General features: G+C 42.6%; 50 protein-coding genes and 3 rRNA genes (2 of these 53 cut by a window edge). 26 read left to right on the forward strand and 27 right to left on the reverse strand.

Features of this window, described 5'->3' with window-relative positions; translation table 11 throughout:
* Positions 1-1,219 carry the 3' portion of a penicillin acylase family protein gene (locus tag D0907_RS00690; RefSeq protein WP_118843883.1) on the forward strand. 1,064 nt of this gene lie to the left of the window's left edge, so the window shows 1,219 of its 2,283 coding nt (coding positions 1,065-2,283); the start codon falls outside the window, past its left edge; it ends in the stop codon at positions 1,217-1,219.
* Here the strand turns inward: D0907_RS00690 and D0907_RS00695 are convergent.
* Complete coding sequence (locus tag D0907_RS00695) at positions 1,212-2,312, reverse strand: GGDEF domain-containing protein (RefSeq protein ID WP_206770693.1); 1,101 nt, start codon at positions 2,310-2,312, stop codon at positions 1,212-1,214. The two genes, D0907_RS00690 and D0907_RS00695, sit on opposite strands and share 8 nt — an antisense overlap.
* Before the next feature lie 260 nt (positions 2,313-2,572).
* Here D0907_RS00695 and D0907_RS00700 point away from each other — a divergent pair, with 260 nt between their 5' ends.
* A complete protein-coding gene (locus tag D0907_RS00700; RefSeq protein ID WP_036974402.1) occupies positions 2,573-4,105 on the forward strand; it encodes a carbon-nitrogen hydrolase family protein in 1,533 nt (510 codons plus the stop codon).
* Complete coding sequence (locus D0907_RS00705) at positions 4,105-4,422, forward strand: DMT family transporter (RefSeq protein ID WP_036974404.1); 318 nt, start codon at positions 4,105-4,107, stop codon at positions 4,420-4,422. Before D0907_RS00700 ends, D0907_RS00705 begins: the two co-directional genes overlap by 1 nt.
* Positions 4,423-4,444: 22 nt before the next feature.
* Here D0907_RS00705 and D0907_RS00710 read toward each other — a convergent pair whose 3' ends face one another.
* Entirely contained in the window at positions 4,445-5,320 is an 876-nt protein-coding gene (locus tag D0907_RS00710) for a DMT family transporter (RefSeq protein ID WP_081759815.1), read from the reverse strand.
* A gap of 174 nt (positions 5,321-5,494) precedes the next feature.
* Here D0907_RS00710 and D0907_RS00715 point away from each other — a divergent pair, with 174 nt between their 5' ends.
* Positions 5,495-5,878 carry an MAPEG family protein gene (locus tag D0907_RS00715; RefSeq protein ID WP_065978879.1) on the forward strand — a complete coding sequence of 128 codons (384 nt, stop codon included), beginning with the start codon at positions 5,495-5,497 and terminating at the stop codon, positions 5,876-5,878.
* Between the two features lie 60 nt (positions 5,879-5,938).
* Here D0907_RS00715 and D0907_RS00720 read toward each other — a convergent pair whose 3' ends face one another.
* From D0907_RS00720 to D0907_RS00730, 3 genes are all read right to left on the reverse strand, one after another.
* Positions 5,939-7,144: a M56 family metallopeptidase gene (locus tag D0907_RS00720; protein ID WP_118843884.1), complete on the reverse strand. Its 1,206-nt coding sequence runs from the start codon at positions 7,142-7,144 to the stop codon at positions 5,939-5,941.
* Positions 7,145-7,153: 9 nt separating this feature from the next.
* Positions 7,154-7,528, reverse strand: a complete 375-nt coding sequence (locus D0907_RS00725) for a BlaI/MecI/CopY family transcriptional regulator (protein ID WP_036974407.1) — start codon at positions 7,526-7,528, stop codon at positions 7,154-7,156.
* Between the two features lie 69 nt (positions 7,529-7,597).
* The gene (locus D0907_RS00730) at positions 7,598-8,284 is read right to left on the reverse strand and encodes a pseudouridine synthase (protein ID WP_065978902.1); all 687 of its coding nucleotides are present in this window, start codon (positions 8,282-8,284) and stop codon (positions 7,598-7,600) included.
* A gap of 80 nt (positions 8,285-8,364) precedes the next feature.
* On the opposite strand from D0907_RS00730, the gene D0907_RS00735 reads away from it, so the two are divergent.
* Positions 8,365-8,670 (forward strand): DUF6482 family protein, encoded by a 306-nt coding sequence (locus D0907_RS00735; protein WP_118843885.1) that lies wholly within the window; start codon positions 8,365-8,367, stop codon positions 8,668-8,670.
* A 45-nt stretch (positions 8,671-8,715) separates the two neighbouring features.
* Complete coding sequence (locus tag D0907_RS00740) at positions 8,716-9,123, forward strand: GNAT family N-acetyltransferase (RefSeq protein ID WP_036974409.1); 408 nt, start codon at positions 8,716-8,718, stop codon at positions 9,121-9,123.
* A 163-nt stretch (positions 9,124-9,286) separates the two neighbouring features.
* On the opposite strand, the gene D0907_RS00745 is transcribed toward D0907_RS00740, so the two are convergent.
* From D0907_RS00745 to lptM, 8 genes are all read right to left on the reverse strand, one after another.
* Complete coding sequence (locus tag D0907_RS00745) at positions 9,287-9,646, reverse strand: HopJ type III effector protein (protein WP_118843886.1); 360 nt, start codon at positions 9,644-9,646, stop codon at positions 9,287-9,289.
* A gap of 9 nt (positions 9,647-9,655) precedes the next feature.
* Entirely contained in the window at positions 9,656-10,768 is a 1,113-nt protein-coding gene (locus D0907_RS00750; protein ID WP_118843887.1) for a retropepsin-like aspartic protease family protein, read from the reverse strand.
* Between the two features lie 68 nt (positions 10,769-10,836).
* Positions 10,837-11,547, reverse strand: a complete 711-nt coding sequence (locus D0907_RS00755) for an HAD-IA family hydrolase (protein WP_036974411.1) — start codon at positions 11,545-11,547, stop codon at positions 10,837-10,839.
* A 10-nt stretch (positions 11,548-11,557) separates the two neighbouring features.
* Positions 11,558-12,511: a tyrosine recombinase XerC gene (locus D0907_RS00760; protein WP_036974413.1), complete on the reverse strand. Its 954-nt coding sequence runs from the start codon at positions 12,509-12,511 to the stop codon at positions 11,558-11,560.
* Positions 12,508-13,119 carry a DUF484 family protein gene (locus D0907_RS00765; RefSeq protein WP_036974415.1) on the reverse strand — a complete coding sequence of 204 codons (612 nt, stop codon included), beginning with the start codon at positions 13,117-13,119 and terminating at the stop codon, positions 12,508-12,510. Before D0907_RS00765 ends, D0907_RS00760 begins: the two co-directional genes overlap by 4 nt.
* Positions 13,116-13,946, reverse strand: coding sequence for a diaminopimelate epimerase (gene dapF / locus D0907_RS00770; RefSeq protein ID WP_036974416.1), 831 nt, complete (start codon positions 13,944-13,946; stop codon positions 13,116-13,118). Before dapF ends, D0907_RS00765 begins: the two co-directional genes overlap by 4 nt.
* Before the next feature lie 64 nt (positions 13,947-14,010).
* Positions 14,011-15,264: a diaminopimelate decarboxylase gene (lysA, locus tag D0907_RS00775; RefSeq protein ID WP_065978886.1), complete on the reverse strand. Its 1,254-nt coding sequence runs from the start codon at positions 15,262-15,264 to the stop codon at positions 14,011-14,013.
* Positions 15,265-15,447, reverse strand: a complete 183-nt coding sequence (gene lptM / locus D0907_RS00780; RefSeq protein WP_036974419.1) for an LPS translocon maturation chaperone LptM — start codon at positions 15,445-15,447, stop codon at positions 15,265-15,267.
* A gap of 148 nt (positions 15,448-15,595) precedes the next feature.
* On the opposite strand from lptM, the gene cyaY reads away from it, so the two are divergent.
* From cyaY to add, 8 genes are all read left to right on the forward strand, one after another.
* Positions 15,596-15,919, forward strand: a complete 324-nt coding sequence (cyaY, locus tag D0907_RS00785) for an iron donor protein CyaY (RefSeq protein WP_036974421.1) — start codon at positions 15,596-15,598, stop codon at positions 15,917-15,919.
* On the forward strand, positions 15,916-16,572 hold the full coding sequence (locus D0907_RS00790; RefSeq protein ID WP_118843888.1) for an alpha/beta hydrolase: 657 nt from the start codon (positions 15,916-15,918) through the stop codon (positions 16,570-16,572). The genes cyaY and D0907_RS00790 overlap by 4 nt, the downstream gene beginning before the upstream one ends.
* Before the next feature lie 23 nt (positions 16,573-16,595).
* On the forward strand, positions 16,596-17,480 hold the full coding sequence (locus tag D0907_RS00795) for a DUF2914 domain-containing protein (RefSeq protein ID WP_118843889.1): 885 nt from the start codon (positions 16,596-16,598) through the stop codon (positions 17,478-17,480).
* A 29-nt stretch (positions 17,481-17,509) separates the two neighbouring features.
* Positions 17,510-18,448, forward strand: a complete 939-nt coding sequence (gene hemC / locus D0907_RS00800; protein ID WP_036974425.1) for a hydroxymethylbilane synthase — start codon at positions 17,510-17,512, stop codon at positions 18,446-18,448.
* 1 nt (position 18,449) lies between these two features.
* Positions 18,450-20,270 carry a uroporphyrinogen-III synthase gene (locus tag D0907_RS00805; RefSeq protein WP_118843890.1) on the forward strand — a complete coding sequence of 607 codons (1,821 nt, stop codon included), beginning with the start codon at positions 18,450-18,452 and terminating at the stop codon, positions 20,268-20,270.
* Positions 20,267-21,376 carry a heme biosynthesis HemY N-terminal domain-containing protein gene (locus D0907_RS00810; RefSeq protein ID WP_065978890.1) on the forward strand — a complete coding sequence of 370 codons (1,110 nt, stop codon included), beginning with the start codon at positions 20,267-20,269 and terminating at the stop codon, positions 21,374-21,376. The genes D0907_RS00805 and D0907_RS00810 overlap by 4 nt, the downstream gene beginning before the upstream one ends.
* Before the next feature lie 30 nt (positions 21,377-21,406).
* Positions 21,407-24,103: a CHASE domain-containing protein gene (locus tag D0907_RS00815; protein WP_036974432.1), complete on the forward strand. Its 2,697-nt coding sequence runs from the start codon at positions 21,407-21,409 to the stop codon at positions 24,101-24,103.
* Between the two features lie 102 nt (positions 24,104-24,205).
* Complete coding sequence (gene add / locus D0907_RS00820) at positions 24,206-25,207, forward strand: adenosine deaminase (protein WP_036974434.1); 1,002 nt, start codon at positions 24,206-24,208, stop codon at positions 25,205-25,207.
* 23 nt (positions 25,208-25,230) lie between these two features.
* On the opposite strand, the gene D0907_RS00825 is transcribed toward add, so the two are convergent.
* From D0907_RS00825 to D0907_RS00840, 4 genes are all read right to left on the reverse strand, one after another.
* Complete coding sequence (locus D0907_RS00825) at positions 25,231-25,647, reverse strand: CBS domain-containing protein (RefSeq protein ID WP_036974436.1); 417 nt, start codon at positions 25,645-25,647, stop codon at positions 25,231-25,233.
* Between the two features lie 145 nt (positions 25,648-25,792).
* Positions 25,793-26,506: an NAD(P)H-flavin reductase gene (gene fre / locus D0907_RS00830; protein WP_075594385.1), complete on the reverse strand. Its 714-nt coding sequence runs from the start codon at positions 26,504-26,506 to the stop codon at positions 25,793-25,795.
* Positions 26,507-26,593: 87 nt separating this feature from the next.
* Positions 26,594-28,060, reverse strand: coding sequence for a 4-hydroxy-3-polyprenylbenzoate decarboxylase (gene ubiD, locus D0907_RS00835; protein ID WP_036974440.1), 1,467 nt, complete (start codon positions 28,058-28,060; stop codon positions 26,594-26,596).
* Positions 28,061-28,145: 85 nt separating this feature from the next.
* Positions 28,146-28,430: an MliC family protein gene (locus tag D0907_RS00840; protein ID WP_206770688.1), complete on the reverse strand. Its 285-nt coding sequence runs from the start codon at positions 28,428-28,430 to the stop codon at positions 28,146-28,148.
* Positions 28,431-28,585: 155 nt separating this feature from the next.
* On the opposite strand from D0907_RS00840, the gene D0907_RS00845 reads away from it, so the two are divergent.
* Positions 28,586-29,491 carry a DUF808 domain-containing protein gene (locus tag D0907_RS00845; RefSeq protein WP_036974469.1) on the forward strand — a complete coding sequence of 302 codons (906 nt, stop codon included), beginning with the start codon at positions 28,586-28,588 and terminating at the stop codon, positions 29,489-29,491.
* Positions 29,492-29,771: 280 nt separating this feature from the next.
* On the opposite strand, the gene D0907_RS00850 is transcribed toward D0907_RS00845, so the two are convergent.
* Positions 29,772-30,728 (reverse strand): tetratricopeptide repeat protein, encoded by a 957-nt coding sequence (locus tag D0907_RS00850; protein ID WP_118843891.1) that lies wholly within the window; start codon positions 30,726-30,728, stop codon positions 29,772-29,774.
* 181 nt (positions 30,729-30,909) lie between these two features.
* Here D0907_RS00850 and dbpA point away from each other — a divergent pair, with 181 nt between their 5' ends.
* Complete coding sequence (gene dbpA, locus D0907_RS00855) at positions 30,910-32,298, forward strand: ATP-dependent RNA helicase DbpA (RefSeq protein WP_036974444.1); 1,389 nt, start codon at positions 30,910-30,912, stop codon at positions 32,296-32,298.
* Between the two features lie 2 nt (positions 32,299-32,300).
* Here dbpA and D0907_RS00860 read toward each other — a convergent pair whose 3' ends face one another.
* Positions 32,301-32,882, reverse strand: a complete 582-nt coding sequence (locus D0907_RS00860; RefSeq protein ID WP_118843892.1) for a DNA-J related domain-containing protein — start codon at positions 32,880-32,882, stop codon at positions 32,301-32,303.
* 160 nt (positions 32,883-33,042) lie between these two features.
* Here D0907_RS00860 and D0907_RS00865 point away from each other — a divergent pair, with 160 nt between their 5' ends.
* On the forward strand, positions 33,043-35,877 hold the full coding sequence (locus tag D0907_RS00865) for a tetratricopeptide repeat protein (protein WP_118843893.1): 2,835 nt from the start codon (positions 33,043-33,045) through the stop codon (positions 35,875-35,877).
* Here the strand turns inward: D0907_RS00865 and D0907_RS21195 are convergent.
* From D0907_RS21195 to trxA, 3 genes are all read right to left on the reverse strand, one after another.
* Entirely contained in the window at positions 35,850-37,100 is a 1,251-nt protein-coding gene (locus tag D0907_RS21195) for a methyl-accepting chemotaxis protein (RefSeq protein ID WP_065978896.1), read from the reverse strand. The genes D0907_RS00865 and D0907_RS21195 overlap by 28 nt on opposite strands.
* A 297-nt stretch (positions 37,101-37,397) precedes the next feature.
* Entirely contained in the window at positions 37,398-38,657 is a 1,260-nt protein-coding gene (gene rho, locus D0907_RS00875; protein WP_083633683.1) for a transcription termination factor Rho, read from the reverse strand.
* 178 nt (positions 38,658-38,835) lie between these two features.
* The gene (trxA, locus tag D0907_RS00880) at positions 38,836-39,162 is read right to left on the reverse strand and encodes a thioredoxin TrxA (RefSeq protein ID WP_036974472.1); all 327 of its coding nucleotides are present in this window, start codon (positions 39,160-39,162) and stop codon (positions 38,836-38,838) included.
* A gap of 90 nt (positions 39,163-39,252) precedes the next feature.
* Here trxA and rhlB point away from each other — a divergent pair, with 90 nt between their 5' ends.
* The 6 genes from rhlB (at position 39,253) to D0907_RS00910 (ending at position 49,116) form a co-directional block, all read left to right on the forward strand.
* Complete coding sequence (gene rhlB / locus D0907_RS00885; protein ID WP_036974450.1) at positions 39,253-40,530, forward strand: ATP-dependent RNA helicase RhlB; 1,278 nt, start codon at positions 39,253-39,255, stop codon at positions 40,528-40,530.
* Positions 40,531-40,575: 45 nt separating this feature from the next.
* Positions 40,576-42,069, forward strand: a complete 1,494-nt coding sequence (gppA, locus tag D0907_RS00890) for a guanosine-5'-triphosphate,3'-diphosphate diphosphatase (RefSeq protein WP_118843894.1) — start codon at positions 40,576-40,578, stop codon at positions 42,067-42,069.
* Positions 42,070-42,608: 539 nt separating this feature from the next.
* A 16S ribosomal RNA gene (locus tag D0907_RS00895) occupies positions 42,609-44,149 on the forward strand.
* A 281-nt stretch (positions 44,150-44,430) separates the two neighbouring features.
* A 23S ribosomal RNA gene (locus D0907_RS00900) occupies positions 44,431-47,316 on the forward strand.
* A 120-nt stretch (positions 47,317-47,436) separates the two neighbouring features.
* Positions 47,437-47,551, forward strand: a 5S ribosomal RNA gene (gene rrf / locus D0907_RS00905).
* The 16S, 23S and 5S rRNA genes sit together here, the layout of an rRNA operon.
* Positions 47,552-48,081: 530 nt before the next feature.
* Positions 48,082-49,116, forward strand: a complete 1,035-nt coding sequence (locus D0907_RS00910) for an IS110 family RNA-guided transposase (RefSeq protein ID WP_118843859.1) — start codon at positions 48,082-48,084, stop codon at positions 49,114-49,116.
* Positions 49,117-49,453: 337 nt separating this feature from the next.
* On the opposite strand, the gene D0907_RS00915 is transcribed toward D0907_RS00910, so the two are convergent.
* The 4 genes from D0907_RS00915 to uvrD form a co-directional block, all read right to left on the reverse strand.
* The gene (locus D0907_RS00915; RefSeq protein ID WP_036974285.1) at positions 49,454-50,302 is read right to left on the reverse strand and encodes a CZB domain-containing protein; all 849 of its coding nucleotides are present in this window, start codon (positions 50,300-50,302) and stop codon (positions 49,454-49,456) included.
* A gap of 67 nt (positions 50,303-50,369) precedes the next feature.
* Positions 50,370-51,380 carry an ABC transporter substrate-binding protein gene (locus D0907_RS00920; RefSeq protein ID WP_227006853.1) on the reverse strand — a complete coding sequence of 337 codons (1,011 nt, stop codon included), beginning with the start codon at positions 51,378-51,380 and terminating at the stop codon, positions 50,370-50,372.
* A 76-nt stretch (positions 51,381-51,456) separates the two neighbouring features.
* A complete protein-coding gene (locus D0907_RS00925; protein WP_118843895.1) occupies positions 51,457-53,529 on the reverse strand; it encodes a tRNA(Met) cytidine acetyltransferase TmcA domain-containing protein in 2,073 nt (690 codons plus the stop codon).
* Positions 53,507-55,672, reverse strand: coding sequence for a DNA helicase II (gene uvrD / locus D0907_RS00930; protein ID WP_036974281.1), 2,166 nt, complete (start codon positions 55,670-55,672; stop codon positions 53,507-53,509). Before uvrD ends, D0907_RS00925 begins: the two co-directional genes overlap by 23 nt.
* Before the next feature lie 259 nt (positions 55,673-55,931).
* On the opposite strand from uvrD, the gene D0907_RS00935 reads away from it, so the two are divergent.
* The gene (locus D0907_RS00935) at positions 55,932-56,156 is read left to right on the forward strand and encodes a hypothetical protein (RefSeq protein WP_036974279.1); all 225 of its coding nucleotides are present in this window, start codon (positions 55,932-55,934) and stop codon (positions 56,154-56,156) included.
* A gap of 131 nt (positions 56,157-56,287) precedes the next feature.
* Positions 56,288-56,656 (forward strand): YacL family protein, encoded by a 369-nt coding sequence (locus tag D0907_RS00940; protein WP_036974277.1) that lies wholly within the window; start codon positions 56,288-56,290, stop codon positions 56,654-56,656.
* 43 nt (positions 56,657-56,699) lie between these two features.
* Here the strand turns inward: D0907_RS00940 and D0907_RS00945 are convergent, their stop codons facing one another.
* Entirely contained in the window at positions 56,700-57,326 is a 627-nt protein-coding gene (locus D0907_RS00945; protein WP_036974307.1) for a peroxiredoxin-like family protein, read from the reverse strand.
* A 124-nt stretch (positions 57,327-57,450) separates the two neighbouring features.
* Between D0907_RS00945 and D0907_RS00950 the strand changes: the two genes are divergently transcribed.
* Positions 57,451-57,671, forward strand: partial view of a dUTP diphosphatase gene (locus tag D0907_RS00950; RefSeq protein ID WP_036974274.1) — the 5' portion only. 400 nt of this gene lie beyond the right edge of the window; the window shows 221 of its 621 coding nt (coding positions 1-221); its start codon is at positions 57,451-57,453; its stop codon lies beyond the right edge, outside the window.

Raw genomic sequence — 57,671 nt, forward strand, 5'->3', positions numbered from 1 at the left:
TGCATTAACGATGAGTGAATATGGCCCTGTGACAGAGATTAACGGTAAGCCATACGCCTTAAGCTGGGTTGCCCATCATGATTATGCTGTAAACATGGCGCTTTTAAAGCTTGAGCAAGCGCGCAATGTCGATGACGCTTTAGCGCTTGCAGAGTATGTTGGTATTCCGGTGCAAAACCTCATGGTGGTTGATGATAAGGGCAGTGCGGCATGGAAAAATATGGGGGCTATTCCAGCACGTAAAGTGCCTCATCAGCTTGCGGTATCGGAGCAAGATTACTCACCCAAATGGCATGATAATGAAACCGATCGCCCCTTTGTTAAAAACCCTGAGAGTGGTCGCCTTTGGACGGGTAATTCACGTGTTGTTTCTGCAGCAGACCATGCGCGTTTTGGTAATGGAGCGTATGCGATGGGGGCTCGTTCAGCGCAAATTCGCGATCGCTTATTTGAAAAACAACAGTTTAACGAACAAGACTTTTATGACTTACAACACGATAACGAAGCGCGCTTTTTAAAAGATTGGCATAATTTACTTGTTAATCAATTAACTGCTGCCGGTGATAAGTATGCTGTTTACTTAACAGCGCTTAACAACTGGCAAGCCTGTGCTTGTAGCGACTCAATAGGCTATACCTTAGTGAAGCGTTATCGAGACGAAGTTATTAATAGCCTATTTAGTCCTCTTGAAAACACACTTAAGTTAGACGGCGGTAGCTTGAAATATGTAAAGCGTGATTTAGAGCCTGCGCTTTGGCAACTGATTGAGGAAAAACCGGCACACTGGTTAAATCTAAAGTACAGCGATTGGCAGCAGCAAATGTTGGCCGCATTCGATCACACCGTCGCTAAATTAACGAAGCAGTATGGCAATAATTTACATAGTTGGGAGTGGGGAAAAGTGAATCAATTGGTGATTGAACACCCATTCGCTAAGCAGATCCCAGTGCTTAAAAAGCTGTTGAATATGCCAACGGCTCCGGGGTTTGGCGATACTTTTATGCCCGCAGTACAAGGTCGAAGTTTTGGCGCATCACAGCGCTTTATCGTACAGCCAGGTTATCTAGAAAATGCGATTATGGCGATTCCTGGAGGTCAGTCAGGTCATCCTTTATCGGAGTTTTACCGTGCAGGGTTTAATGATTATGTGTCTAGCGAGTTGACGCCACTGTTGCCGCAAAATATCGTACACAGTATTACGATTAACGCGATTAACTAACGGCGTCAATGTTATTAAATACGCTACTTTGTCCGGTCGCGATGGTGGTTTTATTTCGTCCTGAGTGCTTGCTTTTATACAATGCGGCATCTGCTTGTTGCAGCATGCACTCAAGCGACGCTAACGGTTGCCATTCAATAAGGCCAAAACTCATCGTGACGGTTAATTCAGGAAAGTCTTGATGCGGTTTAATGGCTGCAATTTGCTGGCGTAATGCTTCGACTTTGGCAAAGGCTTGTTGTTGATTGGTGTGCCCTAGTAGTAACAAAAATTCCTCTCCTCCCCAGCGCACCGCAATATCATTTTCAGTTAAAAAAGCACGAATAGCGGCAGAAATATTCAACAATATGGTGTCGCCTTTATCATGGCCGTAGCTGTCATTTATATTTTTAAAGTGATCAATATCAGCCATAACTAAGCAGAGGTTATCAGCGTTCTCAATGCTTTTTTTATGGGCTGCTAGGATGAGTTTTTTTGCAAAACGACGGTTATACAATTTTGTAAGTGGGTCACGAGAGGCCATTTCTGTCAGCTCTATTCGCTGTGATATCGTTATTTCTCTAATTAAGCCAATGCCATATACCATGGGTAATCCAGCGATAATGATGTTGATCACATTGATATGAGGAATGAGTTCAGGGTAGGAGAAGGTATAGGTTACTTCGGCAAAAAAGACGTATAACAAAGCAAAGGTGATGATCATTAAAAAGCTATAAATAGCAGCGCGTTTTAACGGCAATTGATAGTCGATCATTAAAATACAAGAAATTGTCCATAAATAAAATTGAAACCCTGCGCTGAGTCCCAGTGTTGCACATACCACCACTGCATGAATGAGCACTTCGAGGCAAAATACTCTCAGCGCTAATGAGGTTAATCCTTGGTTTATAAGAAAGATGCCACCGCCCCAAGCAAAAACACTTAATACGTTTACTATGGCAAGCGTATTGGCTCCAATGTGGGCAAAGGCAGGTATTAATAAGGCATGAACTGCTAACGCAAAATAAGCAATTCTAGAAATGATGAGAAACTTTACATGTTCAATTTCTTCTAATCCAGACTGCGTAGGTTGTTTAAGTAGATGTTTTATCAAACCAACCTCATAGATACAGACAGGGAGAATGTAAGTATAGATGATAATTTCAGCAGTGATCAGCTATTCTAGGTTATTCACATAGATAACAGTAAAAAAGTTCACAATTTGGGCGCAGGATTAAACACGTGTTCACCTGATATTTGCTAAGCTTAGGGTTTAGCATAACAAGCAAAAGATGCAGACTAGAATCAATTAGTTGAGAGAATAGTATGCACATTGCAGCTTGGTTTGTCCTCTCGTGCCTAAAAGGAGTATGTATGCCGGCAGAAAAAACGCATTTAGCGATCTGTAATTTAACGAAAGAGCAGTATCCACAAATAAAAACTTTAATGGATCAAGCCTATCCTGGGCTGGGGGGCGCGTGGCCAAGCCATACGATTTTCAGACTGATTGATCAATTTCCTGAAGGTCAAATCGGGATTGTGGATGATGGCGTTTTAGTAGGGATAGCACTGAGTGTGCAAGTTGATTATGCGCGTTTTTCTAACCCCCATACTTATGAAGATATTGTTGATGGTCATGACCGTGTCTTTAGTGATCCAGAAGGCGATGCGTTATACGGATTAGATGTGGTTATTTCATCGACCCACCGAGGTATGCGACTCGGTCGTCGTTTATATGACGCACGTAAAGAGCTTTGTCGTCAGTATAACTTACGCGCTATTTTAGCGGGCGGGCGTATTCCACGTTATTACAATCACAGCAGTGATATGTCGCCAATGGAATACATTGAGAAAGTTGATCACAAAGAATTATATGATCCGATTCTCAGTTTCCAGCTTTCGAATGATTTTCAGGTAAAGCGACTGCTTAAAAAATACCTACCTGAAGACCAAGAGTCAGTGGGCTACGCTACGTTGTTAGAGTGGAATAACATTATGTTTGAACCCACTGATACTGTGCTTGAATCAACTAAATCTATAGTGCGTGTAGGGGCTGTACAATGGCAAATGCGCTGTGTTGACTCGGTAGAAGAACTGCTAAAACAAGTTGAATATTTTGTGGATACAGTGTCTGACTATAAAAGCGACTTTATTTTATTTCCAGAGTTCTTTAATGCGCCAATAATGGGCTTAACTGAGCAAAGCAATCAAACAGAAGCGATCCGTTACTTAGCTGAGTACACCGAAACTTTTCGCGATGCGATGTCACGTATGGCTGTTGAATACAATGCCAATATTATTACCGGTTCAATGCCACTGGCAGAGGGCGATAAGATTTATAATGTCAGCTACTTGTGTCATCGAAGCGGTAAAATTGATGAGCAGCGTAAAATACATATTACGCCACATGAACAAAACGACTGGGTTATTCAAGGCGGCGATAAAATTGCGGTATTCGAAACCGACGCGGGGCGTGTGGGGATCCAAATTTGTTATGACGTTGAATTTCCAGAGTTGTCGCGTATTTTAGCAAAACAAGGCCTAGATATTTTGTTTGTGCCTTTTTGGACAGACACTAAAAACAGTTATTTACGTGTGCGCCATTGTGCACAAGCGCGTGCTATTGAAAATGAGTGCTACGTGGTTATTGCTGGCTCTGTTGGTAATTTACCTGAAGTTGAAAGCCTTGATGTACAGTATTCACAATCGGCAGTATTAACCCCGTCAGATTTTTCATTTCCACACGATGCGACATTAAACGAAGCAACCCCAAATACCGAAATGCTGTTATTCAGTGATTTAGACATGGATAAGTTGAAGATTCTTCACAGTGAAGGGACCGTGCGTAACTTAAAAGACCGTCGTGAAGACTTGTACGATGTGATACTGAAAAAGAGAGACGACTAATGGCATGGCTATACTTAATTGTGGCGGGGTTATTAGAAATAGGCTGGCCTGTTGGGCTTAAAATGTCGCAAGATCAAGAAAGCCGCTGGTTAGGTATTTCGATTGCCGTGGCGTTTATGGTCGCCAGCGGATTCATGTTATGGCTTGCACAAAAACAAATACCAATGGGGACATCTTATGCAGTATGGACAGGCATTGGTGCTGCAGGTACTTTTTTAGTGGGTATTTTGTTTTACGGCGATGCAGCCACATTTGGTCGCATCGCGGGTGTATTACTGATTATAAGTGGTGTGATCACGCTTAAAATCAGTCATTAAAAAAGCGGCTATTGCCGCTCTTTTAAGGAAGCATAACGAGTATAGCCGCGAGCGCAATTAACACGAGCCCTGCCGTGTCTTGGCGTTTTAGCGGCTGTTTAAGCCACAGTATTGATACCATTATGGTAAAGAACACCTCAATTTGCCCTAGCGTTTTCACATACGCAACATGCTGTAAACTCATGGCACTAAACCACCCTATAGACCCCAAACAACTACACACACTGACGGCAGTTGTCGTGCCTTTGTGTTGCCACATTTTTGCAAAGGTGTCGCGTTCTTTTAGCGCGATATAAAAACACAACATAACAGTTTGCAGACTAATAATAAGTACTAAAACCCATGCTGCAGAATGCGGAAAACTCAGTCCTGAGTTAAGACTTGCTTCGCGGATCCAAGATGATGAAAGCGCAAATGAAGTACCACAAGCCAATCCCAATAACGCGGTACCTAAGTTGAAGTGTTTGACATTGGCAATCCCACTGAGCAGTAAGACGGCAATGGCACCAATAAATACACCAAACCAACCTAATAAAGACAGCGCAGAACCAAAGAACATCACCCCTAAAATGGCGGCCATTAAAGCCTCACTTTTAGCAAGCCCTGCTCCAACAGCAAAGTTGTTCATTTTAAACAGTTTAACCATTAATCCGGTTGCGACAATTTGTACAACACTTGCACCAACAATATAACCAATAAAAGCAGGGTTGAAGTCGGGGAGTGCGGTTGCTTGATAACGATAAAGGCTCAATAAATACAGCGCTGCAATAGGACTTGCAACAATAAAACGTGCCAAAGTGACCCCTGCTACACTGACATGTGCGCTGAGTTTACTTTGTAATGCATTTCGCCACGACTGCATAAAGGCGGCAAAAATGGTTAAGAAAATCCAAGTCATATTGAAAATAAATTAATGGGGAGAGGCTGTTAGAGTAACAAAGCCGTGTTATAAGCGCATTAGCTTATCGATCAACTTGAGAAAAAATCAGCTGTGTTAGACGGTGTCGTTAAAGGTAGCGGCTTTTTTCTGTTTACGTTAGGGTAGGTGTATACAACAGAATAGGGAAGCGTTATGACAACATTAATACTGTGTGCACTCATTGCTGTATTATTGCCTTATTTAGCGAAAGCGCCCGTCGCATTTGCACAAAATAAGCTTGCGGGATACGACAATAAACACCCAAGAGAGCAGCAGAGCAAACTAACAGGATTTGGCGCTCGCGCGTTGGCTGCACACCAAAACAGTTTTGAATCTTTGATTGTTTTTGGTGTTGCTTTAGCGGTCGTTATGAGTACTAACAATGTGTATCACGTTACCGAAACATTGGCTGTTATGCATGTTGTTTCACGTGTTATGTACTGCATTTTTTACTATATAAACCAAGATATTCTGCGTTCATTGGTTTGGCTCGTTGGTTATGTTTGTGCCGTGGCGATGATTGCAGTCTGTTTATAAAAACCACAAAGCAAGCGGCTTAAAAAAGGCGCTTGCTTTAGGGTCTTTGGTGCTCGTTAATTACTTAGAGCTCACTTTAATTTTCTCAATTAAATCCTTCGCTTTAACGTTTTCATTCAAAGCAAAGTCGAGCTGCACGAGGACATTTTTATAGCCTGATTCAGTTGGCGCGTATTGCCATTTTTTTAGTGCGCGCTTAGCCTCTCGGTTAAATACATCCTCAGGCTCAGCACTCACAACACTGATATTGCTGGTGGCCCCGCTGGGTGAAATGTCGTATTTCAATACAACTGAGCCGCTTATTCCTTGCTCTACTGCCTGCACTGGATAGATAGGCTCTACACGCATCACAGCTTGGTAGTCTTTTTCTTTCTCTGCATTCACAGGCTGTTTTGCAATTGCAAAGCTACTAAGCATACCGACCGCAAAAATAACAAGCGCTGTTTTTGCAATAAACGAGCTATTATCGAGTTGTTTAATTTGGTTGAGTCTTTGTAACATGGTGTTTTTATCTCCGTATTGTGAGTAAGCCATGAGTCCCACGGTGCTAAAGCTTGCACAATGCACTAATGCCTTGCTGTATAGAATTCGTTGTTCCGTTGATTTATCTTTTAGTACGTGTTCATCGCATGAAAGCTCTTGCAATCGACGCAGGCTTGCATAGCCCAACCAGGCGAGTGGGTTAAACCAAATTAACAAGGTGCCCATGAGCGCCAACGCGTTAATTAAATTATCTTTACGATGAATATGGACACACTCATGCTCCAAAATAAGGGCTAAAGCATGCTGGTCGTAATTAATGTTGTAATTAGATGGCAGGACTAATTTGGTTTTTATCAGCCCAATGACTAAGGGTGAACTGACTTTTTCACTTTGATAAAAACGTAATCCTTTATAGTTGTCATTAGGGGTCGCTATTGGCTTTAATTTTAAGCGAGTGAGAAACTGATAATGAAAGTACACGGCACAGAGCATAAGTGTAATTGTTATTAGGCTATAAATAGCGAACCAGCTCAGTGATAGCTGTGGCGTCACTGGATTAGATGGGGTAATGGTAAACTGACTAATGAACTGATTGTGTATTGGTTTTAAATGATCAGGCAAATTTGCCAACATTAAACACGCAGGGAGTAATGCCCATAACGCATAAACAAGGCGAGCAGATACGTGGCTGAGGAGCTTTCGCTCAAGAAGGATAAGAAATAAAATAGCGCAAGAGATAAAGAGTTGCTGCTCTAATAGCCAATTAAAAAACGTTTCGAACATGACATCACCTTACTTTTGCTGCTTTTCCCAATCATTAATGACTTTTTTAAGCTCATCAATGTCGTTTTGAGAAAGTTGTTCAGACTTTGCAAAGCCGCTAACCAGCGGGGCTATACGGCCATTAAAGAAACGTTCAACAAAGCTTTGGCTTTCTTTTAGTGTGTACTCTTCACGCGCAATGCAAGGCGTGTAGTTATACAGTCGCCCTTGTTTTTCAAAGCTGAGTGCGCCTTTTTTAACTAAGCGGCTGAGTAAAGTTTTTATGGTTTTTTCGTGCCACTCTTTATCGTCACTCAAACGCTCAATAACTTGGCTGGCTGTCGCAGGATAATCGAGCCACACGGCATCTAATACTTCGAATTCTGCTTTTGAAAGTTCAATCATTTTATTGCCTACACATGTAATCTTTAATTGAAGATTACATGTGTAGTCAAATAATGCAAACTTTTTTTGTTAGATGATGTCTGTTTTTTCGATACGGATTGTTTGCCCTTCTGCAAGGCCGAGCTGTTCGATAGATAAATTGGCAATTTCAATTCTATAAAGATCAATAACCTTGTAGCCACAATAGTGCGCCATTTTGCGAATTTGACGGTTAAGCCCTTGCCTTAAGGTAATCATAAACTGCTGCTCATTTACTTGCGTTACTTCACACGGAAGAGTGATGTGTTTATCGACAGGCACGCCATGTGCCATTGTTTGGCAGAAAGTGTGATTTAACGGTTTATCGACCGTGACTAGGTAGCGTTTTGGCTGATGAAAGTCTGGGTGGATTAATTGGTTACAAAACTCACCATCATTGGTCAGTATTAACAGTCCGCGGGAGTCTTTATCTAAGCGGCCAATGGGGTAAACGCGGGTTTCGCTCGGTAAAAAATGGATAAGGCTCTGTGCATCGCTACGATTGAGTTTGCAATCAATGCCTACGGGTTTATGGTAAGCAAAATAAACCATTGGTGCTTTTCCTGTGATCGTCTGTCCTTCAACAATCACTTCATCTTCGTCGTTTACATGGTCAATATGATTTGCCGCTTGGCCATTAACCCTTACAACGCCTTGGTCAATTAAGCGTGAGGCTTGTTTACGAGAGCATATGCCAGCATGAGCAATATATTTAGCAAGCCGTACTTTTTCTACCATGGATGATTTTTGCACAATTAATTTGATCACAGTATACCAAATTCACGTATAGATAACTCTATACACAAAGAGGATTTCACATGGCGATTAAGTTATCTGAACTTGCAGCGCACCAACCACTGCAAAAAGTTATTGTGCACTCATTGGAAATGGCACTTTATCAAGTGTCTGTGGTTATCAATAATGTGGAGTACTATGTTACTGACGAGAAAGGCGAGTTTATCCGTGATTTGAGCCCGCTGCATATTCAAAATCGACTTGATCATTTGAGCTATGGTGAGATGGTGTTACGTCATACCAGTGCGTACGATGAAATGTGTGGCCAACCAGAAAAACTTGCGAGCAACATGCTAGAAGTCCCATACGGAAAAAATCATTTATACTGAATACGTTAAACGCTTATACTGAGTCATAACATTTATAGGTATGCTATGTATCAATTAAAAAGTGATGACTCGGTAGAGCTAAACGATGAGCTAAGGGCGCATGTTGTTGCATTTAATAAGCAGCACTTTAATGCTGAACGCGTGCCGTTAGGTTTTAAATACGTAAATAAAAATTGTGATACCGTTGCAGGTATTCATGGTTATGTATTTGGTAACTGGCTGCTGATAAGTTGGCTGTGGTGCGACGACTTTACACGAGGTAAAGGGCTTGCAACGCGTTTGCTCCATGAGTTAGAAACCAAAGCTATTGCGCTTGGGGCAACGGTCGCTCAACTCGATACGCTTGATTTCCAAGCTAAACCTTTCTACGAAAAAAACGGCTACCAAGTGGTGTACCAAATGGCAAATTACCCACTCAACGGCTGCCGTTATTTTATGGAAAAAAAGCTGTAGTTATACCAATCCGCAAAAATACTTAATCATTTTGAGTGATCAAACCAGTCGCTACCTGCGTTAAAAATTTCTGATTTAGAACAACTAAATAACTAAATTTTTGCCTTGTTATCAACGCGGTTTTATTGCCTCAAAATAGACCACTTAATTAAGCGGAATGGTATTATTTTGCTTTTAGTACATTTTCTTCGCGAAAGGTGATCCCCAAAAACGGCGTAGTATCAGGTGCGAGCATAAACGTGCGTATATTCATGTGATCTTGGCCGTCTGGGTGTTTAACAACGTCTTCACGGTAAAACGCGCCAAAACAATCGAGGGTGTTTTGTTTGCTGAGTTGATTTAGTTTGGCAAACGCGAAGATTTTACATGATCCATTATTCTCATTGGCTGAACTAATGAGTCCGTGATTATTGAAACTACTGGGCGTAAAGTCATAATGACGATCAATTACCGCCATTGTATCGGTAAACTCGATTAAATGGGGTGTTTCAGCTAATTTTTGTAAGAAGTCATTGAGTGTCATGTTTCGTCCTTAATAAATAGTCTTTGTTAACTCTAACTCATCCAGTTGCTGATTGATATTAAACTTAAATTTCTCTAAAAAGTTCATACCAAGTAGTCCGAAGCCCGTGTGATTGTTGATAACCAAAATATCAAAGTCATCAACTTTTTGCTGGCCTATGCGAAACGATTGTACTCGATAGCGTTGTGCTTCAACGAGCCCATTCGCCGTATTTACGTGTAAGGTGTCAATATAGCGTGCCGGTTCGCTGAGTGTATTCAATAGCGCTTGGTCAATAACGGTAAAGCTTGCTCCCGTATCAATCATGAGCGTGGCCTCAATCTCATTATTAATAACGCTACTAACAAGGTAATGCGCCCCTCGGGGAGTTAATTTTATTTTCTCAACGCCTGCCAAAGCATGCTGTATTTTTTGCTTAAGTTGGTCGGATTGTGTTTTAAAGGCATGGTTATTAGGTAACTGCTCTAAACTTATTTGACTCGCCACATAGTCACCTAAGTGGTAGTAAGCCAATGCATGAATATATAAGTAGTAGGCATGATAGGGCGCGTATTCTAACCATTGCTGGCTGTGTTCGAGCAATTGCTGCCAATGTTGTGTGTTAATTAAGTGATTGCTGTGTAAAGTAGTGAGCTCTTCTATTTGCTGAGTGAGGTCACTGTGCGGATTACTGTCTAATTGATCACTTAGCGCCATCAAATTAACAATACCCTGTTGTACATAACCTTGATTAATTAACCGTTTTGCATCGAGCTTTAACATGGCGGCATCGTATGGATGACTGTTTAAAAAGGCGCTTAGAAATTGCTCGCTGATATGCTCGTGCTGCTCTAGCAGCCATGTTTCAACGGTTTGTTGCCATGCATGTTTAAGTTGCTGTGCGTATTGCGGTGAATTGTCCTTGAGCTGCGAGTATGCGGCAACAGCCTTATCGAATTGTTGGTTATTAAACAATGTGATGGCGTGCTCAAATAGCTTAGGTTGAACAGCGCTATTAACCTGAGTTGCTGTAAATTGCTGTTTATCTGCTATCACCGTGCTCTCTTGACGACTGAGCTGCCAAAAAAAGTAGCCATTAATGCTTAATGAGCACAGTAGTAAAAGTTTCAGCAGAGTATTCATTTATTTTGCCTAGAAATCTCAATGATTAGAGGGTTACTTTAGCAACAACCGAGACCGTGTAAAAATAGTTACTCTTTAATTAAGTGATTTAATGCAAAAATATCTTCAATTTCAATATCCGCCAGCCCTTTGTATTGATAATTAGTCGCTTGGTTATTTAACCAAACACTCTGACAGCCCGCATTATTAGCGCCTTGTACGTCAGTGTCTAAGCTATCACCAATATGCAAAATTTCACTGTGAGCGACATTTAATAACTGCGCTGCGTTATTAAATAAAGCAGCGTGAGGCTTTGCTTTACCATGTGGGCCTGCTTGAAGCACTAACTCAAATACCCCATTTAGATTAAACTTTTCAACCTCGACATTGCCATTAGTAATCGCGATTAAGCGAAAATGCCTGCCAAGCTTTTCAAGTAATTCAAGCACATCATCAGCAACGGTTATTTGGCTACGAGCATCTGCAAAGGCCTGATATGCCTGTTCGGCATGGTGCTTGGCAAGGTCGTGTTCAAAGCCAAGATCCTGCATTGCATATAACAGGGCAGCTTGTCGCCAACGAGTGACATCGTCAACCAAGGTTGCGTCTTGTTTTAATGCATTATCGCGACATGTTAGCCAGTAGTTCATACTGTCGGCAGGCCATTGCTCAATATTTGCTAAGTAGTCAGCTTGGGCTTGTAAGGCTGATTTTATGATTGGATGATTGTTGTATAAGGTGTCATCTAAATCAAAACTTAGAACAGAAACGGGCGATAAGGCACGATTAAATCGGATCATAATTACAGGGTTACTCGGGTGTTGAGCGCTTTTTAGCGCGTGGGTGGGTGTTGTCGTATACTTTGGCTAAATGTTGAAAATCAAGGTGTGTATAAACTTGAGTCGCAGACAAACTAGTGTGTCCCAATAACTCTTGTACAGCACGCAGATCACCCGACGATTCTAAGATATGTGATGCAAATGAGTGACGTAACTTGTGCGGATGTACTTGTGAGCTAATACCTTGCTTGATCCCCCACTCTTGCATGCGCAACCGTACATGACGTATTGAAATGCGTTTCTTTTGGCTGCTGACGAATATGGCTATTTCATCAGGGTGTGCAAATTGTGGGCGAATTTTTAGCCATGCTTTTAATGCACTTAACGCTTTACTTCCCACGGGCAGTAAACGCTCTTTGTTGCCCTTACCCCGTACTAAAATTTCGCCTTCTCGGGGGTTGATATCTTGTATGTTGGCACCAACTAACTCGCTAATACGCAAGCCCGATGAGTACATTAACTCCATCATCGCTTTATCACGAATAGCGAGAGGATCGTCATCGGGTAATTCTAGCAATTTTGCCATTTGATCAACGTCTAAATTTTTCGGCAAGGGTTTTGAGAATTTAGGCCCTTTAATAGCTTCAGCAGGGTTATGGTAATGTGCCTGATTGGCAATGTTCTTTGCTTTTAAAAATTTATACAAGCTGCGAATACAGCTGAGCTTTAAACTAATGGTGCGGCCACTTAACTGTTTACTGCGCAGCTGCATACTGTAGCGGCGAATATGCTCACCTTGAACCGTAAACCAGTTTTCACTGAGCTTACTAAAATATAAAGCGGCAAAGCCGAGCTGGCTGGTGTATTGGTTTATGGTGTGTATCGAATATTGTTTTTCGTAACGTAAGTAGTCAGCAAAAAGCTGGATGGGCGTACGCCATGCATCGCTTAATTCATTAAGGTCTGGCGTTGTTACGTCGCTCATGCAAGTTCCAATAACCGTAGCTGTAATGAGCGAACGAACTCAAGCACAAAAAAACTGTCTTTAGCGGGCTCAAAGTGGTTAACATCATCACTGCCAAACGCCAAAATAGCGACAGGGTGGTTGCTATTTCCAATCAAATACAAGGCAGTTGATTGGGTTGATTCTGAAAATAATAAATCGCGTTCTTGCTGATTCACTCGTCCTAAGTAGATGCCGTCATTTTGTAAACGGTGAGCAATTAAATCATCGTATTTTTTTTCATACTTTACTAACTGACATTCATTGATTAGCGGGTTTGTGCAAATAATATTGCGCAGATTATTTGCCAGCGTTTTGAAGTCGTAGTTAGTCCACAGTTGGCGATGGCATTCGCTAAACAAACGATGAATCAATTCATTTTCTTTTGCTTGTGCAACTAACTGCTCAATTTTATTTTTTAATAAGGTGTTGTGTTCACGCAACTGACGCTGCTGAATGTGCACTAATGATGTCGCAGCAGCCGTTTGCTGTTGCAACTCAAGTGTCGCAAGAACATCTGGATTATTTATTAAAAAGTCTGGATGTGCTTTTAAATACTCAGCTACATGTTGTTCTGTTAGTTTACTCATAATGCCACTTGTCCGTCGAATACATGCTCTGCAGGCCCTGTCATTCTTACTGGATGACCTTCACCTTGCCAGCGCACTTGTAAGCTTCCTCCTGGTAAGTCAACTTGTACAGTGCTTGCCAGTTTACTTTGTATTTGACCAATCACCACCGCTGCGCACGCCCCTGTACCACAGGCTAATGTTTCATTTACGCCTCGCTCCCACACTCTTAGTTTTATGTGGTCTTGTGAAATAACCTGCATAAATCCTACATTTGCGCGCTGTGGAAAGCGTTCATGGTTTTCAAGTAGTGGGCCTAAGGTTGCGACTTCTGCGGTTTGAATGTCGTCGACTTCTAACACGCAGTGCGGATTCCCCATCGACACGGCACCGCTAAAAATAGTGTGCTCTTCAGTGCGAATAATGTACGTTAACTCGCGTTTACTTGCCTTGAGAGGAATTTTGTTTGGCTCAAAGACTGGGTGGCCCATGTTTACGGTTACTTGACCATCTTTTTCTATGTATAAGGTTAAGTTTCCCGACTTGGTTGATACGGTAATTTTATGTTTGTTGGTCAAGCCTTTCATGCGCACAAAACGCGCAAAACAGCGAGCACCATTGCCACATTGTTCCACTTCGTTGCCGTCAGCATTAAAAATACGATAGTGAAAATCTAAATCAGGAGAGTAAGGGGCTTCAACCATAAGTAATTGATCGAAGCCGATACCAAAGTGGCGATCTGCCAGTTTCTTTATTTGATCACGTGACAAGAAAACATTCTGCGTGATGTTATCAATAACAACAAAGTCGTTACCTAGGCCGTGCATTTTTGAGAAATTAACTAACATAGCGCTCTAATTCGGATTTGCTCTGAGCTAATCATGCCACAGAGCAGGGCGGTTATAAAAACGTTTATGGTAAAATTTTCTCACCTTGCCAAAGGCTTTCTAAGGTTTCTCGTTGGCGGATTAAGTGGCTTTGCTTGCCATCGACCATGATCTCAGCGACGCGTGGACGTGAGTTGTAATTTGAGCTCATGGTAAAGCCGTATGCGCCAGCACTGCGTTGCGCCAGTAGGTCACCAGCATGTAGCGCAAGCTCACGGTCTTTTCCTAAAAAGTCACCCGTTTCACACACTGGGCCAACAATGTCGTAGTTTTGACGTGGCGTGCCATCTTCGCGCGGTTCGACAGGCACAATTTTTTGCCATGCTTGGTAAAGAGATGGGCGCAGCATATCGTTCATACCGGCATCAACAATGGCAAAATATTTGTCTTGATTTTGTTTAATAAACTCAACTTTGGTCACTAAAATACCCGCATTAGCTGCAATGGCTCGACCGGGCTCAAAAATAAGCTCTAAGTCTTGATAATTAGCTAAGCGAGATGTGATTTTATCAACGTATTCACTTGGGTGAGGCGGTGTTTCACCATTATAAGGCACGCCTAATCCTCCACCAATATCTAGGTGGGTAAGTGTGATATTCACGGCTTTTAATTCTTCGATTAAGGTCAGCACTTTTTCCAGAGCCGCTAAGAAAGGCTTAATTTCTGTAAGCTGTGAGCCAATGTGGCAGTCAACCCCAGTAATGTTTAAACCTGGAAGCGATGCTGCATATTGATAAACGCTGACCGCTGTTTGAATATCAATACCAAATTTATTTTCTTTTAAACCGGTTGAGATATACGGGTGTGTTTTGGCATCGATATCCGGGTTCACGCGAATCGAGATAGGTGCAACACGGTTTAGTGAAGTTGCTACTTCTGATATACGGTCTAGCTCAGCAACCGACTCAACGTTAAAACATTTGATCCCCAATTCAAGCGCGTAGGCAATTTCGTCAGCAGTTTTTGCAACGCCAGAAAATACCACTTTACTGGCATCGCCACCGGCTGCAATAACGCGAGCTAACTCGCCTTTAGAAACAATGTCAAAACCAGAGCCTAAGCGCGCTAAAATATTTAATACAGCAATGTTTGAATTCGCTTTAACGGCGTAACAGACTAAACTTTTGTGTGATTTAGCTGCCTCGGCGAAAGCGAGATAATGGCGCTCAAAGGTTTTACGTGAATAGATATAGCAGGGCGTACCGTATTGGTCGGCAAGCTCTTTGACAGCGATGTCTTCAGCGAACAGCTGATTATTATTGTAGTTAAAAAAGTCCATCTATTGGTCCTGTTTTTGCTCTGGTTGTTCGGATGGATCAGCCTGTGGCTGAGATTCTGCTGGCTTTGCAGTATCATCTGGAAGATAAAGCGCACCGCTTTGTCCACAGCCCACCAGAGTGAGCATAAGTAGGGCACTAAGAGGTAAAATTGTTTTAAATTTTTGGCTATGAGTCTCTTTCATTAGATTAATACGGTTGCTGGCTTTATAATCGCAGAGTAACAGAATATTTAAAAAATGCAGCTATTCGCGGATGAATTTATTCCTGTTACACTTGATGTACACAATCTGCCTCCAGATCTAGGCTTAAAGCCCGTTAAAGGACACTAAAATGACTGATCATGAATACCACACACTAGCCGATGCGTTGATGCTAACAATTGAAGAGCAAATCGATGAATGTGATGCTGATTTAGACTACGAGTCTGCATCAGGTATTTTAGAAATCATCTTCCCAGATCGCAGCAAAATAGTGATCAATAAACAAGCGCCATTGCACCAAGTGTGGGTGGCAACTAAATTCAATGGTCATCACTTTGAATTGCGAGACGATAAGTGGATTGATAATCGTTCTGGTGCTGAGTTCTGGCAATTTATGTGCGATGCGGCTACGCGCCAAGCGGGTCAACCAATCGAGTGGCGTTCTGAGTTATGAGTTTAGGGTTTGTAGAATACCCCGCGCAAGGTGAGCATAAGGCAACCGTTATTTGGTTGCATGGCTTGGGTGACTCGGGGGAAGGGTTTGCCCCTGTTGCTCCGCAGTTAGCGATACCGAAAGAGCTCGGTGTGCGGTTTGTGTTTCCTCATGCGCCAGTGCAACCGGTCACCATTAATGGGGGCATGGCGATGCGCTCATGGTACGACATTAAATCGATGGATTTAGATAAGCGTGCCGACGAACAAGGCGTACGAGAGTCTGCTGCTAAAGTGGTTGAGCTCATTGATCAAGAAATAGCGAAAGGCATCCCCGCGAGTAAAATTATTTTAGCAGGGTTTTCGCAAGGGGGTGTCGTGTCACTGCATTTGGCTCCACGTCTTGATTATAAGTTAGCAGGTGTCATGGCGTTATCAACGTATATGTGCGCACCCGATAAGTTGGCTGACGAAGCTAAGCAACAGGCGTTAAATATATTTATGGCGCATGGGCGTATGGATGATGTTGTACCGCATAGCGCGGGCAGGCAAGCATTTGACGTACTGAGCGCAAATAACATGGAAGTTAGCTGGCAAGACTATCCGATGGCACATCAGGTGTGTGGTGAAGAACTGATGGCTATTCGAGCGTGGTTAATTGCTCGCTTAAGTTAATTTTTGGTTGTGAAGAGGCCAACATGACAAACAAACTTGTAATAACAGCAAATATGAATTCGGCGGAGCCTGCAAGCACATCACCCACAGCGGTAACGTACCAATGGCATTGGCGACGTATTTTTATGTTCAGTGGCGTGATTTTAGTGGCCCTGGCGACTGTAATATATAGCTTCGTAGGTGCTGTGAGTGCTGAGCAAAGTGAACAAGATGAGCCGCACACTGAGTTGACTACCGCTGTATTACAAGCTCCTGATAATAATCTTGCAGCAGAGCACGTTGACGAGAACACAGAGGACAGTGCAGAGCAGCCCGATGTGAATACCCCTGACCTTGTGCCTAATAGTGTGGCCAATGAGCCAGAAACTGAGTCTCTCAAGCCCAAAACACACGTGCAATCACTTGACACCGTTACTTCGCAAGACACTCAATTACCGGCTAAAACGACCACAGACAGTGAAGCGAAGCCTGAAAATAACGATGAACAGCAGCTCGCTTTAGCAGCTAATAATAAAGTGCAGCAGTTTTCACAATCAGCTCATGTTGCCAGCGTGGCCATTGGCGCTAAAATAGATACAGATAAAGTGAGCCGTGCGGTATTAACCACCGATGTTGTTGATCGAGAACCAGTCAATGTTCTAAAAAACGATGTAAGATTAGCGGACATTACGCATAGTTTGAGCTTCTTTAGTGAGCTTAGAAATATGCAAGGGCAAACGGTTCGTCATCAATGGTATTACCAAGATGAGCAGCTAGCCTCTATTGAATTAGCAGTAAGTAGTCCGCGTTATCGCACTTACTCGACAAAAAATATTATGCCAGAACAGCTTGGTGAGTGGCGTGTTGAAGTCGTTGACGCACAAGGCACTTTACTTGCACAAAAAGAATTTAGAATTTTAGCTGATTAAGTTCAGCCAGATAAATAATTGGATTTTTCATGACACAGACAATCAAACGCGTTCGAATTGCCACTCGTAAAAGTGCGCTAGCGCTATGGCAAGCAGAATTTGTAAAAGCCCAACTTGAACACTTTCATGACGATGTGACAGTTGAACTCGTTCCAATGTCAACGCAAGGCGATATTATTCTTGATACCCCTTTGGCTAAAATTGGCGGTAAAGGCTTATTTGTAAAAGAACTTGAGCAAGCGATGCTTGACGGCCGCGCTGATATTGCTGTTCATTCAATGAAAGATGTACCGGTTGAGTTCCCTGAAGGGTTAGCGTTGCATACGATTTGTGAGCGTGAAGACCCACGAGACGCATTTGTATCAAACAACTTTAAGAGTTTAGATGCGTTACCACAGGGTGCAATCGTCGGTACGTCAAGTTTACGCCGTCAATGTCAAATTCGAGAAGCGCGACCAGACTTAGATATCCGTGATTTACGCGGTAATGTGAATACTCGCCTAGCGAAACTCGATGATGGCCAATACGATGCAATTATCCTTGCCGCTGCAGGTTTAATTCGCCTTGAAATGCCAGAACGAATCACTGCGTTCATCGAGCCAGAAGTCTCTTTACCTGCAAATGGTCAAGGTGCAGTTGGTATCGAATGCCGTATTGATGACGAAGTAACTAAAGCGTTACTGGCTCCGCTTGAGCATACAGAAACGCGTATTCGTGTTAATGCCGAACGCGCTATGAATCGCCGCTTAGAAGGCGGTTGTCAGGTGCCAATTGGTGCTTTTGCACTCGTGAATGATGATCACGTTTATTTGCGTGGTTTAGTTGGCGCGGTTGATGGTAGTCAAATGCTGCGCGACGACGTTACAGGCCCAGTAGCTGATGCTGAGAAGTTAGGCATTGAACTCGCTGAAAAGTTATTGGCGCAAGGTGCAGACAAAATTTTAGCTGACGTATACAGAGACGCGTAATATGCATATTTTGATAACTCGTCCAGAAGGAAAAGGCACTGAGCTTGCACTTGAGCTTCAGCAGGCGGGTTATCAAACGACCCTGTGCCCAGTATTGACGCTTGATTATCTTACGCCAAGTAGTCAAGCACTCGCGCCGCTTGAAAATGCCGACAAAATTATTTTTATCTCACAAGATGCCGTTCACGCATTATTAAAGCTTACCCCCACAATTAACAAAACTGCGCAGCTTTATGCGGTTGGCCAACAGACGGCAGATGCGATACATGAGGCATTTGGGCGACGCGCAGCAGTTCCTAAAAAACACGACTCCGAGGGCTTACTTGCACTAAAAACACTGCAAGATGTAGAGCTTAGCAATATTGTTTTAGTGAAAGGAGAAGGTGGGCGTACCACAATAGCAAAAACATTAAAACAACGTGGTGCCGTGTTAAATCAACTTGTTGTTTATAAGCGACGTGCCATAGAAAGCGAATCAGGTAAGTGGATGGACCACTGGCAAACAGCGGGTGTAGAGGGTATAGTCATTACAAGTAATGCGGCTGTTGATGCCATTTTTAATGGCTTAAATGAGTCACAGTTGGCATGGTTGAAGGGGTGTCAGTTTTATGTTGCTAGTGAACGTATCGCTGAATACCTACAACAAAAAAATGTCATTAGAACACATATACATATTGCTGCAGGGGCTAGTGATAGCGCTATGTTCGCCTGCATTAATCAGCAAGGTAGCAAAATGAGTGAATCAGATCTAAAACAGTCAGCCAAACCTGCTGCGGCTGAACCAGCAAAAAAGGCAGCAGCGGCTAAGCCTGCATCAAACCAAGTGGTTCAGCATAAAAAAGGGATAAGTAAAACCGGTAGTTTGGCACTGTTGATTTCACTTCTCGTTGCTTCAGCGGTCGGTTATGAGTTTTACCATAAACTGAATAGTGATCAGCAGTCTACTCTGGCATTTAACGAGCTGACAACTGAAAACCAACGTCTAAAGCAACAACTCGATGCCATCAAGAATGCTCAGCAAACTCTGCAACAAGCTTTGTATAATAGCGAGCAAAAAGTCGCGGATACGTTGCGTGAAAATGCCGAACAAACTCAGCAACAACTGCAAGCCGCTTTAAAGCGTGCTGAGCAACAAAGCTATACGTTAAACCCACAAGAAGTGACCAGTCTGCAGCGTATGGCTGAGTTTAAGTTGTGGGCTGAGCATGACTTTCGGGGAGCGGCTGCTGTTTTATCACGATTAGACAGCTTATTAGCAGAGCATCCTGGTACGGGGGCTATTCGCCAAGCAATTCATCAGGACTTACAAACTTTGAACGGCATTGACCCAGTGGCTGTTGAAGCGATTTATTTAAAGCTGCATGGCATCAATCAAAAAGTCGATGAGTTGGTATTTAACGCGATTTCATTACCTGAAGAAGTCAGCCAGGACGATCCTAATCAATTAAGTGAAAATGTCAGCGAATGGCGTCAGAATCTTGCAAAGTCGTGGCTGCAATTCAAAGATTTTTTTGTCACGGTTCGTACGCGAGAAGACATGGTTGTGGCGCCGTTTTTAAGTGAACAAGAGCGTCATTTAGTTAAACAGCGTTTAAGGCTCTATTTAGCACAAGCACAGGATGCGATTTTAACCAAGCAAAGTAGTGTGTACTTTACAGCGGTTGAAGCGGCACATGCGCTTGTGAAAGACTACTTTAAGCAAGATGATGCCGTGACTAAAGCTGCATTAAAGAGTTTAACTGAGCTTTCTAAAGAGCAACTCGATTTTAATCCTAACGTGTCATTGCAAAGTACGGAGCAGGTGAAGGAGTGGGCACAATGATCCGCTTTTTATTGCTGATAATTGCGATTGCAGTCTGTTTAGGCATTGCTCCTTTTTTTATAGATCAAAAAGGCTATGTACTGATTGCGTTCAATAAAACGACCATCGAGGGCACTATATGGGGGGTTGCAGCCCTTATTGTGCTGGGGTGTGGTATTGCTTACTTAGGGTATAAGTTGGTGCGTTATTTATGGTCGTTATATAGCCATACACGCCATCGTTTTTTTGCCCGCAGTGAAGAGCGCAAACAAGCGGCTATTGAACAAGGCGTATGGAGTTTGATTAATAACGACTACGCAGAGCTTGAATTAGCACTGGATAACAACAGTGTCGCAGAGCCGTGGACCGATATACGTTATGCGCTGCTTGCCAAAGCTGCACTGGCGAATAATAACAGTGAAAAAGCGATTAGCTATCTTGATAAAATCAACCAAGCAAATCAATTAAAAGTGGCTAATTTATGGCTTGCTAGCGGTGAATGCAGCACGATCTTTGCGGAATTAAAAACGTTAGCCGAGCGCAAAAAAGCAACAAACCTAGAGCTCAAAATGTATGCTCAGGTCTTAGTTCAAGAACAGAAATGGTCTGCGCTTGATGACTTTATGCCACGATTACTGCGTAAAAAAGTGCTCACAGAAAAAGAATGGCAACAGGTGTTTGACCGTTATTTTGCAGCGCAGGCTGACACCTCGTTAACCGAGCGTTTTGAGCAACTGACAAAGAACTTAAAACCAATGGCAGAAGTAAGTTACTTAAAAGCCATGGCGCGCGCAGGAAAACTAAATAAAATAGAGCTAAGCTTAATTAAAATGATTAAAAAGCCTCTGCAACATAAAGACTTAGCTCGTATTCTTCGCACTAGTGCAGCAGGTGATGCGCTAAAACTGCAGGCCAGTTTGCAAGATGTATTGAAGAAAGACACCGAAAATACCGACCTTCTTCTTGCGCTTGCGTGTTTAGCCAATGCGCATGGCGAATACGATTTAGCTGCACGTGTGTTTGATAAAGCACTGAACGCAACGAATCGTGACGACTACTTACAGCAAGCTGTATTGAGTTACAGTAAGAGTGGGCAACCAGACAAAGCATTGGTTCTGTATCAATAATTTTATGACTGCCAGTTAAGGAGTGATGGCTTGAAAAATGCGTTTACGTTAACAATAAGTATCGCTCTGGCCTACTTTTTTACGGGGTATTTAAGCAATTCTTTACTGGCAATCGACGGCTATGCTGTTGCAGCTTGGCCTCCATCGGGTATTGCTCTTGCCAGTATTTTACTCAGCCGAAACCGAGCACTCCCTGGGGTTTTGCTGGGTGCATTTCTGGTTAACTTAATTCATTTAGATAACGTATCCGACATTTTGCATTGGCAGATAATGCTGCAAGCAATCGGTGTAACCCTTGCCTCAACTTTTCAAGCTTGGCTTGCGTATTACATTATTATCCATTTAGTAAAAAACCCACTCGAACTTTCTTCGCTAAGACAAAGCGTACAAGGGCTGATTATTGGCGGTCCATTGTGTAGCTTAATAGCTGCCTCTGCAGGCACCGCATTATTGGTTATCAATGATGTGATCCCCCATTATATGGCGTTAAACAATTTTGTTGCTTGGTGGATTGGTGACAGCATTGGTGTACTGATTTTTACTCCATTGGTACTGGCTGCGTTTAGTTACAATCACATTCAACAACGTGTTCAAATTATTGTGCCGTCTCTGGTGATTTACATGATTATTTGTGTCAGCTTTTATGGCGCATCAAGTGTAAAAAAAGCTAAGGACGAGCAACGTCAACAGACTAAAGTAAGTGCCATTAAGACTAATTTAGAACACCGTGTTGGTGAAATACAGTCTCATCTAGCGTTACTGGCGACATTTTTTGCTAGCAGCGATGACGTTGATTTTAGAGAGTTTAAGCGCTTTACCTCTCGACAATTGCAAGATAGCACCGAAATAGCGGCATTTGAGTGGGCACCCAAAGTCATTCACTCACAGTTGAGTAATTACGAAAACTTACTGCGCGATGAGTTAGGTGACGACTATTACGTAAAAGAAAAAAATACTGAAGGTGAATGGCAAGCTGTCAGCAAACGCGATATTTATTTTCCAGTGCAGTACATTCATCCCTTGATTGGAAATGAAGCAGTGAAAGGCTTTGACTTGGCTTCAAGTGCGGTCCGTTTTGAGGCGCTGACCAATTCGCGCTTGAGTAAAAGTGTCACCGTCAGTGAACCTATTTCGCTCATGCAAGGGGGCGGGAATGAACGGGGAGTGCTGTTTTTCAACCCTGTGTATGCGGATTTACATCACCAAGTTGGTTTTAAAGGTTATGTTGTGGCTGTCGTTAACTTAGAGGTTTTGGCACAAACGCTTAACTACAACCAAAACACCGATATTGATGCCAGTTTTTATGATATGACGGATGGAGATAATCCCACCGAAATATTCAGTCCGCAGCGGGTTGGTACAAAGGTAATAGCGCATTTTAATTTCATTGTTGGTGAGCGTGTTTGGCAAGTAAAGCTGTGGGAGCCGGTTAAGCAATCCTCATGGCTTGTGTATTGGTTTGCGCAAATAGTGGGCATGCTATTCGTATGGTTGCTGATTACGTTTTTAATCTCGGTGACGGGCACGAATATTCAAATTCGACAGCAAGTGGCAAAACAGACACAAAGCTTACGAGAAGAAAAATTAAAAGCCGATAAAGCCAGTCAAATTAAAAGTGAGTTCTTGGCTAATATGAGCCATGAAATCCGCACCCCAATTAATGGTATCAAAGGGTTACATTATTTGGCGTTACAAGAGCAAGATTGGCAGCAAGCCCGCGCTTATATCGAACAAGCAGATGGTGCGCTAAACGTGTTACTGCGCGTTCTTAATGATGTGCTAGATTTTTCGAAAATCGAAGCTGGGCGATTAGAGCTGCACCAAGAACCTGTCGATATTAATAGCTTAATTAATGAGATCAGTAATTTAATGCAGTTTGAACTGAACTCACGCTCACTTAATTTTGTGGTTGATTACGACCGAAGTGAATCATTAGTGATTCAAACAGATGCTATTCGGTTGAAACAAATTCTGCTTAATTTACTTAATAATGCCGTTAAGTTCACCCCTGAAGGCGAGATCACGTTACGAATTTGGCAAGAAAATAAGATGACTTATTTTAGCGTCATTGATACGGGCATTGGGATTAAAAAAGAGGTGCAGGAGCAGCTATTTCAACCATTCTCTCAAGCCGATAGTTCGACATCTCGCCGCTTTGGCGGTACGGGACTCGGTTTAAGCATTTGTAAAAAGCTTATTGATTTAATGGGCGGAGACATAAGCCTAACGAGTGTTGAAGGGCAAGGCTCTACCTTTACATTCACAGTGCCGTTTGAGTCGCCTTTAGAGGCTGTTATCCACACGGATGACGTGCTATCAGAAATTGACATTTCGGCGATATCATTTGCGAATGTGGCTATTTTATTAGTGGAAGATAACCCGCTCAACCAGCATGTTGCGTGCGCTATTTTAAAAACAAAAGGGTGCCTTCCCGATGTTGCCAAAGACGGTCACGAAGCAATTAAGATGATTAGCGAAAAGAGTTATGATTTAGTACTCATGGATATTCAGATGCCGAATATGGATGGCTTGCAAGCAACGCAAGTTATTCGTAATGAATTATTAATAAATGACCTACCAATTATCGGCTTATCAGCGAATGCGCATGATGATGATTTGAAAAAAGGGCTGGCCAGTGGCATGGATGGATATTTAACGAAACCCATTGATGCCGATAAACTGTTTAAAACCTTGTGGTATCACTTACAAAATAAATCAGTGAATTAATGCAGACAATTGACCTCAATAAAGTAAATAAAATCATCTAAACTTGAAATATCAACGCGGGTACGTATGATCCGCGAAAACTGACTGAACTGAGTGCCAATTATGATCAACAACACACTTCCTTTGCTTGATATTCATCGCCACCTTGATGGTAATGTTCGACCACAGACAATTTTAGACTTGGGTCGACAGTTTAATCTTGCGCTACCGGCAGACCATATTGACGCACTTATTCCGCACGTACAGGTGATTGACCCTGAACCTAATTTAGTGGCGTTTTTACAAAAGCTTGATTGGGGTGTAAAAGTGCTGGGAGATTACGATGCGTGTCGTCGTATCGCAGTCGAAAATGTTGAAGATGCATTAGCACAAAAGCTTGATTATGTTGAGCTGCGTTTTAGCCCTTATTACATGGCGCAAAGCCAAGGCTTACATCCACAAGGTGTTGTGGAAGCGGTTGTTGATGGTGTAAAAAGTGCTTGCCAAGGTGCCCCGATTAAAGTGAATTTGATTGGTATTATGTCACGTACGTACGGGACTGAAATTTGCCAACAAGAACTGGATGCACTGCTTGCATTTAAAAACGATCTTGTTGCGGTTGATTTAGCTGGAGATGAAATGGGGTTTCCCGGAGAGTTGTTTGTTAACCATTTTAAGCAAGTACACGATGCTTATTTGGCCGCGACGATTCATGCTGGTGAAGCGCGAGGCAGTGACAGTATTTGGCAGGCAATAAATCAGCTGGGTGCGACGCGTATTGGGCATGGCGTAAAAGCCATTGAAGATCCAAAACTTATGGACTATTTACGCGATAAACGCATCGGAATTGAATCTTGTTTAACCAGTAATATTCAAACCAGCACAGTGGCTGAATTGGCAAGTCATCCTTTAAAAACATTTTTAGATCACGGTATTTTGGCGTCAATTAATACGGATGATCCCGCCGTAGAAGGCATTGAAATTGAACATGAGTATCGTGTCGCTGCGCCCGCTGCGGGCTTAACCCAAACAGACATAGAAAAAGCACAAGCGAATGCGCTTGAAATTGCTTATTTGAGTAATGCCGATAAAGCCGCTTTAAGAGAGTTAGCTGCGAACCGCTAATGAGCAGCAGCTAGCTACAAAACTTACACTTGATGCTCTTGGCACGAGACATAGTTCTCATAAAGTGCTTTGAGCACATCGCCACGGCTGATCATGCCAACCACTTTGTTACCTTCAACAACTGGGTAGTTTTTGGGTTTGCCAGTCTTCATGCCGTCGGCAAGCTCAATGATATTTTGATCAATACTCACGGTGACGACATCTGTTCGCATTAGCTGTTTCACCTTTACCACACCATCGCAGAAATAACTGTTTTGCATCAGTGGTTGTAGTAATTCTTGCTCAGAAATAAAGCCAACCAAAGCTTTATTATCATCAAACACCGGCGCGCCTAATAGTTTAAACTTTTGCAGCTCGCTAATGGCGGTGGTCATTTCGGTTTCGGGTGTAATATGTGGCAACTTACGTTGCATAAAATCTTGTACTTTTGTATTTAGCATTTGGGTCTCTCCCCATCATTATTCTACATAAAGTATGGTCAAGGAAATGCAGTTTGTGAAATCGTTATATGGATTTAAGTGTGAGTTAAAACAAATAAAAAAGGCACCCAGTAAACTGGGTGCCTTCATAGCAAGAAAGGAGCACTTACTTTATAAATGCAAATGCATCTGCGTACATGTTTTCACGAACTGCACCATGTGCAATAAAGTCATCACGCACAATGCCAATCATGTCAAAACGGCCAGCCATATATATATCGTATGGCTCAAGAGACACTATATCAGCCATGACCGCTTTGTGAACAAAGCCTGTTTTGCCAGACCAACTTGCAGGGGCATTTTCAACAACGGGAATGTATTGAAAGTGAGGGTTACTCTCAGCCCAAGCTTGCATTTCGTCATGGGCATAAAGAGCCGATTCTTCACGCACACCCCAGTAAAACAACACGGGGCGATCACAGCCTATTTCAGCTAGGTGATCAGCCATCGATTTTGCATACGAAAAGCCCGTACCGCCCGCTAATAAAATGATAGGGCGTTCGCCTTCAGTGCGAAGTTGTGACACACCTAAACCAACTTCAACGTTAACCTGTTGTTGTTCTGTATGAGCGTGACGTAAGTGTTCAAGTGCCTGCATTGCATATGAATCCGCACCTGATGCGCCTATGTGTAATTCAATTTGCTCAGTTTGCGATGGGCGACTAGCAATTGAAAAGGCACGCTTATCTTTTTCGCCTAATACAAGTTGCATATATTGGCCTGCCTCGAATGACACAGGTTGCTGTGGTTTCAAAATGACCTTATGTACGTGGTCTGTAAGCGGGCTGATCGCAACAACGTCAGCGAGTAATGTTTGCATAGTTTACCTTTATAAAGCAGAGACGCATAACCGATTGCGAGTGCGCTCACAACCGTTAATTTTTGAGCAGTTTATCACAGACACAGCTTAGAGAATATCTAAGCTGTCCCATATTTCATCAACACGATCTTTAATTTTTGGGTCCATTACAATGGGCTCACCCCATTCCCGATCGGTTTCTCCAGGCCATTTATTTGTCGCATCCATTCCCATTTTTGAGCCTAGGCCAGAGACGGGTGATGCAAAGTCTAAATAGTCAATCGGTGTATTTTCAATCAGTGTGGTATCACGGGCAGGATCCATGCGTGTGGTTATCGCCCAGATCACGTCATTCCAATCACGTGCATTTACATCGTCATCACAGACAATGACAAACTTTGTATACATGAACTGGCGAAGAAATGACCACACACCCATCATTACGCGTTTTGCGTGGCCTGGGTATTGTTTTTTCATGGTCACGACAGCCATACGATATGAACAGCCTTCAGGGGGCAAATAGAAGTCGACAATTTCTGGAAATTGCTTTTGTAAAATAGGCACAAAGACTTCGTTTAATGCTACGCCTAATACCGCGGGTTCATCAGGTGGACGACCTGTATAAGTACTATGGTAGATTGGATTTTCACGATGCGTGATGTGCGTCACTGTCATAACAGGAAACTCATCTACCTCATTGTAATAGCCTGTATGGTCACCGTAGGGGCCCTCTGGGGCTGTTTCACCCGGCATAATATAGCCTTCTAAGATAAACTCAGCTGTTGCAGGCACTTGCAAGTCATTGGAAATAGATTTAACCACTTCGGTTTTACTACCGCGTAACAGGCCTGCGAATGCGTATTCACTGAGTGTATCTGGTACAGGTGTTACCGCGCCAAGAATAGTGGCAGGGTCTGCGCCAAGGGCTACCGACACTGGGTATGGCTCGTTCGGGTGTTCTTTGCACCACTCACGGAAATCAAGCGCGCCACCACGGTGAGATAACCAGCGCATAATGATTTTATTCTTACCTAATAATTGCTGACGGTAGATACCTAGGTTTTGGCGCTTTTTATAAGGTCCTTTGGTGACCGTCAGACCCCATGTGATAAGTGGTGCTGCATCACCCGGCCAACAGTGTTGAATAGGCAGTTTTGTTAAATCAACGTCATCGCCTTCAAGAATTACTTGTTGGCACGCTGCTTTTTTAACTTCCTTAGCTGGCATATTTAACACTTGTTTAAATACGGGGATTTGACCTAGCGCCTCTTTAATTCCTTTTGGTGGCTCTGGCTCTTTTAAAAATGCCAGTAACTTACCGACTTCGCGCAGTTCACTCACATCATTTTGCCCCATACCCATCGCAACACGCTTGGGTGTTCCGAATAAGTTGGCAAGTACAGGAATTGAGTGGCCTTTTGGATTTTCGAATAATAGGGCAGGGCCTTCAGCACGTAAGGTGCGATCGGCAATTTCGGTCATTTCTAGGTAGGGATCAATCTCTTGTTTGATCCGCTTTAGTTCACCCTTTTGTTCTAATAACTCGATAAATTCGCGAAGATCTTTGTATTTCATTTTGGTCGCTTAAACGCTGAAAAAACTGTCGCTATTATACTCAAAATCAATCTTTAAGCTAATTTAGCAGGGAGAATTCGCTGTTTTATTGGGCGAGAGCACAGTGGTATTTTTTACCTCTCAAAATGAGCATAGCCTCAGGACCTTTAGACCAAAAAAGTACGGTGTCATTACTGTACTTTACACCCGAGGCGCTGACTTGTCGGCTTAGTAAAAAAGACTCTTGTTGAAATGAAAGTGTTGCTTGCTCTTCATTGATGTCGGTAATACTCGCGATTTCTTCATCACACTTATAATTGTTTGGCCCACTTTGCTCGGCACAAGCACACAAGGTGACTAAAGCGAGCCCTAAAGTAAGTGGCTTAATCATGGAAACACCCCTGTTTTAATGAATCTACCCAAACCATTGGAAATGTGTTTCTTCAGATGGTGTGGATTTATAAGCTTAACAAAGAAAAATTAACCGTTGGTGAAAATACCAGGATAAGTTATGTTGTTATTGAAATTAATGGGCAAGGAGCCGCTATGGCTGGGACTAACTTATTAACCTTACTTGATGATATTACAACGCTTTTAGATGATATTGCGACGATGAGTAAAGTCGCAACTAAAAAAACAGCAGGGGTATTGGGTGACGACCTAGCACTCAATGCGCAACAAGTAACTGGGGTCACGGCTGATCGAGAATTACCCGTAGTCTGGGCTGTTGCAAAGGGATCGTTTATCAATAAAGCGATACTGGTACCTGCCGCATTATTGATTAGTGTGTGGTTACCTTGGCTTATTACGCCGCTTTTAATGATAGGTGGCTTATTTTTGTGCTTTGAAGGTGCTGAAAAAATTATTGAAAAGCTGTTTGATCACACAAAAGCTGAAGATGAATCTGCCATCGAACATCAAGACTTGCACGAATACGAAAAACAGAAAGTGAAAGGGGCTATTCGCACGGACTTTATCCTCTCAGCCGAAATTATTGTTATAACCTTGGGCACTGTTGCCGGTGCAACACTGGTTAATCAAGCATTGGTGTTAACGGTTATTGCAATCATTATGACTATCGGCGTTTATGGTCTTGTTGCAGGCATTGTAAAACTTGATGATGCCGGTTTGTATTTGCTGCAAAAAGCCCAGCAAACAGGCGGGAAATTTAAACAGTTATTAGGCACCTTTTTAGTCGCGGCAGCCCCTCAGTTGATGCGTTTTTTAGCGTTCGCAGGTACAGTTGCAATGTTTTTGGTTGGCGGTGGCATACTCGTTCACGGCATACCTGTGTTACATCACGCTCAGCAAGGCGCGAGTGAGTTTGCACTTACTTATCTTGGTAAAACAGGGGAAGTTGTAACACCGATTTTATTCGATGGTTTGCTTGGCGTCGCTGCGGGGATTGTGGTGGTGCTAGTGGTTGAGTTGTGGCACAAAGTGAGAAATTAAATAAAAAGTGCCGGCGAGAAACCTCGCCGGCAAGAAGTTAGCACGGGAACGTAAGCGTGCTAATGTGCAGGGTGTTCCTTTAAGCTATATAAACCCAAAGGTGTTTGTCTTCTGGCACTCATAGAATTCCTAAAACAAAGCAGGAGAGTTATTTTGCTCTTTCTATCTACACTTCATTATGCATCAGTTAAAGTGTGTTATAACATAACCTTGTTGGTGTAAATAACCAATGCGTTTGTTATTCATTGGTTTACTTTATTGGATGTTATAAAAAGTGGATTTAATCTGTGTTTAAATTACTGCAGTCGTAGCTTAGGCATAATTCAGCAAGTTCAATTTTAGCTTTGAGGTTGCCTTGTTGTGTGGCTTTATTGAGCCAATAGGCCGCTTTTTCTAGACTTTTTTGAGTGCCTTGACCATCGCGATACATTTGCCCTAAGTTAAGTTGCCCCCACGAATAACCCCCCTCTGCAGAAAGCGTAAAACTGTTTAGCGCTTCTGTGTAAAGCCCATCTTTAAAATAAGTGATACCTTCTTGATTGTGCTTATCAAGTTTTACGCCGGTATATAAGGGTTTCGGCTTTGGTGGGTGCATTACAAAGCCTCCGAATAAGCTATAAAGCTCAGGGCGCATGATTTTGTAAATGCTGTTGTCTTCATAAAATTGCTGTATTTGTTCTTTGCGAAAGGTCATGGTTTTACTTGAGAAATAATTATCTTGGACCAACATGCTTGTGCGCATAGCAATTTCAATGTCTTTATTATATTTATAGGTGTAATTACCGACACGAAAGGTCATGTTGTCATTATCAAATTCAACCAGTTGTGCCACTTTTAAATTATTAATCCGTTTTGGGGTGTCGGTAAATTTGTCAGCGTGGACAAAATACGTGTCGAACAGTTTTGGCTTATTTATATAACTAACTTCGTTCGTAGTTTGTTGATGAACACCAAGCACAGTTTGAATTAAAAAATAGCCTAAAAGTAACACGCCGGCAAAGTACTTAATAATCGAGAGCATTTCTAAAGTAGGAAGTGCGTACCAAGACACGGGAGTCATATAGCCACAATCATCACACTGGCGCTGATAACTGATTGATAGTGGGATAACTGGCAAAATAGTAAAACGCAGTATCTTGCTGTGATTGGTTAATGAATAATGCTCGCTTTGACAGTGGGGGCATGTTTTAGGTTGTTTGTAAAAAACATCAGCAGCAGCAGTATTAAAAAGTAGCATAGTGTCTTCCTTGGTAATAACTACAAACTAGAACAAATGCAGCAAGTTATAAAGATGCAAACTGTAACCAAATATGAATTTCAGTATGAAAGGCTTTTCACTTAGAGAATAAACCCATTCTCTGCTATGATCCTCTGAATCTTCGAGGATATCCCTCCACTATCAAGTTTGGAATGTTACTGTGACTGCTACTGCTTTTTCATCGTTGGCTTTGCCGCAAGAGTTAATCGATAATTTATCGACCTTAGGTTATTCACAAATGACGCCAGTGCAAGCGCAAAGTTTGCCGGTCATTTTGCAAGGAAAAGATATTATTGCCCAAGCTAAAACTGGCTCAGGGAAGACTGCTGCATTCAGTTTAGGCGTGCTGGCTAAATTAAATGTTAAACGTTTTCGAATCCAATCATTAATTCTCTGCCCAACGCGTGAATTAGCTGAGCAGGTTGCAGAAGAAGTCCGTAAGTTAGCGCGTAGTATTCACAATATTAAAGTACTTACTTTGTGTGGTGGCGTATCAATTGGACCGCAAATTGGTTCGCTTGAACATGGTGCACATATTATCGTAGGTACACCAGGGCGAGTCGATGACCATATTCGTAAAGGGACATTGCGCTTAGATGATGTTGAAACTTTAGTGCTTGATGAAGCCGATCAAATGCTCGACATGGGTTTTCAAGATACCTTAGATGCGATTGTTGAATGCATTCCAGCCCAGCGTCAAACATTATTGTTCAGTGCGACGTATCCGAAATCAATAGCAGCAATTGCAGAGCGTGTATTGAGCAATCCTGAGACTATAAAAGTTGAAGAAGAGCAGGCAAAGAGCACAATAAAACAGTACTTTTACAAACTTGATAATAACAAGCAGCGCTTTAATACTTTAAAACTTTTATTGTTAAAGTTTCAGCCAGAAAGTTGTGTGGTGTTCTGCAACACGAAAGTTGAGACTCAGCAAATTTGTGATGACCTTTTTGCTGAAGGATTTAGTGCCGTCGCATTGCATGGTGATTTAGAACAACGAGAACGAGAACGTACATTAATTCGTTTTTCTAATAAAAGCGCTTCAATTTTGGTCGCGACGGATGTTGCTGCACGCGGGCTTGATATTAATGATATGGATATGGTGGTGAATTACCACTTAGCACATGACCCTCAAACACATGTGCATCGTGTGGGCCGCACCGGGCGTGCAGGTAAAAAAGGGATTGCCTGTTCAATTTATGGTGAAGCTGAGCAGTTTAAAGTGGCACAAATAGGTGATCACTATGAAAAAGATTTTGAACCAGAGCCTATTCCGCCGTTTAGTTTATTAGAAAAGCCAGCTTATAAGCCTACAATGGCAACGCTTATGATTGATGCAGGTAAAAAGCAGAAAATTCGTGCGGGTGATATTTTAGGGGCGCTAACGGGTAAAGAAGGGGTCGCGGGACACCAAGTTGGTAAAATAAATGTACTTGATAATGTTGCCTTTATTGCTGTTGAGCGTGCTGCTGTTAAGCCTGCTCTGCGTAAATTAACAGAAGGTAATATTAAAAAGCGTAAAATACGAGCTCGTCGATTAACGCGCTAAAATTAATGTGAGCAATTCGCCTTGAGTTGCTCATATTCTTGCCGTATTTTTTTGAACTTGGTAGCAGAACCTTGTCGATCAGGGTGATACTTTAAGGCGAGTTGTCGCCACCGTTTTTGCAGCTCTCTATATGAATAATCTGCAGGGAGTTGCCAGTGTTGTATGATCGGGTAAAGTTGCTCAGCTGATACTTGAGTAAGACAGAAGCGATTGTGTGTGCTAAAACGCTGCCAAAATTGGTCAAGTAATGCATCAATGGCGTCTCGTGACGTGTCATAGTTTTGCCAATCTAAATAATATGCTCTTAGCGGATCGTCTTTTTCTGGACGGTCTGTAGGGCATGTATCTATAAGCTCTATATGAAGCGATGCAATCTCTAATCGCTGGGTCGGGGCTAGCTGTGCTTGTAACTGATACAATCCGTTCATAATTAGAAAATTACGTTTAAAGAGGTTTTTTTGCGGGTCTTCATCGAGTTGCTTAAGGTAATTCGTCTCTCCCAGCGCGCTGGCTAGCGTATGCACCTTCCAAGTAGACTGTCGTAGAAGAAGGTAAAAAATCTCATCAATCAGTGGGTTAACCATTGTTCGTAGGCCAATGTTTAGTGTAATCTTAAAGTATATACGCTAACACAGCTGCGTTATTGAAACTACGATCATGTTTTAGGTTTAAAGGAATGCATTTGGCGATGCTTTAGCGAGTTCTGCTAATGCACGCTTGGTTGATTTTTAGGGATATAAACATATGCACATCACATTGCGCCTCAGCTTGCTTTATTCAACGCTCGCGTGTGTCTGTTTGTTTTTTACGTCTCCTAGTTTTTCATCTCATTCATTGTTTGAGCAGTTTACGCAATCACAGCAATGGGATGAGAAAAAACAACTTTCAATAAAGCTGCTAGCCGCACCTAATATCACATCCGATGAAAAATTAGAGGTTTATCTACAGTTAGCTGACTTTGCACTAGAGAAAGATAATTTCTCTGCTGCAGTGGAACACTATCAACTGGCTGCAACATCAACCTCTTTTGAAGAGCATCCACAACGTTATTTTCAAGCTCTTAAAATGCAAGGTGTGACCTATTATTATCAAGGGTTAATGCAGCAAGCCGTGAGTGCGTATATGCGAGCCTTGAGTGTTGCAAGAAATATGGAGCAGCCAATTTCTGAAGCTAATCTTTTGAGTAATATTGGTCTTGCTTACTTCAATATGTTTAATATGAATCAAGCGCTTGATTATTATAAACAAGCGAAAACGATTTACGATAAATATGGAACAGCACAAGATAAAGCGGATATTTTGCACAATATAGCGGGTATTTATATCCGTTTGTCTAGCTACGATATTGCACTGGATATGTATCGAGAAGCACTGGCTATTTTTCAAAAGCTTAATGATGAAGATGGTATCGCTCAATCTTATGGCAATATGGGAGTGGCTTACTCAGAGCTTGGCGAGTATCAACTGTCACTGCATTACTACCAGCGTGCTTTGCGCCATTACCAAGAAACGAATGATGCATACTACCTGTCCTCTCGACACGGTAACATTGCTAACGTGTACTTGCGAACGGGCGATCTTGAGATGGCCTTAAATCACACGGAAAAAGCGATAAAATTCGCAAAGCAAATTGATAATAAGGGGCTCGAGTTAGCGGGGTTATTATCACAAGCGAAAATCGAGCTGTTACAAGGGAAGTTACCTGAAGCAGAAGTCACACTTAACACATCTGTTAGTATGGCGAAAGAGTATAAAGATGAGCTCAGAGTACTCGATGGTTTGGGTATGCATGCATTGATAAAAGCGGGTCAAGGAGACTTTGAAAGTGCAGTGTCATACTTTGATAGCTTTGTTCGCAAAATGAATGCTTCTAAAAATGAACAGCTTTTAAAATCATTGGGTAAACTACAAAGCCAAATTCAAGCCAGTCAGTTAAATCAAGAAATTGTCGATCTTAAGCAACATCAGCATGTGCAAGAGCTCGAAATGTCTAAACAACGCCAGCTAACGATCATGCTGTTCATTTTGTTTGTAATGATTGTTGTGACAGGAATTACTCTTTACCGACGCAAGATTGAAAAAGAGGCGAAGGAGCAACTCTCTTTAATGGTGGCTAAGCGCACCCAAGAACTTGAAGAAATTGCAGAGCAGTTGCGTAGTGCAAATGATATCAAAAGTCAGTTTCTTGCCAATATTAGCCATGAAATCCGCACTCCACTGACTGCTATTCTTGGTCAAACCGATCATTTAATGAATGGTCTTTATAAGCCTGAGAAGTTGAATGAAGAACTTGCGGTTATTCAAAAACAAAGTGATCACTTAAAAGAGCTTATTAATGATGTACTTGATATTAGTAAGATTGAGGCGAATAAACTTGAGTTGAACTTAGAAGAGGGCAACTTAGTGGAATTACTGACAGATGTGCATTCTATGCTGAGCGGTCAGGCGAAAGAGAAAGGATTAAAATTTGCGTTTCAAAATCAACTTGGTGAGCAGTTTTTCAGCTACTTAGATTTTACGCGTGTAAAACAGATATTAATAAACTTATGCGCGAATGCCATTAAGTTTACTCAGCAAGGAGAAGTTGAGTTACATGTATCGCGCGTCGAGCAAGGCATTGTGTTTCGCATTAGAGATACCGGCATTGGCATGAATGCAGAGCAATTGAAACTAATTTTTGATTGCTTTAGTCAGGGTGATAACAGTATTAGTCGTCGTTTTGGTGGTACTGGGCTTGGACTTAGCTTGTCGCAGCAATTGGCGATGATGATGGGCGGGTACATCAGTGTTGAGAGCGAGGCGAATAAAGGCAGTGAGTTCTCTTTTTACTTACCCTGTAAAGAACTTGAGCCTGCGGCGTATATTGATGACAATCAAGCGATTACACACTCAGCTTCTAAAGGATTATCAGGCAAAGTATTACTTGCCGAAGATCACCCAGATAACAGACGCTTAATTTGCCGTTATTTAGAATCTATGGGGCTAGAAGTCATTACAGCAGAAAATGGTGAGCAGGCTGTTGAGCAATGTTTAAAAGAGTTCCCAGATGTGGTGTTACTCGATATTCAAATGCCAGTACTTGATGGTTTAAGCGCATTGAAGCTATTACAAAAATGTGGCTTTACTCAACCTGTATACGCATTAACTGCGAATGCGATTAGCCACCAAATTGAAGGTTATTTAGAAGCGGGTTTTACTGGGTATCTTGCTAAGCCAATCGATAAAAAAGTGTTTTACACGCAGCTTGCTAAGCATTGTAAAAGTACCTCTCAACTAGCTAATTCAATGCCCGATACACGTGATCTTGTCACTAGCTTTATCAATAGTTTTGCCTACGAAGCGGACTTGATTCAGCAGCATTTCTCAGCGGATGATTTAATGAGCTTACAACAAGATGCTCATCGAATTGGAGGGGCTGCAAAAATGTTTGCCTTAGATGATATTGCACACAGTGCTTTAGCACTCGAGCTGGCCATAAAAAACAAGACAGCGTTTGAAATTAATCACTTAGTAACGCAACTACTCGAGCTTATGCACTGCACACGTTTAGCTCAAAATAGCTCAATATCACCATCTTGAGCTTGTTTTATTTCTTCGTCATTGATGAATCGTGAGCGGTCTACTCGCTTTTTTAAATCAATGCTAGGGTAGGTCACTTTAAACATCGACAACTTATTATCTATTGAATGTGCGAGATTAACGAGATCCTTACTTGAAACGGCTTGAATTTGTGTGCTGGATAATGCATCTGAGTTAATTTCAACCATAGAGTCAATACTTGCTTGTGCTTCATCAGACATTTGGCTTTGCAGTGCAACTTGTGCGTGAATACTTTCTGATAAAGCATCGATGGCTAACATCGCTTGTTCTATTTTATTTGTTTCACGTGTTGATTCGTCAGATAGCTTAACGGTGTGCTCTGTTTCTTTTAATGCCTTTTGCATCAACTGATTCGCTTGCTCAGTATTATGCTGAATTTTAGCAACCATATTTCGAACTTCTTGTGTTGATTTACTTGTGCGTGCAGCTAAGTTTCGAACCTCATCAGCTACCACTGCAAACCCTCTTCCTTGCTCGCCTGCTCGGGCTGCTTCAATGGCGGCATTAAGAGCCAATAAGTTAGTTTGTTCGGCAATACTATTAATGACCTCAATCACAGAACCTATTGCGTCGCTATCTTGCTTGAGCAAAACAATTTGTTGGCTTGTTTGATTAATATTATCGGCGAGTTTTAATAAACTTGATTGACTCTTATCAGTGTCTAAACGGGTTTGTTTTACGGAATTCGTGGCATTAGAAACCGCGTGATAAATTTGCTCTAAACTTCGATCGAGCTCTCTTGATACGTCAATGGTACGCTTTATTGTAATGGCGAGATCGACACCGTGAGCATCTTGAATCGTGGCTTTTTGGGTCATAGAGGCATAAGTGTCTCTTAGTGCATCCGCCATAGGGAGCAATCGCGCAGAAGAAAAATAAATCTCTCCGAGCAAGTGCTCTACTGTGGTTAAACTTTCATTTAATGCATGGCATGCTTGCGGTAAATTAGGGTTATTTTCATCAAAACGAAAGGAGAAGTTAATACCTTGCTCTGCGGTCATATTCGTCGCAAAGTCATTTAAGAAGTCCAGCTGCTGCTTGTCTGTCGAATAGAGACTATAAATCATTACTGCCCACGGTCCACAGATAAAGAGACTGAGTATAAGTAGAGCCGAAGTAGAGAAATCAAACACAGCAAAACTAGCAATACACCCCAGTAAGCTTGTTAAAAACAGAGCGATTGCTATTTTAATGCGCGTCATTGAGTGTTCCTAAGCATTTCATCTCATTATTTATAGAACAGCTTTCAATGAAATTCCATTTATATTATGAACTTATATTAACCTGAAATAACACTTACCCACGTGGCTAAGTGACAGTGGTTGTTATCAGTGATAGATATTTCTTATTTAGAACAACAAAATAACAAAAGAGTAGGCAGGGGTATTACTTGCTTCAAATAGAGTATTGAATGCAGCGAATGGGTATCAAAGGGGCTTCTTTTGGGCAAAAAAAATGCCTGTTTAATACAGGCATTTATTTAAAACATTCAAATGTGATTATTGACGTTTCATTGAATCGAAAAACTCGTCATTGGTTTTGCTCATTGACAGTTTATCAATTAAAAATTCCATCGCATCAATTTCTGACATGTCATGTACGATCTTACGTAAGATCCACATTTTTTGTAGCTCATCAGGTTTAGTCAGCAACTCTTCGCGACGGGTACCAGAGCGGTTAAAGTCAATGGCAGGGAATACACGTCTTTCAGCAATCTTACGATTTAGGTGTAATTCCATATTACCAGTGCCCTTAAACTCTTCGTAGATAACTTCGTCCATTTTCGAACCAGTATCAATAAGCGCTGTCGCGATGATTGTCAGGCTTCCGCCTTCTTCAACGTTACGTGCCGCACCGAAGAAACGCTTAGGCTTATGTAATGCGTTTGCATCAACACCACCGGTTAGTACTTTACCCGATGAAGGAATTACCGTGTTGTATGCACGAGCAAGACGTGTAATTGAGTCAAGTAAGATAACCACGTCTTTTCTGTGCTCTACAAGGCGTTTTGCTTTCTCGATTACCATTTCAGCAACCTGAACGTGACGGCTTGCAGGCTCATCGAATGTTGAAGCAATCACTTCACCTTTTACAAGGCGCTGCATTTCGGTTACTTCTTCAGGACGCTCATCGATAAGTAATACCATCAGCTCACAGTCTGGTTGGTTATAACTGATCGATTGGGCGATATTTTGCAGAAGCATCGTTTTACCTGCTTTCGGTGGTGCAACGATAAGTGCGCGCTGACCTTTACCAATTGGCGAGGCTAAATCGAGTACACGCGCTGTGATGTCTTCTGTACTACCATTACCGCGCTCCATACGTAAACGTTCATTTGCGTGGAGTGGAGTAAGGTTTTCAAAAAGGATTTTAGTGCGTGAGTTTTCAGGTTTATCGAAGTTTACTTCATTTACTTTCAGTAAAGCGAAGTAACGTTCACCATCTTTCGGTGGACGAATCAAACCGGAAATAGAGTCACCAGTACGCATGCTGAATCGACGGATTTGACTCGGAGATACATAAATATCGTCAGGACCGGCTAAGTAAGATGCTTCAGATGATCTCAAGAAACCAAAACCATCTTGTAAGATTTCTAATACACCGCCGCCATAAATGTTCTCACCGCTTTTTGCGTGTGCTTTAAGAATGGCGAAAATAATGTCTTGTTTTCTTAAACGGGCTACGTTTTCGAGCCCCATGGACTCAGCTAAGTTTACAAGCTCTTTGATAGACTTGTCTTTTAATTCGCGTAAATGCATATTGGTGGGTTCTTTATTACAATTGTCATACTCAAAATCGTCGTTTGATACATGAGTGAGGTTTGTTGGTATAACTAAGGATTAGTTGGCTTTATAAACTAGCAGGTCACTAGCAAGGCGTCCAGTCTTTAAACAAAATAAAGCTAAAAAAAGGGCAAAAAGCCCTTTTTTTATTTCATTAGATGTTGTTTTCTAAAAACTCAACTAATTGAGTCTTAGAAAGGGCACCTACTTTAGTGGCTGCAACTTGACCATCTTTGAAAAGAAGAAGTGTAGGGATACCACGAATACCAAATTTAGGTGGTGTGCCTGCATTTTGGTCAATATTCAGTTTTGCAACGGTAACACGACCATCAAAATCGCCTGCTACTTCGTCAAGAATTGGGGCGATCATCTTACAAGGTCCGCACCATTCTGCCCAAAAATCAACAAGTACAGGTTTGTCTGATTGAAGTACGTCAGCTTCAAAGCTATCGTCAGTTAATTGAATAATTTTCTCGCTCATTGCGATCTCCGATAAGTTAGGCGAAATATTTAATGCGTATTTAAACACTCTTGTTTCTTATTGCAAGTTTAAACGTTATGCTTAAACGCTATGACTAAGACACATTTGACCGATAAAAAGTTTTCAGACTTTGCTATCGCACCGGAAGTGGTTGCCGGTTTAACCGAAAATGGGTTTGAATATTGCACACCCATACAAGCTAAATGCCTACCTTTTATTTGTGAGGGCCGTGATATTGCGGGCCAAGCACAAACAGGTACGGGCAAAACGTTGGCGTTTTTAACGGCCACGTGCCATCGGTTATTACAATCTAGCAAAGCACCTAGTAAACATCCAAGAGCCCTGATCATGGCCCCTACGCGGGAGCTGGCGATTCAGATACACAAAGATGCAAAAATTTTAGCGCCACATTGTAATCTTAACTTAGGATTAGTATATGGTGGCGAAGATTATGAAAAACAACGTGCACAACTAGAAAAAGGCGTTGATATTTTAATTGGGACGACTGGACGCCTTATCGACCTTTATAAGCAGGGCTGTTATACCCTGAACGAAATTGAGGTTGTTGTGCTTGATGAAGCGGATCGCATGTTTGATTTAGGCTTCATTAAAGACATTCGTTATATGTTCAGACGTATGCCGGAAGCATCTGAGCGTTTAAATTTATTGTTTTCAGCGACCTTATCGTATCGTGTACAGGAATTAGCATTTGAACATATGACTAATCCTGAGCATGTACAAATTGAACCGGATGTGAAAACAGGTAAGCGCATTCAGGAAGAGCTCTTTCATCCATCACAAGATGATAAAATTAAGTTGTTGTTAACCTTAATTGAAGAAGAATGGCCTGAAAAAGCCATTGTGTTTGCAAATACCAAACACAGTTGTGAAAACGTGTATGCGTGGATGAAGGCGGATGGGCATCGCGTTGGGTTATTGACTGGTGATGTTAATCAGAAAAAACGTCAGTCAATTCTGGCGCAATTTACCAAAGGTGATTTAGACTTTTTAGTTGCGACCGATGTTGCAGCGCGTGGTTTACATATTCCAGAAGTAAGTCACGTATTTAATTTTGATTTGCCAGATGATTGTGAAGACTATGTACACCGAATTGGACGTACAGGACGTGCTGGCGCATCAGGCCATGCAATCAGCTTTGCCTGCGAACAGTATGCTTATAATCTTCACGAAATCGAAGAATACATAGAGCACAGCATTCCATTATCACATTATGATAAAAGTGCATTGCTTGATGATTTAACAAAGCCTACTATTCAGAAAAAGCGGAACTATTCAACAGGCCCACGTAATCGTAATAACAACGGACGTCGACCAAATAATAGTTACCAAAAATCACGGTCATCATAACTGGCCGTTGTTTAAGACGTAGTAGTAACTAGAGGTTTTTGAACGGTGGGGCAACTTCAACCGCAAAAAAATGTGTATGCAGTTATCGATTTAGGATCAAACAGCTTCCATATGCTGATTGCCAAATCGATGGCTGGCGGCCTACAAACTATTGGCCGAGTCAAACGCAAAGTAAGGCTAGCAGCAGGACTTGATGAAAACAATGTTCTAAGTACTGAAGCCATGCAACGAGGCTGGGAATGCCTCGCCTTGTTCGCTGAACGTTTACAAGATATACCAAAGAAAAATATCACCATTGTTGCAACCGCAACACTGCGCCTTGCTATTAATGCCGATGTATTTCAACAAAAAGCTGAGAAAATCCTTGGCCATAAAATCAATGTTATAAGTGGCGAGTTAGAAGCAAAGACTATCTATAAAGGGGTTGCTCATACGTCTTCATGTGGTGGTCGACAGCTGGTTATTGATATTGGTGGAGCAAGCACTGAGGTTGTCATTGGAAAAGGTTTTGACGCGTTGCATTATAAGAGCCTCAACATGGGGTGTGTCACTTTCCTTGAGCGCTATTTCAAAGATCAAAAGCTGAGTAACAAAAATTTCAATACCGCTATTAAAGCAGCGCGAGATGTTGTTGAAGATATTGTACCTGAATATAAAGCTGCTGGATGGGAGATTGCCAGTGGTGCATCCGGTACAGTTCAAGCCATTCAAGAGATTATGGTTGCGCAAAACCAGGATGAGTTACTAACGCTAGATAAACTGTTAGCAATTAAAGAACAGTCAGTCACGTTTGACACCATTGCTGATCTTGAATTACCTGGTCTTAGTGAAGAGCGTCGTTTGGTGTTTGTATCTGGACTTGCAATTCTTATTGCTTTATTTGAATCGTTAGAAATAAAGCAAATGGGGCTTGCGCGCGGTGCATTGCGTGAAGGTGTGTTATATAGCATGGTGCCTGAGCTACATAATCATGATATTCGCAAACGCACCGTTGATGGTTTAATGAATCGTTACCATGTTGATCAAAAACAAGCGTGCCGAGTAGCGCAACTTGCGGAACAACTGGCAATAAGTGTAATGAACCAATGGCAATCAATGGATAGTAATGCGATTGCACTGTTAAAGACTGTGGCTAAATTGCATGAGATTGGTTTGCTAATCGAATATAAGCTTTACCATAAACATACGGCCTATATATTAGAAAACACAGACATGCCTGGCTTTTCACAGTCAGAGCATAAACTTATTACAGCAGTAGCGAATGGACACAGGGCTGATCTTGCAAAAAATAGCTTTGCATATCTAGGGTGTAATGAGCAATTAGCTGAATGCTTAACACGTATCATTCGGATCGCAGTGATCTTATCGATGCGTCGCCAAGACGATGTATTACCAGCGCTAGGTCTAAGTGTAGATAAAAATGCGCTTATACTGACATTTGATAGTGATTGGTTAAAATATCACCCACTAATGGCAAGTGAGCTACAACTAGAGTCCAAGTTACAAGCGAAAGCTGGTTGGAAGCTCATAATCAAATAACTAAAAAAGGCCCTTCAGGGCCTTTTTTAGTATTGTTTTTACCCGTTTCGTTCGTATTTTGCACGAACAGTCATTTTTTTCATAAAAACGTAAAAAAACAGTTGATCTGAATTCGGATCTCCCTATAATGCGACCCCACTGAGACGGCAGACTGCAACGCTTAGCGAGGCAAGAGCAACTCAGAGTGTTAAGTAAAACTTAGTTTCGAAAAATTAAATTTTCTCAAAATTAAGTATTGACAAAAAAATAGGAAAGCGTAATATACGCAGCCCTAGCGAGTTAAAGTGAAACGCTTTAATCGCAACGTTCTTTAACAATATAAAGCAATCATCTGTGTGGGCACTCGTACAGATTGAGTTCTAACAGTCGAGCTACTTAGGTAGTAAGACAGACAAATTTAGAGTCTCAATTGAACTGAGTGACCAACGGAAATAAGTTTACTTATTTCAGCACAGTCAATTCAACATCGAAAGATGTTAAATAAATTCAGAATTCATTGAGCATGTCCGCTCCCTTATGGGAAGGACAGAAAAAACTTTTAATTGAAGAGTTTGATCATGGCTCAGATTGAACGCTGGCGGCAGGCCTAACACATGCAAGTCGAGCGGTAACAGAGAGTAGCTTGCTACTCTGCTGACGAGCGGCGGACGGGTGAGTAATGCTTGGGAATGTACCTTATGGTGGGGGACAACAGTTGGAAACGACTGCTAATACCGCATAATGTCTTCGGACCAAAGCGGGGGACCTTCGGGCCTCGCGCCATAAGATCAGCCCAAGTGGGATTAGCTAGTTGGTGAGGTAATGGCTCACCAAGGCGACGATCCCTAGCTGGTTTGAGAGGATGATCAGCCACACTGGGACTGAGACACGGCCCAGACTCCTACGGGAGGCAGCAGTGGGGAATATTGCACAATGGGCGCAAGCCTGATGCAGCCATGCCGCGTGTGTGAAGAAGGCCTTCGGGTTGTAAAGCACTTTCAGTAAGGAGGAAAGGTTGGATGTTAATAGCATTCAGCTGTGACGTTACTTACAGAAGAAGCACCGGCTAACTCCGTGCCAGCAGCCGCGGTAATACGGAGGGTGCGAGCGTTAATCGGAATTACTGGGCGTAAAGCGTACGCAGGCGGTTTGTTAAGCGAGATGTGAAAGCCCCGGGCTCAACCTGGGAACTGCATTTCGAACTGGCAAACTAGAGTGTGATAGAGGGTGGTAGAATTTCAGGTGTAGCGGTGAAATGCGTAGAGATCTGAAGGAATACCGATGGCGAAGGCAGCCACCTGGGTCAACACTGACGCTCATGTACGAAAGCGTGGGGAGCAAACAGGATTAGATACCCTGGTAGTCCACGCCGTAAACGATGTCTACTAGAAGCTCGGTTCCTCGGAACTGTTTTTCAAAGCTAACGCATTAAGTAGACCGCCTGGGGAGTACGGCCGCAAGGTTAAAACTCAAATGAATTGACGGGGGCCCGCACAAGCGGTGGAGCATGTGGTTTAATTCGATGCAACGCGAAGAACCTTACCTACACTTGACATACAGAGAACTTACCAGAGATGGTTTGGTGCCTTCGGGAACTCTGATACAGGTGCTGCATGGCTGTCGTCAGCTCGTGTTGTGAGATGTTGGGTTAAGTCCCGCAACGAGCGCAACCCCTATCCTTAGTTGCCAGCGATTCGGTCGGGAACTCTAAGGAGACTGCCGGTGATAAACCGGAGGAAGGTGGGGACGACGTCAAGTCATCATGGCCCTTACGTGTAGGGCTACACACGTGCTACAATGGCGCATACAGAGTGCTGCGAACCTGCGAGGGTAAGCGAATCACTTAAAGTGCGTCGTAGTCCGGATTGGAGTCTGCAACTCGACTCCATGAAGTCGGAATCGCTAGTAATCGCGTATCAGAATGACGCGGTGAATACGTTCCCGGGCCTTGTACACACCGCCCGTCACACCATGGGAGTGGGTTGCTCCAGAAGTGGATAGTCTAACCTTCGGGAGGACGTTCACCACGGAGTGATTCATGACTGGGGTGAAGTCGTAACAAGGTAGCCCTAGGGGAACCTGGGGCTGGATCACCTCCTTATACGATTTAGAACTTATTTGTTCGTAGTGTCCACACAGATGATTGTTAGTTAGTAAAGCCATTGGCTTTACTAATTAATATGCTCTTTAAAAATTTGGAAAGCTGATAATAAAATTCTGATGAATAACGATTGTTATTTATCAAGAGTTTTCAAAAGTAAAAATATGCCAATTAATTGAAAAATTAATCGGTATCTACTTTAGTATTCTCATCATTATTTGATGAATTAACTTCTGGCGAAGTTAACAGCTGTCACTAACAAAGACCCGTTTGGGTTGTATGGTTAAGTGACTAAGCGTACACGGTGGATGCCTTGGCAGTTGGAGGCGATGAAGGACGTATTAACTTGCGATAAGCCTAGTCAAGCTAGTAAAAAGCACTTGAGACTAGGATTTCCGAATGGGGAAACCCACCTGCTTGCAGGTATCTTACACTGAATACATAGGTGTAAGAGGCGAACGCGGAGAACTGAAACATCTAAGTACCCGTAGGAACAGAAATCAACCGAGATTCCGGAAGTAGCGGCGAGCGAAACCGGACCAGCCCTTAAGCTTATTATGTGTTAGTGAAACATTCTGGAAAGTATGACGATACAGGGTGATAGTCCCGTACACGAAAATGCATCTTAAGTGAAATCGAGTAGGTCGGAGCACGTGAAACTTTGACTGAATATAGGTGGACCATCATCTAAGGCTAAATACTCCCAACTGACCGATAGTGAACCAGTACCGTGAGGGAAAGGCGAAAAGAACCCCTGTGAGGGGAGTGAAATAGAACCTGAAACCGTGTACGTACAAGCAGTAGGAGCCCACTTGTTGGGTGACTGCGTACCTTTTGTATAATGGGTCAGCGACTTATATTTTGTAGCGAGGTTAACCGATTAGGGTAGCCGTAGGGAAACCGAGTCTTAACTGGGCGTTGAGTTGCAAGGTATAGACCCGAAACCCGGTGATCTAGCCATGGGCAGGTTGAAGGTTGAGTAACATCAACTGGAGGACCGAACCCACTAACGTTGAAAAGTTAGGGGATGACCTGTGGCTAGGAGTGAAAGGCTAATCAAACCGGGAGATAGCTGGTTCTCCCCGAAATCTATTTAGGTAGAGCCTCGGATGAATACTTACGGGGGTAGAGCACTGTTAAGGCTAGGGGGTCATCCCGACTTACCAACCCTTTGCAAACTCCGAATACCGTAAAGTACTATCCGGGAGACACACGGCGGGTGCTAACGTCCGTCGTGAAGAGGGAAACAACCCAGACCGCCAGCTAAGGTCCCAAAGTCATAGTTAAGTGGGAAACGATGTGGAAAGGCCCAGACAGCCAGGAGGTTGGCTTAGAAGCAGCCACCCTTTAAAGAAAGCGTAATAGCTCACTGGTCGAGTCGGTCTGCGCGGAAGATGTAACGGGGCTAAACTATGCACCGAAGCTGCGGATTCAAAATTTATTTTGAGTGGTAGGGGAGCGTTCTGTAAGCCGTTGAAGGTGTACCGGGAGGTATGCTGGAGGTATCAGAAGTGCGAATGCTGACATGAGTAACGATAATGCGGGTGAAAAACCCGCACGCCGGAAGACCAAGGGTTCCTATCCCATGTTAATCAGGGTAGGGTAAGTCGACCCCTAAGGCGAGGCCGAAAGGCGTAGTCGATGGGAAACGGGTTAATATTCCCGTACTTGGTATAATTGCGATGGGGGGACGGAGCAGGCTAAGCAAGCATGGCGTTGGTTGTCCATGTGAAAGTGAGTAGGTTGAGAGTTTAGGAAAATCCGGACTCTTAAGACTGAGACACGAGACGAGCACCTAAGGGTGTGAAGTTGTTGATGCCATACTTCCAGGAAAAGCCTCTAAGCTTCAGATTATACCGAATCGTACCCCAAACCGACACAGGTGGTCAGGTAGAGAATACTAAGGCGCTTGAGAGAACTCGGGTGAAGGAACTAGGCAAAATCGTACCGTAACTTCGGGAGAAGGTACGCTCCGATTGGTGATGAGACTTGCTCTTTAAGCTGATTGGAGCCGCAGTGACCAGGTGGCTGGGACTGTTTATTAAAAACACAGCACTGTGCAAAATCGCAAGATGACGTATACGGTGTGACACCTGCCCGGTGCCGGAAGGTTAATTGATGGGGTTAGTTTTCGGACGAAGCTCTTGATCGAAGCCCCGGTAAACGGCGGCCGTAACTATAACGGTCCTAAGGTAGCGAAATTCCTTGTCGGGTAAGTTCCGACCTGCACGAATGGTGTAACCATGGCCACGCTGTCTCCACCCGAGACTCAGTGAAATTGAAATCGCAGTGAAGATGCTGTGTACCCGCGGCTAGACGGAAAGACCCCGTGAACCTTTACTACAGCTTGGCACTGAACATTGAACCTACATGTGTAGGATAGGTGGGAGGCTTTGAAGCAGAGACGCTAGTCTTTGTGGAGCCGTCCTTGAAATACCACCCTTGTAGTTTTGATGTTCTAACGTTGGCCCCTGATCGGGGTTACGGACAGTGCCTGGTGGGTAGTTTGACTGGGGCGGTCTCCTCCCAAAGAGTAACGGAGGAGCACGAAGGTTGGCTAAGTACGGTCGGACATCGTACGGTTAGTGTAATGGTAGAAGCCAGCTTAACTGCGAGACAGACACGTCGAGCAGGTACGAAAGTAGGTCATAGTGATCCGGTGGTTCTGAATGGAAGGGCCATCGCTCAACGGATAAAAGGTACTCCGGGGATAACAGGCTGATACCGCCCAAGAGTTCATATCGACGGCGGTGTTTGGCACCTCGATGTCGGCTCATCACATCCTGGGGCTGAAGTCGGTCCCAAGGGTATGGCTGTTCGCCATTTAAAGTGGTACGCGAGCTGGGTTTAGAACGTCGTGAGACAGTTCGGTCCCTATCTGCCGTGGGCGTTTGAGAATTGAGAGGGGTTGCTCCTAGTACGAGAGGACCGGAGTGAACGAACCGCTGGTGTTCGGGTTGTCATGCCAATGGCATTGCCCGGTAGCTACGTTCGGAACTGATAAGCGCTGAAAGCATCTAAGCGCGAAGCAGGCCTCGAGATGAGTTCTCACTAGACTTTTAAAGTCTCTGAAGGGCCGTTGAAGACTACAACGTTGATAGGCAGGATGTGGAAGTGGTGTGAGCCATTAAGCTAACCTGTACTAATTACCCGTGAGGCTTAACCATACAACGCCAAACGCGTTTTATGACAGCGTAACAGACAGAAGTTAGTATACTAAAGTAGATTTACGATTATCAGATTTCCAGATTTTAGTTAATTGCGAGTGCGATTAACAACCAAATTTGCTTGGTGACAATAGCGTTTTGGACCCACCTGACTCCATGCCGAACTCAGTAGTGAAACGAAACAGCGCCGATGATAGTGTGGCATTTGCCATGTGAAAGTAGGACATCGCCAGGCTCCTAATTAGAGAAACCCGATTCGAAAGAGTCGGGTTTTTTGTTGCCTGTAGAAAAATAAAATACCCAACCAAGACCCCTACGACCTATATCTTTGTAAGCATCGTGTGGCATTGACCATGTGAAAGTAGGACATCCTACTGCGTAGCGCACCATGGCTCCTAATTAGAGAAACCCGTTGCAGCAATGCAGCGGGTTTTTTGCGTTCAGGGCTAAATCGTCCAGTATCATACTGAGATTGCATACAGAGATAAAAAGGCGCATAAGCGCAAGGTGAAAAGACGTAGGAGGTACTTTAGTGCCGAAAGTGTCTGATATGCCCTTCATACAACACCCCTGAAATTCACGGCTAAAGCCGTTCCTACGCTTCTTAATCATAATTACAGAAGTGCAAGGGGCTCTAAATCGCTCATTTCACTTCTGGCTCAAATAATTAGAGCTTAGTAGGAGATGTATGGACTCCTCCCCTAAATAGGGTAAGTACGGTATAAAGAAATTGCAAAACCACTTTTACCAATAAGGAATCCATACATGTCAAAATTTAACTTAATTTGTATCGACTTGGCAAAAAATGTTTTTCAAGTCGGTCAATTTTTTCATCAAAAACTACAAAGTAATAAAGCGGTAAGCAGAAAAGAGCTACTGTCGATACTCACCACGTCTCCTCGTTGTAAAGTTGTTATGGAATCATGTGGCGGTGCTCATTATTGGGCACGCAAAGCGCGTAGTGTTGGTCATGAAGTCGTGATTCTAGACCCTCGATTTGTCAAAGCATTTAGGATTGGCCAGAAAACAGATGCAAACGATGTTATTGCAATAGCTGCGGCTTCTTTCTCACCCAATGTTCGCCCGTGTAAATCACTGACACAAGCACAGCAAAGCCTACAGTCGATAGAGCGAATGCGTGCGTTAGCTGAAAAGCAGAAACGGCAGTTGGCGAATCAAATCAGAGGCTTGTTACTTGAATTTGGAATTGTAATCAAGCAATCAGAATGCGCGTTTAGGCAGGCTATCCCTGAGATTTTAGAAGATAGCGATAATGGGTTAACCGCTGGTTTAAGGCAGTGTATAGCGCAGTGCTATGAATTATTTAAAGCCCAATCAACATTAAAAGAAACATTAAATGAGTTACTGACAGGCTTAGTAAAACAAGATGAGCAATGTGAACGCTTACTGGCTCTTGAGGGCGTAGGGCCTATCACTGCGGTTGGTTTATTAATTAGCTTAAGTGACACAACCCATTTTACGAGCGGACGTAATGCAGCAGCCAATATTGGCGTCACCCCACGTCAGCACTCAAGTGGTGGAAAAGTGCGAATAGGCCATATAGCCAAATACCGCGGAGAGATGATATTACGAAGTCACTTATTTCTGGGGGCCAGAGCGGTCATCAATCAGTTAAAGCATCGCGAGCCAAAAACGAAAAAAGAGCAATGGCTCAAAGCATTAGTTGAAAGACGCGGTGTGAAGTGCGCCGCCATTGCGTTAGCAAATAAAACAGTTCGGACGGCGTATGCCATGCTGAAAAAGGGCACGCGTTATGAACCAAGCCTACTAGCAAATTAACATTTAGTCTTCGATAACAGAAATAACTGTATTGACCAAGAACCTGCGTTAAGCGGTTAGACCCACCCTTGATAGCCTGTAAAGTGATTAGTGTGTTAAAACACCGAGTAGGAGAAGAGGCACAAGGGCGCGAATACATCATAGGGCCGAGGTAGCTCCTCATTATGAGCCCGCATATAAGTACGCAGTCTAACAAAATTAACGAAGGGTATTGTGCAATAGGAGGAGTCCATATAAGGCACTTTAGTGCCGGAATTGTCTGATATGCCCTTCATGCATAACCACTGATATTCACGGCTATAGCTGTTCCAACGAGATAGTGATTCATTGCTAGTTATTAAAACAAGCCATATTCTTCGGTCTCTTCGGCTTCATGGCGCATTAAATGCTCAGGGCGGAATATGGCGCTAGGATCGAGTAACAAACTATGCTTGTTTTTCATTTTGATTAAACCACGCATCATATTTTTAGTTTGAGGATCTACATCAAAACCTACGGAGGTAAGCTTATCAAGCGGTTTAATATCCTCTTTCTTTACATTGATATTGTCTTCTACCTTGTCAACGAGGAGGCCTATATGAGGTGTTACGCCATCTTTAGTGGTAAAGATTATGATAGGCTTGTAATCCAGAATAATCTGCTCTCTTGCAGACTCAAACAAGCGTATTAACTGATTAAACACTTGGCGCTTCTTTTCTTCAAATAAACGAATAACGTTCTCTTTTGTCATTGTTTTTTGAAGGTCTAAGAATTCACGCGCCATGGCGTGCAATTCTCTGTGGGGGGTGTCGAACTTATCGAGGATATTTTGCAGGTCTTCGTTGTCAGTTTTAAAGCTGTTGTACCATCGGCCAAAATCGCATTTATCCGGATCAATTGTGTTTGTGAAGGCTGCGCCTGTGAGCAGGCTATGCTCTAGTGCGCTCAACCATTGTTGGTGATCTTTTTCTTTTTCAACCAATAAGTCAGTGAGCTCAGCATTTGTCTTATTGGTTGATTGGTTATTAAGTACAATGCCTAAATCAAAGATGGGCGTGGGTGTTTCCATGTAATCTTTTACACCAATGAAGCTTTTATTTTCATTAGGCAAAGATGTCAGGTTATTTTCGTAACGTTCTGTTAGAAGAATATCGAGAATCTTAAGTGAAATGGTCTTTTGCCCAACACGAAAATTAATCAGATCCATATTTCCCTCAAAGCCTTGTTAAGTCTTTAAAGCATAGAACATTATTTCGATTTAGCAGTAGTTAATTTCAATTACTTTTAAAATAGGATCGGTAGATCTTTTTATCCGTGTTGTTTGTCTGATTGTTAAATAAATCGGCAAACTCAGACGTATCACTAAAGAGCTTATTTAGTTCAGTCAGCAAGCATTGATTATTCAACGGTGTTGTGCACTTTTGTGCGGCGCTCACTAACGCAACTGCATTCAAATAGCCTTCAAAAATAATTCTGTTAGGGCTTGTGTTATAGGGCTTGATATCTGCTCTAAATTGCTTGCATAAGGAGTTGTCACACTGATTGGGGTCTGGCACAACCTCCGTTACCATAATAGTACTTGGGTGGTGAATGAGAGAGTATAAATCAAAACTCGACACAAATGATACTGAGGTATAGTCGGGTTTGAAACCTTGCTCGTATCCAGTATTAATAAATTCGGCTAATGGTTGATAAGTGCCTACCATGCATACTGCGGTGACTCCACTAACTTTAAGTTGTTCTAGTGCCTTTGATATCTCTTCGCTATTTCGTTTGAAACGTGCAACTTCAACCGGTACCAAATCGTGTTTTTGCAGTGCCATTATTAAGTTACTTTCAACTAAAAAACCAAACTCATCGGCTTGGATCATCAACCCTATTTTTTTATGCTTGCGCTCCTGAACTAAATAATTAATTTGCTCTATCGCTTCATCTTGATAGCTTGCGCGTAAGTTAAAGACGTTTGGCATTGACTGGTTATGGAGAAAGTCAGCACCAGTAAAAGGCATCAGGAAGGGCACTCGATGTCTATCTAAAAGGGGCTTAATCGCATTTGCAGTCGGTGTACCCATCGAGCCGAAAATAGCGTCTATTTTGTCATTAAATAAAAATTGTCGTGTGTTTACAACGGTGTTTTTAGGCTCATAACCGTCATCAGCAAGAATAAGATCAATATTTTGACCATGTATTCCATCACGTGCATTTACTTTGTTGAAATAGATTGTACTACCCAGTGCTAATTGCTCGCCGATGTGTTTTGCAGGACCAGTTAGTGCGGTAGACATCCCTAATTTTATAGGTGGCTGTGTATGTTGAGTGTTTCCTATAATAGGCACGAAAAGCAAGCAAATCGCTAGGCGCTTAACGGTTGCTCTTATTAAGTAAAGTAAACTGGGCATACCAATCGTGTACTGCTTTTTTGAACCGAATGTCGAACTCTTTTTTACCCGTGAAGTGTGCTTCATCAATTACGCTTTTCACATCAATTTGCTGTAATACTAGTCTAATAAGGATCATTTTTGTATCTTGGTCGAGTAAATTTAGACTAATAGGCATGTGCCAAATAAGCTGCCACAGTAAGGGTTGTAATTTAAAGAGTGAAACGTCGTTGTTGAGTAACCTGTCTGCTCTATTAAGCATTTCTGAAGAGCAACCTATTGTTGAATAGCCTGAGAGTAGTTCATCAACTAGTTGCCATGGTAAAGAGTTAAAATGCCCAAATAGTTGCACGGATAGGTCTTGCTTAAATTCTTCTTTTAATTGCTCTGTGACTGCTTTGCTTTGTGTTTTTAATGGCTTAATAACAAGTGCAGCATGTTCTGCAGTGGCTTTATCACGGTTAAAACCTAGCTTTACAAGGCGAAAACCATTTGTTTTCCAAAACCTAACTAATGACGCATTTGCCCCAAAACTTGCACCAAAGAAATCGCACGTACTTAGTTGTTGTTGGCAAAAATCTAATAAGGCAGATCCTATACCTTGTTGGTGGCTCTCTGGTGCTACAGCGATTCTCACAACGCGTGCAGAGTGACCTGTTAGCCACTGCGTATCATGCGTTAACTGAGTTAATGTTTGTGCCATTAAATGCCCTTGCGGGCGGCGTTCGCCTGTTATTACTTGCTCTGCAATATCTTGCGATAGTCCCCCTTCAATTGCGACTAAACAGACGGCTTGTAGGTTTTCTGCTTGTCGGCAAATAAATAAGTGTAATTCAGGTGCATCAAGCAATTGACGTAAATCACTCACACTGGTTTGGTAGTGCGCTAACGCGAGGAGTGCCATAACTTGGCTTAATAAGTGTTCATCACGAATAAGGCGCTCCTTGCTAACCTGCTCGAACTGCAAAGGTAACGAACTAGCGACTTGATTGTATTGCGCATCAAGCAGTAATAAATCGCGTATGGCGTACTCAAGCGGATCATGCTTTGCAAAGCGGATCGGTGCGTCTAAGTTTATTGTCTTTAATGACTTAAACTGGCTGCGCAAATAATGTAAAAAGCGCAGTGTATAACCGCGGCCATTGCCTTCATAACCGACCATGGTGCTAGCAAACACAATACGTGGGTACGAGTGTAAAATTTGCATTAGCATAGGAACAGGGATAGCTGCAGCTTCATCTATAAATAGCAGATCGCATTGAGGTTTTTCATTAAGGAGGTTATCAGGAGCACTATAACTTAGGTTTGCAAGTTGCTTGCAATTGGCTTGCAAAGGGACATTAAGTTGTTCAGCTAAGTGTTTAAATGTGGTTTGCACCGCTTTAACTTGAGTCGCACACAGCAGTATTTTTTTATCCTTTAATGCAGCAGCTGCAAGGCCTAATGCGGCTGATTTTCCTCGCCCTCTATCAGCACTAATTACGAGAGGACGATGTGCGCGACCCTGTGCTGTTTTAATTATTTGCTCAATACACGCCTGTTGTTGAGAAAAGTCAATTAATGCGTGATGTGGGTGTATTGTTTGATATGTCGTTGGCGTGATGTGCTGCTTAAAAATGTGTGTTTGCGACTCTAATAATGTAGTTAGGCGTTCATTAAAGAAACTATGCGTTATTGTTTGTCCAAACGATGTGACGTTTTCAAGCGCAGGATCGACCCATGTTGGGTCATTCGGGAGTAATAAAATAAACACACCACCGGCTTTAACTGTACCGGCAAGCGCGGCTAACTTATCTGCATACAGTCCACTAAAACCATCAAAAATCGCGTGTTGAAACTCTTGTCCAAGAATTTGATGAACATGCTTTGGGAAGGCGCTATTTTTTAATTGATGGCAACTGCTAAACACATACGTGTTTGGCAGTGACAGTTGATTGGCAAATGCATAACACCAGGTTGCATCACCTTGCACCACAATAAGCTGACGATGCTTGGCAATCGTCAGCTCAGTGATGAGCATGCTTAGGTAGTCGTTATAAGGCTTGAAGTCTTGCATACTGAGTAACAAGCCACTTACTGCCTAAATCATCAAAGTTCACTTGAATACGTGACTGTGCACCACTGCCTTCATAATTTAGTACCGTTCCTACACCAAATTTTGCATGTAAAACGCGTTGCCCTAAATTAAAGCCACTGTCTTCAAATGCGGCATGTGTGACTGATGAGCTAAAACGGCCTGCGGCTGGGGGCCTTGAAACTTGTGTTTTGATACGAATTTCCTCAACACAGTCTTCTGGCATTTCGCGCAAGAATCGAGAGGGGCTGTGGTATTTTTCTTGGCCATATAAACGGCGAGTTTCAGCGTGACTAATGTACAGCTTTTCCATCGCTCGGGTCATGCCTACATAACACAAACGGCGCTCTTCTTCTAAGCGACCAGACTCCTCATTACTTTGCTGTGAAGGAAACATGCCTTCTTCAACACCCACCATAAAAACAAGCGGGAACTCAAGGCCTTTTGCTGAATGAAGTGTCATCATTTGCACGGCATCTTCGTGCTCATCGGCTTGACCTTCGCCTGATTCGAGAGAAGTGTACGCAAGAAAGCCTTGCAGTGGTGAGCTGAATTCTTCGTCTTCAGGTAGCTCATATTGGCCACAGGCACTAATGAGCTCTTCTAAGTTTTCTACGCGAGCGCGGCCTTTTTCACCTTTTTCAGCTTGGTACATGGCCATCAACCCTGAAGTTTGAATCGCGTATTTAGCTTGCTCTTCTAAGGTAAGATCACTGATTTTGTCTTCAATGTGCTCAACCAGCTCTAAAAATTTTGTTACTGCACTGGCTGCACGCCCAGATAGATGCTGCTGTTCAATAATGGCTTTTGCAGCATACCACAGAGGAAGAGACTCGTTCCGCGCACAGTCACGAATGTGGCTGAGGGTTTTATCTCCAATGCCACGAGCAGGGGTGTTAATAACGCGCTCAAAGGCGGCATCATCTTGGCGATTACCCACTAAGCGCAGGTACGAAAGGGCGTCTTTAATCTCTTGACGCTCGAAGAAGCGCATGCCGCCATAAATGCGGTATTTAAGCCCTTCTTGTAACATGGCTTCCTCGAGTACACGAGATTGCGCATTGTTACGGTATAGAATCGCGGCATCTTGCAAGGCATTACCAGCATTTAACCAGCTACGCAGTTTACTGCTTACGAAACGGGCTTCATCTAATTCGTTAAAAGCGGCATACACCGAAATTGGTTCACCTTCGTTACCATCGGTCCAGAGGCTTTTACCCATGCGTTCAGCATTATTTTTAATTAGCGCATTGGAGGCTTTTAATATTGTGGCTGTTGAGCGGTAGTTCTGTTCAAGACGAATGGTTTCGGCTTCGAAGTCGGTTAAAAAGCGTTTAATATTCTCAATACGTGCACCGCGCCAACCATAGATACTTTGGTCATCATCACCTACTATCATAATGCTGTTGGTGTTTCCTGCTAGCAGCTTTAACCAAGCATATTGAATCGTATTGGTATCTTGGAACTCGTCTACCAACATATGAGCAAAACGCTGCTGATAATGACGCAGTAGCGTAGGGTGATTGTTAAGTACTTCGTAGCAGCGTAATAAAATTTCTGCAAAGTCGACCAAACCAGCACGATCACATGCTTCTTGATATGCTGCATAAACTTTCAGCATCATTTGCTCATTGATATCGTAAGCCTGAATATCTTTAGGGCGCAGACCTTCGTCTTTTTTAGCACTGATGTACCAGCTAAACTGTTTCGCTGGCCACTTTTTATCATCGATATTCATTGCTTTAAGTAAGCGTTTGATCATTCGCTGCTGATCGTCTGAATCTAAGATTTGAAAGCTTTCAGGTAATTTTGCTTCACGATGATGTGCACGCAAAATACGGTGAGACAACCCGTGGAAAGTGCCAATCCACATGCCACCAACAGGCGCTTTTAAGGTTTCTTCTACGCGAGAGCGCATCTCTTTTGCAGCTTTATTGGTAAAGGTGACCGCAAAAATACTGTAGGCAGAGGCTTGCTCAACTTGCATTAGCCATGCGATACGATGAACAAGTACTCGAGTTTTACCAGAACCTGCACCAGCAAGTACTAGCATATTTTGCAATGGGGCTGCGACTGCATCCCGTTGTTTGTCATTTAAGCCATCGAGTAATTCAGAAACGTCCATCGTTACGCCTTTTCAATCTATAATGAGAGGAGTATAACAGGTGTTTATGCAAGGCTAAATAAAATACTGTTTTTATAAACAGCTATTTTGGCAAGTTATTAAAATTGCATAATAAAAATTGTGAATTTGACCTATTTGTGGCAAAAAGAACTAAAATAAAAACAGTGTGAAAATTTAACGTGTTGATTTATAAAATATAATAAGTTGGCATGAAGTGTGTTTATAAAAAGTATAATCATCAAAAACTACAGAGGTTAGTATGGCAGAGCAAGGTTCTGGCGGTAATGTAATCGCAGCAATATGTAATATCTTTTTTCCCGGTTTAGGGCAACTGGTGCAAGGTCGTTTGATGGCGGCGATCGCATTTTTCTTAGCGTGGATCATAAGTGGGGTATTAATTTATGTCGCCGTTGGTTTCATATTACTTCCGATTGTATACCTATGGGCAATCATTGATGCCGCGCGTTTCAAGTCGCGACTCTAGCAATTTTTTATATATCTAAACAGCATTAACACTAGCGCCATTGGGCGCTAGTGTTGTTTTTGGCCTTCTGAACTCGCTACTGCATGCCGCAACCGATATAATTACTGCATCAAGAGTTGTGAGTATTTACGATGGAATATCAATTTATCCGCGATCCAATGAGCGGTTTACGTATTAAAATTTCGACTGAACATGCGGTTATCGGTCGTTGGTTGAATGAAGAAATAGGCAAAGAAAAAATAGCGATGGTCCAGGCGCTAATTTCCGCCGTTAAAAATAGCCATGAGCCCTTAACACTGCAAGGCCAAGAAATAGATTTGATTTTGAGTAAGGACGAAGCGTTGTTTGAAGCTCATGCTCTTCATCAAGATAATGAAGATCTCATGGCGTATCAGGATGATGATTTAATGCTTGAAGAAGATGGCTTAAGCAGTGGCTGCGGTTTTGAGGATTTTGTTGATTTAATTGAGTCTTGGCACGCGTTTGCGCAAGGTCGTTAAGCAGGGCTTAAAGCCCTACTTAATTAATCACTCGATAGTGTGTTTATTGTTCGCTCACTGATTTAACTGCGGCTAACAATACGTCTTCTGTTAAACGAACTTTATAATTAGGGTTCGCATACTGAAAGTGGATAAGCCCTTGCTTATCTACTACAAAAACAGCAGGAACGGGTAACGCAACCTGTGCTTTGCCATCGAGTGATACAAAGTTAACCCCTAACTTGTTGCGATAAATTTTTGCGGTCTTGTCATCGAGATAAAATGCCAATCCCAACGTTTGGCTCAATGCCAAACTATCATCAGAGAGTAGTTGATAGTTCGCAGAGGTTATTTTAGTCTCGGCTAGCTTTTCTGGACTATCCGGAGATATTGCAATAATTTGTGCCCCCAAGTCTGCTAATTGATCCTCAATTTTTTGTACGTTGGCTAATTGCTTGGAACAATAGGGACACCATCCACCTCGGTAAACGATTAATACGGTAGTTTTTTCTTTAAAACGTTTTTTTAAAGAAACGGTTGTGCCGTTTTGGTCTTTTAAATCAACATCTGGAATTGTTAATCCAGGCAATAGTGGACTGACGTGCTCTGCCGAGTCAGCAATATTATGAGCTGTGGCTGCAAGTGTTTGGCTAGATAGCACAAGTAATGCACTAACAAGAAGGGTTCTCAGCATGGTATTCCTCAATTATTTTTTTCAACTGCTTATGAAGACCTGCTTAGCTGTTTTTTAATTTCATCAATGCTGAATTTATCTGTAGTATATAGCTAAATAAAAATGCAAGTTGGGATTAAAAATGTCTGCTAATTTACAAAAAATCGTTGTCATGCTTGAGATGCAAAATGCCATGAATACAAAAGTGCATGAGCAATGGTTTAGCCAAGGTTTTGAATGGTATCGTGCTATTTGGGTTGAGTGTGCTGAAATGCTCGACCACTATGGTTGGAAATGGTGGAAAAAACAAACCCCAGATACTGAGCAAGTTATTTTGGAGCTGGTCGACATTTTCCATTTTGG

Source organism: Pseudoalteromonas lipolytica (genome assembly GCF_003515105.1).
Classification (GTDB): Bacteria; Pseudomonadota; Gammaproteobacteria; order Enterobacterales; family Alteromonadaceae; genus Pseudoalteromonas; species Pseudoalteromonas lipolytica.

What these genes read in the sequence shown, in the direction of transcription:
- D0907_RS00700 (WP_036974402.1), top strand. Translation starts at nt 2,573, where the DNA reads ATGCCGGCAGAAAAAACGCATTTAGCGATCTGTAATTTAACGAAAGAG.
- D0907_RS00705 (WP_036974404.1), top strand. Translation starts at nt 4,105, where the DNA reads ATGGCATGGCTATACTTAATTGTGGCGGGGTTATTAGAAATAGGCTGG.
- D0907_RS00710 (WP_081759815.1), bottom strand. Translation starts at nt 5,320, where the DNA reads ATGACTTGGATTTTCTTAACCATTTTTGCCGCCTTTATGCAGTCGTGG.
- D0907_RS00715 (WP_065978879.1), top strand. Translation starts at nt 5,495, where the DNA reads ATGACAACATTAATACTGTGTGCACTCATTGCTGTATTATTGCCTTAT.
- D0907_RS00720 (WP_118843884.1), bottom strand. Translation starts at nt 7,144, where the DNA reads ATGTTCGAAACGTTTTTTAATTGGCTATTAGAGCAGCAACTCTTTATC.
- D0907_RS00725 (WP_036974407.1), bottom strand. Translation starts at nt 7,528, where the DNA reads ATGATTGAACTTTCAAAAGCAGAATTCGAAGTATTAGATGCCGTGTGG.
- D0907_RS00730 (WP_065978902.1), bottom strand. Translation starts at nt 8,284, where the DNA reads ATGGTAGAAAAAGTACGGCTTGCTAAATATATTGCTCATGCTGGCATA.
- D0907_RS00735 (WP_118843885.1), top strand. Translation starts at nt 8,365, where the DNA reads ATGGCGATTAAGTTATCTGAACTTGCAGCGCACCAACCACTGCAAAAA.
- D0907_RS00740 (WP_036974409.1), top strand. Translation starts at nt 8,716, where the DNA reads ATGTATCAATTAAAAAGTGATGACTCGGTAGAGCTAAACGATGAGCTA.
- D0907_RS00745 (WP_118843886.1), bottom strand. Translation starts at nt 9,646, where the DNA reads ATGACACTCAATGACTTCTTACAAAAATTAGCTGAAACACCCCATTTA.
- D0907_RS00750 (WP_118843887.1), bottom strand. Translation starts at nt 10,768, where the DNA reads ATGAATACTCTGCTGAAACTTTTACTACTGTGCTCATTAAGCATTAAT.
- D0907_RS00755 (WP_036974411.1), bottom strand. Translation starts at nt 11,547, where the DNA reads ATGATCCGATTTAATCGTGCCTTATCGCCCGTTTCTGTTCTAAGTTTT.
- D0907_RS00760 (WP_036974413.1), bottom strand. Translation starts at nt 12,511, where the DNA reads ATGAGCGACGTAACAACGCCAGACCTTAATGAATTAAGCGATGCATGG.
- D0907_RS00765 (WP_036974415.1), bottom strand. Translation starts at nt 13,119, where the DNA reads ATGAGTAAACTAACAGAACAACATGTAGCTGAGTATTTAAAAGCACAT.
- dapF (WP_036974416.1), bottom strand. Translation starts at nt 13,946, where the DNA reads ATGTTAGTTAATTTCTCAAAAATGCACGGCCTAGGTAACGACTTTGTT.
- lysA (WP_065978886.1), bottom strand. Translation starts at nt 15,264, where the DNA reads ATGGACTTTTTTAACTACAATAATAATCAGCTGTTCGCTGAAGACATC.
- lptM (WP_036974419.1), bottom strand. Translation starts at nt 15,447, where the DNA reads ATGAAAGAGACTCATAGCCAAAAATTTAAAACAATTTTACCTCTTAGT.
- cyaY (WP_036974421.1), top strand. Translation starts at nt 15,596, where the DNA reads ATGACTGATCATGAATACCACACACTAGCCGATGCGTTGATGCTAACA.
- D0907_RS00790 (WP_118843888.1), top strand. Translation starts at nt 15,916, where the DNA reads ATGAGTTTAGGGTTTGTAGAATACCCCGCGCAAGGTGAGCATAAGGCA.
- D0907_RS00795 (WP_118843889.1), top strand. Translation starts at nt 16,596, where the DNA reads ATGACAAACAAACTTGTAATAACAGCAAATATGAATTCGGCGGAGCCT.
- hemC (WP_036974425.1), top strand. Translation starts at nt 17,510, where the DNA reads ATGACACAGACAATCAAACGCGTTCGAATTGCCACTCGTAAAAGTGCG.
- D0907_RS00805 (WP_118843890.1), top strand. Translation starts at nt 18,450, where the DNA reads ATGCATATTTTGATAACTCGTCCAGAAGGAAAAGGCACTGAGCTTGCA.
- D0907_RS00810 (WP_065978890.1), top strand. Translation starts at nt 20,267, where the DNA reads ATGATCCGCTTTTTATTGCTGATAATTGCGATTGCAGTCTGTTTAGGC.
- add (WP_036974434.1), top strand. Translation starts at nt 24,206, where the DNA reads ATGATCAACAACACACTTCCTTTGCTTGATATTCATCGCCACCTTGAT.
- D0907_RS00825 (WP_036974436.1), bottom strand. Translation starts at nt 25,647, where the DNA reads ATGCTAAATACAAAAGTACAAGATTTTATGCAACGTAAGTTGCCACAT.
- fre (WP_075594385.1), bottom strand. Translation starts at nt 26,506, where the DNA reads ATGCAAACATTACTCGCTGACGTTGTTGCGATCAGCCCGCTTACAGAC.
- ubiD (WP_036974440.1), bottom strand. Translation starts at nt 28,060, where the DNA reads ATGAAATACAAAGATCTTCGCGAATTTATCGAGTTATTAGAACAAAAG.
- D0907_RS00840 (WP_206770688.1), bottom strand. Translation starts at nt 28,430, where the DNA reads ATGATTAAGCCACTTACTTTAGGGCTCGCTTTAGTCACCTTGTGTGCT.
- D0907_RS00845 (WP_036974469.1), top strand. Translation starts at nt 28,586, where the DNA reads ATGGCTGGGACTAACTTATTAACCTTACTTGATGATATTACAACGCTT.
- D0907_RS00850 (WP_118843891.1), bottom strand. Translation starts at nt 30,728, where the DNA reads ATGCTACTTTTTAATACTGCTGCTGCTGATGTTTTTTACAAACAACCT.
- D0907_RS00860 (WP_118843892.1), bottom strand. Translation starts at nt 32,882, where the DNA reads ATGGTTAACCCACTGATTGATGAGATTTTTTACCTTCTTCTACGACAG.
- D0907_RS00865 (WP_118843893.1), top strand. Translation starts at nt 33,043, where the DNA reads ATGCACATCACATTGCGCCTCAGCTTGCTTTATTCAACGCTCGCGTGT.
- D0907_RS21195 (WP_065978896.1), bottom strand. Translation starts at nt 37,100, where the DNA reads ATGACGCGCATTAAAATAGCAATCGCTCTGTTTTTAACAAGCTTACTG.
- rho (WP_083633683.1), bottom strand. Translation starts at nt 38,657, where the DNA reads ATGCATTTACGCGAATTAAAAGACAAGTCTATCAAAGAGCTTGTAAAC.
- trxA (WP_036974472.1), bottom strand. Translation starts at nt 39,162, where the DNA reads ATGAGCGAGAAAATTATTCAATTAACTGACGATAGCTTTGAAGCTGAC.
- rhlB (WP_036974450.1), top strand. Translation starts at nt 39,253, where the DNA reads ATGACTAAGACACATTTGACCGATAAAAAGTTTTCAGACTTTGCTATC.
- D0907_RS00910 (WP_118843859.1), top strand. Translation starts at nt 48,082, where the DNA reads ATGTCAAAATTTAACTTAATTTGTATCGACTTGGCAAAAAATGTTTTT.
- D0907_RS00915 (WP_036974285.1), bottom strand. Translation starts at nt 50,302, where the DNA reads ATGGATCTGATTAATTTTCGTGTTGGGCAAAAGACCATTTCACTTAAG.
- D0907_RS00920 (WP_227006853.1), bottom strand. Translation starts at nt 51,380, where the DNA reads ATGTCTACCGCACTAACTGGTCCTGCAAAACACATCGGCGAGCAATTA.
- D0907_RS00925 (WP_118843895.1), bottom strand. Translation starts at nt 53,529, where the DNA reads ATGCAAGACTTCAAGCCTTATAACGACTACCTAAGCATGCTCATCACT.
- uvrD (WP_036974281.1), bottom strand. Translation starts at nt 55,672, where the DNA reads ATGGACGTTTCTGAATTACTCGATGGCTTAAATGACAAACAACGGGAT.
- D0907_RS00935 (WP_036974279.1), top strand. Translation starts at nt 55,932, where the DNA reads ATGGCAGAGCAAGGTTCTGGCGGTAATGTAATCGCAGCAATATGTAAT.
- D0907_RS00940 (WP_036974277.1), top strand. Translation starts at nt 56,288, where the DNA reads ATGGAATATCAATTTATCCGCGATCCAATGAGCGGTTTACGTATTAAA.